Here is a 52,124-nt window from a genome sequence, read left to right as displayed (position 1 = left end):
ACGGAGCAGGCGCTGACCTGGCCGAACACGCCCACCGGCGGTCCGAACATGATCCTGGACGACGGCGGTGACGCCACCATGCTCGTCCACAAGGGTGTCGAGTACGAGAGGGACGGCAAGGTCCCCTCGCTCGACACCGCGGAGTCCGACGAGCACCGCGTCGTGCTCCAGGTCCTGCAGCGCACCATCACGGACGGTTCGCAGAAGTGGACTCAGCTCGCCTCGGAGATCCGCGGGGTGACCGAGGAGACCACGACGGGTGTGCACCGCCTGTACGAGATGCACCGGGACGGCTCGCTGCTGTTCCCGGCGATCAACGTCAACGACGCGGTCACGAAGTCGAAGTTCGACAACAAGTACGGCTGCCGGCACTCCCTGATCGACGGCATCAACCGTGCCACCGATGTCCTGATCGGCGGCAAGACGGCGGTCGTGTTCGGGTACGGCGATGTGGGCAAGGGCTGTGCGGAGTCGCTGCGCGGGCAGGGTGCGCGGGTGATCGTCACGGAGATCGACCCGATCTGCGCGCTGCAGGCGGCGATGGACGGTTTCCAGGTCACGACGCTGGACGAGGTCGTCGACAAGGCGGACATCTTCGTCACCACGACGGGCAACAAGGACATCATCATGGCCGCGGACATGGCCAGGATGAAGCACCAGGCGATCGTGGGGAACATCGGCCACTTCGACAACGAGATCGACATGGCCGGCCTGGCGAAGATCGACGGCATCGTCAAGGACGAGGTCAAGCCGCAGGTCCACACGTGGAAGTTCCCCGACGGCAAGGTCCTCATCGTGCTGTCCGAGGGCCGCCTGCTGAACCTGGGCAACGCCACCGGGCATCCGTCGTTCGTGATGTCCAACTCCTTCGCGGACCAGACGCTGGCCCAGATCGAGCTGTTCACCAAGCCCGAGGAGTACCCGACCGACGTCTATGTGCTGCCCAAGCACCTCGACGAGAAGGTCGCCCGCCTCCACCTCGACGCACTCGGCGTCACCCTCACCCGGCTGCGCCCCGAGCAGGCCGCATACCTCGGTGTCGACGCAGAAGGCCCCTACAAGCCGGACCACTACCGCTACTGAGCACGCAGCTCCGCCCGCACCGTTTCCTGCCGCCGTGCGGCCGCGTCCGGCGGCCGAAGAGAATGAGGTCAGTGACATGACGCCACAAGCCACGCTCGCGCGGTTCCGTGAATACCTGGTGGGACCCTCCCGGTTCATGACCCTGCTGTCCTGCTTCGAGCTGGGCATCATCGACGCGCTCCGCGACCGGCCCGCTCAGACGGCCGCCGAGCTGGGCGAGGTGGCCGGCGCCAAGCCGGACGCCGTGCAGCAGCTGCTGTTCCTGCTGGTCAAGGAGGGCTTCGTCGCCTACGACGAGGCGTCCGGCACCTACGCCCTGGACGCCCTCGAAGGCGTCGGCGACAAGGAGCTCCAGCAGGTCCTCGCCGACCTGGACATGATCAAGGCGGTCACGCTGCGGCAGCTGTTCTACCTCACCGAGAGCGTGCGCACCGGCACGACCGTCGGCCTGAAGGAGCTCTACGGCTTCGAGGGAGACCTCTACGGCGCGCTGGCCGAGCTCCCGGAACTGCGCGAGCCGTGGGCGAAGCTGATGAACACCGTCACCGCCCACGTCGACCCCTGGTTCTTCGACAACGTCGACGTCCCGGCCGGCTCCAGGGTGCTCGACCTCGCCGGGAACACCGGCCTCGGCGCCGTCAACACCCTGCGGCTGAAGAACTCGCCCGGACTCACGGTGACCACCTTCGACCTGCCCGAAAAGGAAAAGGAATGCCTGGAGAACTTCCGGGCGCACGGCGTGGAAGAACACTGCTCATTCATCGGCGGTGACGTATTCGAAGAAGTCCCCAAGGGTTTCGACGTGGTGCTGATCAAGCACTTCCTGCCCATGTTCGACAAGAGCGACGTGTTCCGGATCCTCGAAGGCGTCCACCAGTCACTGGAAGCCGGAGGACAGGTCCACGTCCTGGTCCCGGTGTTCCCCGAGAACATCAAGGACACCGACAACTACACCGTCGACTTCTACCCCAGTTTCTTCATCGGCTGCACCATGGGGCAGGGCGGACCGCAGAAACTGTCGACGTGGCAGAGCTGGCTGGAAGAATGCGGATTCCAGGTCACCAAGGCGATCACCGACGACCCCGCAAATCTCCCGCCGCACGCCCTCACCGTAGAGGCGCTCCTGTCCGCGACGAAGATCGCCTGAAAGTGCGGAACACTTCGAGCCGATGTCGAGCCGATATCGAGCGGATATCGAGCGGTCCGTCTGACGGAAGTCTCGGACGAATGGTACGGTCGCCCGGAATCGGCCCCTTCAAGGTGCGAGCCCTGGTGAAACCCGGCGCATTTAGTCGCTGCACTTCCTGTTCGGAAAAAAACAAGGTTGAACCCTGGAGGAGTAATGTCCGGAGCAACGAAAGCGGAAGCCGTGTATGCGGCCATCGAGGAAGCGGCGGGCCTGCTGGACGTCCCCTACACACGGGACAAGGTTCTGTCGGTCCTGACCGCGTTCGGTGACGACATATCGGACGAGTCTGTGGTCGTGCTCGCCATGGCCGGCGGCGAGAAGTACCGAGGCGAGATCGACTACAACTTCACGGTGCCCACCGAGGTGGGCGACCCGTACAAGATCGCCGTGGCGAACGGCTTCGTCGAGGAGACGGACCATCCGGTCTCCACCCTGGCCTCGGACATCGCCGAGCGGTGCGCGGTCAGCTTCTTCGGTGTCGAGGCCGGAGTCGTCGGCGGCTTCAAGAAGACCTATGTCTTCTTCCCCCTGGACAATCTGGGGAAGCTCTCCACGCTCGCCGAGATCCCGTCCATGCCGCGCAGCGTGGCCGAACACGCCCGCACCTTCGCCTCCATCGGCCTGGACAACCGCATATCGATCATCGGGATCGACTACATCAGCAAAACCATGAACGTGTACTTCATGGCCGCACCCGTCGAGGAGAAGACCGCTCTGTCGCTGCTCAGTGACACCGGACTGCCGGAGCCGAGTGCACCGCTGCTGGAGTTCATCCAGAAGTCGTTCTCGATCTACCCCACCTTCAGCTGGGATTCCCCGGCGATCGAGCGGATCTGCTTCTCCGTGGTGAGCCCGGACCAGGCGGCATATCCCACCACGCTCCACCCGGAGATCGAGCTGTTCGCGAAGAACGCCCCGCACGAGTACGACGGCGAGCGGGTCCTCGTCTACGGCGCCACGCTGTCGCGCACCGAGGAATACCACAAGCTCGGGGTGTATTACCGCAGGCCTCCCGCTTTCTGGGAGAACCTGCCGCTGGCCGACACGTTCGAAAAGCTCGTGGCCGCCCAGCGCGGCGCATGACGGGAATCCGCGCCGGCCGGACCGCCCGACATCGGGCGCCGGCGGCAGCGGGAAATCAGTACCGGCGACATCAGTGACATCAATGACGTCAGTGATATCAGTGATATCTGGAGGAGAAATGTCCGAAGCTCTTGAGGCCGAAGAACGCGCCGCCGCCCTGGACTCGCTGGGCGGCGTCCTGGGGGAGGCCGGCGCGGCGGCGCTCGACGGGCCGCGCGAGCAGCTGGCCGGGAGCCTTCTGCGCGCGGCCTTCGTGCTGTGGGAAGACCCCCAGGTCAGGCCGAAGCTCCTCGGGATCCTGAAGGCCGCGGTCAACGGCAAGGAGGGCGCGGAGCAGATGCGCGGGTTCCTCGCCAGCCAGCTCTTCGCCGAGGCCGGCAAGGCGATCGGCATCGCCGGGATGGACATCTACCAGGCCGCCGAGACGCTCAAGGTACCGGCGATCAACATCAACGCGGCGGCCGGGCAGGTCTGGGGCGTGGTCCTGCTGCGCTACGTCGTGGAGCTGGAGCCGATCGCGTCGGCGTCGAGCGAGGAACTGATCGACCTGCTCACCCCGACCATCCAGCGCTACCTGGGCTGACCCGGCCCCGCCCGTCCCGCACCACCGGCAGCAGCACGGCACGGCACGCGGCAGCACGGCACGGGGCAGTGCGGTGCTACCTGCGGTGCGGTGCTGCCTGCGGTGCGGTGCGGTGAGGCATGCGGCGCGGGCCGCCTCCCGCCCCGTCGTCCTCCCGCCCCGTCGTCCTCCCGCCCCGTCGTCCTCCCGGTTCCCGAGGCCCCGGCCCCGTCCCGGACGGCCTCGCGCACGCGCCGCGGAGCACCCCGGCCAAGAGAACCGGCGCGCTGTGTCACATCCGGGGGAGTCGCTTCGTCGTAGTGCTGAGACGGACACCGTCCCGCGAACGGGCGGGCGGCCGGCTCGCCGGTCCCGATCTGCGGCACGGGGCCGGCCGGCCGGCCGCGCGGACGGATTTCTCCAGCCGCAGATCACTCGGAGGAACTGGTTAGGTATGAGTAGCGCAGACAAGGAAGCACGAGGCGGGACGGGCGTCCTCGTCGATGCCGACCCGCGGCGCTGGACGGCGCTGGCCGTTCTGACAGCGATGCAGTTCATGCTCATGATGGACGTCACCGTCGTGAACATCGCCCTGCCCAATATCGAGGACGACCTGGACTTCACCGTCGGGGGCCTCGCGTGGGTGGTCAACGCCTACGTCCTGACCGCCGGCGGTTTCCTGCTGCTGGGCGGACGGCTGGCCGACATGTACGGCCGCCGGCGGACCTTCATCGCCGGTGTCCTGGTCTTCGGCGTGGCCTCGGCCGTGTGCGGTGCCGCGGCCAACTCCGGGATGCTGGTCGGCGGCCGGTTCGTCCAGGGCCTGGGCGAGGCGCTGGCCGGCCCGGCGGCGCTCGGACTGATCCCCGTCCTGTTCCGTGACGCCAAGGAACGGACCAAGGCGCTCGGCCTGTGGGGCGGCATGGCGGCCCTGGGCAGCGCGATCGGCTCGGTCGTCGGCGGATCGCTGACCGACCTGGTCGACTGGCGGTGGATCTTCTACATCAACATCCCCATCGCGATCTTCGCGCTGATCATGGTCCCGCGCGTCATCCCGGAGAGCCGGATGGCCCGCCGCCCCGACCAGCGCATCGACGTCGTCGGCGCGCTCAGCGCCACCGGCGGCCTCGTCGCGGTCGTGTACGGCCTGCTCCAGGCCGCCGACGACCCGTGGGGCTCCGCGGAGGTACTGGTGCCGCTGCTGGGCGGGCTCGCCCTGCTGGTCTTCATGGCCGTGTGGGAGTCCCGCGTCCCCGACCCGATGATCCCCCTGCGGTTCTTCACCAACCGCACCCGGGTGACGTCCAACGGCGTCAGCGTGCTCTCGCTCGCGGCGTTCTACACCTACGCCTTCCTGCTGACCCTGTACCTCCAGCAGGTCCTCGGCTACTCCCCGCTCAAGACAGGGCTGTCCTACATCCCCTTCACCCTCGCCATCGGCGTCGGCATGGGTGTGTCCACCGCGCTGATGCCCCGCATCGGCGTCAAGGCGACCCTGATCATCTCCTTCCTCGGCAGCGCCGGCGGATTCGCCGTCGCCGCCGCGGGCCTGGCCACCGACGCGTCCTTCGTCGGCGGGATCATGCCGGGACTGCTCCTGTACGGCTTCTTCAACGCCGTCGGCTACCCGGCCCTCACCAACGGAGCGCTGCACGAGGTCACCGGCCAGGACGCGGGCCTGGGCTCCGGCGTGCAGACCGCCATGCAGCAGGTCGGCGCCTCGCTCGGCCTGGCCACCCTGGTCCCGCTCGCCCTGCGCTACGTCAACGACCACGTCGCGGACGGAACCCTCCCGCAGATCGCGCAGACCGACGGATACGCCCTGGCACTGCGCGCCGCCGCCGGCGTACTCGTCGTCGCGGCCGTGCTCGTCCTGCTGCTGATGGACAAGGTGGACTCCAAGCCGCGCGACGCGGTCGCCGAAGCCACCAACGAGGCGGCGGCCGAAGCCACCCCCACCCCCACCCGCGCCACCACCTGAGCAGCACCTGAACCCGGCGCACCCGCACCGCCCCCGGCCGACCCCGGGGGCGGTGCGCGTTGTCCCCGGCAGTGCTCCGCCGTCCCGCCCGCCGCGCGTGAACCGGCTCCGGAGCGGCGCGCACACCCGGCCGTCCTGCCCCCGGCCCCACAGCTGACGCACCCTCACCCGGCTTGCGCACGGCCCCACTCGGGGCAGAGCACGCACCCGACGGCATCGCCGCCCCCGCCGCCGCCCCCGTGGCGCACGACCGCCGAGAAGGTGACCTGCGTCACTTCGAGGGGCTCTTGGCGTGGGGACGCCGCCCGTGTCACTATTCCCGGGCGTCACCCCTGCCCGGAAGTCGCTCCGGGACAGCGGACGATGCCGTATCCGCCGCCTTCCGCCGGCGAGAGCCACTCCACGCCACGCCCGGTACGGCGCAGCTTCCTGTCTTCCCCCCTCGGCCCGTCCGCCCGCAGGGGCCGGCGCCCCGCGGGGGACCAACCGGCCGCGCCGTGGCGTGGCGTGCCGTGCCGTGCGGGCGGGCGGTGCGACGGCCGCCGCACGACGCCCCTCGGGACCGTCCGGCCCGCCGCCCTCCCGGCCCGCCGGACCGCCTCTGCCGCCCCGCCCGCGGCCCGCCGCCGGCGCAGCACCGCCCCCGAGCCCCCGCCTGCTTGCCCGTCCTGGCCCGTCCCGCCGCGCCCCGTCCCACGGGCCGCCGCCCGCGGACGGGCCGAGAGGCGCGGGCCAGGGGGAGGCGCGGGGACCCGCCGGGCCAACAGCGCCCCGGCCACCGGATACCCCGGCCGGCCCGCAGCCCGCAGCCCGCAGCCCGCAGCCCGCAGCCCCGCTCCGCCCCGTCCCGTTCCGACCGAAAGGCAGGCGCGCATGGCAGACCGAACCGCCGCATCGACCCTCAGCGGTCCGCCGCAGCGCCGGCCCCCGCTGCCCTCGCTCACCGGCCTCAGGTTCCTCGCCGCCCTGCTGGTGTTCCTCACCCACAGCCTGATGCTCGGCAACCCCCTGCGGCCGACCGCGCCGCCCAGCCTCTTCGCCGACCTGGACCTCGCGAAGAAGCTGGCCGACTTCTTCCTGCCCGCCGGACCCATCGGGGTGTCCTTCTTCTTCGTCCTCAGCGGCTTCGTCCTGACCTGGTCCACGAACCCCGCGGACCCGGCCACCGCGTTCTGGCGGCGCCGGGCACTGAAGATCTACCCCAACCACATCGTCACCTGGGCCCTGGGAATGTGGCTGTGGGCCTCCGCCACCCCGCTGCACGCCTGGCTGGCGAACCTCTCCCTGGTGCACGCCTTCAGCAACCGGCCCGACACCGTGCAGAGCGTCAACTTCCCCTCCTGGTCCCTGTGTTCAGAGGTCCTCTTCTACGCGCTGTTCCCCCTGTTCATCCTCGGGGTACGGCGGATCGCCGAACACCGGCTGTGGCTGTACGCCGCCGCGGCGGTCGCCGGCGTGGCGGGCGTGGCCCTGGTGACCCGGTTCATCCCCCGCGGCATGGACATCCCCGGATACGACCTGCCGCTGAACCAGCAGTGGTTCAGCTACGCGTTCCCGCCGCCGCGCCTGTTCGAGTTCGTGCTCGGCATGATCCTGGCCCGCATCGTCGCCGCCGGCCGGTGGCCGCGCATCGGCCTGCTGCCCTCGGCCGCCGCCTTCGCCGCCGGCTACTGGGCCGCCCTCGCCGCCCCCGACCCCTACGACTTCAGCCTCACCACGATCGTCCCGATCGGCATGATCATCTGCGCCGCGGCCACCTCGGACCTGCGCGGCGAACGCGGCTGGCTGGCCGGCCGGACCATGGTGTGGCTGGGCAGCGTCTCCTTCGCCTTCTACCTCCTCCAGGCCCTGGTGATCTTCTACGGCCGGCCCGAGGTACTGGGCAGCCGCACCTTCGACACCCTCCCCGCCCTCGGCCTGCTGGCCGTGCTGCTCGCGGTGAACCTGCTGGCCGCCTGGCTGCTGTACACCCTGGTGGAGAACCCGGTGATGAAGCGGTGGAGCCGCAGCAGGAAGCAGCGGCCCCCGCAGGCCGCCCCCACCGGCACACCGCCGGTGCCGGCCGGCGAAGCCGTCTGAACCCGGGTCCCGGCCTCGGACCCGAGCCCGAACGCCGGACCCTCCGCCCGGCCGCGGCAGCAGCCCGCTACCAAGGGGCCGCTGCCCCCTGCGGACCCGCATCCGCCGCACCGCCGCACCGCCACCGCTGCACCGCTGCACTGCCGGCCCTTCAGGGCTGCCCGGATCCTGTCCCGCTCCACTGCCTTCCAGAACTGGACCGTGCGATCTCCATGCAGAACCGACAAGGGGAGCTGAGTGCGTTGACGCTACCGACCTCAGCGGAGGGGGTGTCAGAAAACCACCGGGCGCGCTCGGTCGGGATCGGCCGCGCCCACGCCAAGGCCATTCTGCTGGGAGAACACGCGGTCGTGTACGGGGCGCCGGCGCTCGCGCTGCCGGTTCCGCAGCTCACGGTCACGGCGAGCGCCGGATGGTCCTCCCGTGCCCCCGGCGATCCGGGCGGGGTGTCCTTCACGATGACCGGCTCCCCGTCACGGCCGATGATGACCCAGGCCTCCGACAGCCTGAGCCGGCTGACCGCCGAGTTCGAGACCGTCATGGGCGTGACCGACAGCCCGCGCCTCGACGTGATCATCGACGGCGCGATCCCGCACGGCCGCGGCCTGGGCTCCAGCGCGGCCTGCGCCCGCGCGGTCGTCTTCGCCCTCGCCGACCTCTACGGCCGCGACCTGAGCGAGAGCGCCGCCTTCGACCTGGTGCAGACGGCCGAGAACGTGGCCCACGGCCGCTCCAGCGGCGTCGACGCACGCGCCGTCGGCGCGACCGCCCCGCTGCTGTTCCAGGCCGGCCGGGCGAGCGAGGCGAGCATCGGCTGCGACGGACTGTTCATCATCGCCGACAGCGGCGTCGTGGGCCGCACCAAAGACGCCGTCGAACTGCTGCGTGAGGGATTCCAGCGGCACACCGGGGCACAGGAACGCTTCGTGCGCCGCGCCACCCAGCTGACCGACGAGGCCGGGCGCGCCCTGGCCGGCGGCCGGCCGCAGCAGCTCGGCGCCCGCCTGACGGACTATCACGACCTGCTGCGCGCGGCCGGCCTCAGCACCCACAGGATCGACCGCCTGGTCGAGGCCGCGCTCACGGCGGGCAGCCTCGGAGCCAAGATCACCGGCGGCGGCCTGGGCGGCTGCGTGATCGCCCTGACCCAGCCGGTGCAGGCACGGGAGGTCACCGCCCGCCTCCACGAGGCCGGCGCCGTGCAGACGTGGGCCGTACCGCTGAGGGGACTTGCCGACCATGCGCGCTGAACACCCGGCCCCGCCGGCCGCACCGCAACAGCAGCAACAGGAGCAGCAACAGCAGCGGCGGGAGGGCCGGCAGCACGCCACCGCCGTCGCCCATCCGAACATCGCCCTGATCAAGTACTGGGGCAAGCGCGACGAGCGGCTCGTCCTGCCGCGCGTCGACAGCCTGTCGATGACCCTGGACATCTTCCCCACCACCACCCGCGTCGGCCTGGACCCCGGAGCCGACCACGACACGCTCACGCTGGGCGGCCGGCCCGCCCGGGGCGAGATGCTGCGCCGCGTCACCGCCTTCCTGGACCTGGTGCGGGCACAGGCCGGCCGCTCCGAGCGGGCCGTCGTGGACAGCCACAACACCGTCCCCACCGGGGCCGGCCTGGCGTCCTCCGCGAGCGGTTTCGCCGCCCTCGCCGTCGCCGCCGCGGCCGCCTACGGTCTCCGCCTCGACGCCACCGCCCACTCCCGCCTGGCCCGGCGCGGATCCGGCTCGGCCTCCCGGTCGATCTTCGCCGGCTTCGCCCTGTGGCACGCCGGCCCGCCCACCGCCGCCACCGAGGCCGAGGCCGACCTCGGCTCCTACGCCGAGCCGGTGCCCGCCGCGGGCCTGGACCCCGCACTGGTCATCGCCGTCGTCAACGCCGGCCCCAAGGCCGTCTCCAGCCGCGAGGCCATGCGCCGCACCCTGGACACCTCACCGCTGTACGAGCCGTGGGCCCGCTCCAGCGCGGACGACCTGAGCGAGATGCGCGCCGCGCTGCGCCGGGCCGACCTCGAGGCGGTGGGGGAGATCGCCGAACGCAACGCGCTCGGCATGCACGCCACGATGCTGGCGGCCCGCCCCGCGGTGCGCTACCTGGCGCCGGCCTCGCTCACCGTCCTGGACAGCGTGCTCCAGCTCCGGAAGGACGGCGTCTGCGCCTACGCCACCATGGACGCCGGGCCGAACGTCAAGGTGCTCTGCCCGCGCACGGACGCGGAGAGGGTGGCCCGGGTGCTGCGCGGTACCGTCCCCGACGGTACGGTCCTCATCGCCCGGCCGGGCCCGGGCGCCCGTCTGCTGCCGGGGGAGCGGTGATGACGGGCCGCCCCGCCGTGGTGCGGCGCGCGCCGGGCAAACTGTTCGTCGCGGGCGAGTACGCGGTCGTCGACCCCGGCAACCCGGCGGTCCTGGTCGCCGTCGACCGCTACGTCACCGTCACCGTCTCGCACCGGCCCGGCACCGCGGTGGAGATCACCTCCGACCTCGGCCCGCACGCCCGCCTGCACTGGCACAACGGCCGGCTCACCCCGCCCGACGCCCCCGACGCCCCCGACGCCTCCGGCGACACCGGCCCGCACGGCCCGTCCGGCGACACCGCCCCGTCCGGCGCGCCCGCCGGGCTGGCCCACGTGGTCTCGGCGGTCGAGACCGTGGCCCGGCTGCTGGCCGAACGCGGCCTGCCCGTACCCGGGTTCGGCCTGCGCGTCGAAAGCGGCCTGCACGACAACGGCACCAAGTACGGCCTGGGCTCCAGCGGCGCGGTGACCGTCGCCGCCGTCGCCGCCGTCGCCGCCTTCTGCGGACTGCGGCTCCCGCCCGAGGACCGCTTCCGCCTCGCCGTGCTCGCCACCGCCGAGATCGACCCCCGAGCCTCCTGCGGCGACCTCGCCGCCAGCACCTGGGGCGGCTGGATCGCCTACCGGGCACCCGACCGGACCGCCGTGCGCGACCTGGCCCGCCACCACGGCGTCCGGACAGCCCTGCGCACACCCTGGCCGCAGTTCGCGGTACGCCGGCTGCCGGCGCCCGCGGGCCTGCAACTGGAGGTCGGCTGGAGCGGGACACCCGCCTCCACCGCCGCCCTCGTCTCCGACCTGGACCGGCGGACCTGGCGCGGCAGCGCCTCCCACCGCGCGTTCACCGCCGCCACCACCGACTGCGTGCGCGCCTGCGTCACCGCACTCGACCACAAAGACCCCCGCGGCCTGCTGGAACAGATCCGGCGGGCCCGGCGCGAGCTGGCCCGGCTGGACGACGAGGTCGGACTGGGAATCTTCACGCCCGAACTGACGGCGCTGTGCGACGCCGCCGAAGCCGCCGGCGGCGCGGCCAAACCCTCCGGGGCCGGCGGCGGCGACTGCGGCATCGCGCTGCTGGACGCCGAAGCCACACGGGACATCGAACACGTGCGGGAACGGTGGGCCGCGGCCGGGGTGCTGCCCCTGCCGGTCCGTCCCGCCGCGGAAGGAAACGAACAATGATCGGACAACGCAAGGACGACCACGTCCGGCTCGCCGTCGACCAGCAGCGCGAGCACAGCGGACACAACCAGTTCGACGAGGTGTCGTTCGTCCACCACGCCCTGGCCGGCATCGACCGGCCCGACGTGTCCCTGGCCACGACCTTCGCCGGCATCTCCTGGCCGGTGCCGCTCTACATCAACGCCATGACCGGCGGCAGCGAGAACACCGGCCTCATCAACCGCGACCTGGCCACCGCCGCCCGCGAGACCGGCGTGCCCATCGCGTCGGGATCCATGAGCGCCTACTTCAAGGACTCCTCCTGCGCCGGCACCTTCAGCGTGCTGCGCGAGCACAACCCCGACGGGTTCGTCATCGCGAACATCAACGCCACGGTCTCCGCCGACCACGCACAGCGCGCCGTCGACCTGCTGCGCGCCGACGCCCTCCAGATCCACGTCAACACCGTCCAGGAGACGGTGATGCCGGAAGGGGACCGCTCGTTCTCCGCCTGGCCCGGGCAGATCGAGAAGATCGCGGCGGCCGTCGACGTCCCCGTGATCGTCAAGGAGGTCGGCTTCGGCCTGAGCCGCCAGAGCGTGGCCACCCTGAAGGACCTCGGCGTACGCGTCGCCGACCTCGGCGGCCGCGGCGGCACCGACTTCGCCCGCATCGAGAACGGCCGCCGCCGCCTCGGCGACTACGCCTACCTCGAAGGCTGGGGCCAGTCCACCGCCGCCTGCCTGCTGGACGCCGGCGACGCCGGCCTGCCCGTCCTGGCCTCCGGCGGCGTGCGCAACCCCCTCGACGTCGCCCGCGCCCTGGCCCTCGGCGCCGCCGCCGTCGGCGCGTCCGGCGGATTCCTGCGCACCCTCCTCGACGGCGGCGTCTCCGCGCTCGTCGCACAGATCTCCACCTGGCTGGACCAGCTGGCGGCGCTGCAGACGATGCTCGGCGCACGCACCCCGGCCGACCTGACGCGCTGCGACGTGCTCCTCCACGGCGACCTGCGCGCCTTCTGCGCCGACCGGGGCATCGACACCCGGCCGCTGGCCCGGCGCTCCAGCAGCCCGGACGCCCTCCACGAGATGACGGGAAGCACACGATGACTGAGGCGCACGCGATCGCCGGGGTCCCGATGCGGTGGGTGGGACCCCTGCGCATCTCGGGCAACGTCGCCACCACCGAGACCCACGTCCCGCTGGCCACCTACGAGTCGCCGCTGTGGCCCTCCGTGGGCCGCGGCGCGAAGGTCTCCATGCTGGCCGAGCAGGGCATCGTCGCCACCCTCGTCGACGAGCGGATGACCCGCTCGGTGCTCGTCGAGGCCGCCGACGCACAGGCCGCGCTCACCGCCGCGCGGACCATCGACGCCCGCATCGGCGAACTGCGCGAACTCGTGCGCACCTCCAGCAGGTTCGCCGAACTCATCGGCATCCGCCACGAGATCAACGCCAACCTGCTCTTCGTCCGCTTCGAGTTCTCCACCGGCGACGCCTCCGGCCACAACATGGCCACCCTCGCCTCCGACATCCTGCTCGGACACCTCCTGGAGACGATCCCGGACATCTCCTACGGATCGATCTCCGGGAACTACTGCACGGACAAGAAAGCCACCGCGATCAACGGCATCCTCGGCCGCGGCAAGAACGTCGTCACCGAACTCCTCGTCCCGCGCGCCGTGGTCGAGGACGTCCTGCACACCACGGCCGCGAAGATAGCCCAGCTCAACCTCCGCAAGAACCTCCTGGGCACCCTCCTGGCCGGCGGCATCCGCTCGGCCAACGCCCACTTCGCCAACATGCTCCTGGGGTTCTACCTGGCCACCGGCCAGGACGCCGCCAACATCGTCGAGGGCTCCCAGGGCGTCGTCATGACCGAGGACCGCGACGGCGACCTCTACTTCGCCTGCACCCTGCCCAACCTGATCGTGGGCACCGTCGGCAACGGCAAGGGACTGTCCTTCGTCGACACCAACCTCGCCCGCCTCGGCTGCCGGGCCGACCGCGCCCCCGGGGAGAACGCCCGCCGCCTCGCCGTCATCGCCGCGGCCACCGTGCTGTGCGGCGAACTCTCCCTCCTCGCGGCCCAGACCAACCCGGGCGAACTGATGCGCGCGCACGTCCAGCTGGAACGCGACAACACGACAGCAAAGGTCGGTGTATAGGAAATGGCCAGCGATCTCGCCGTAGGAATCCACGATCTGTCGTTCGCCACCACCGAGTTCGTCCTGCCGCACACGGCACTCGCCGCCCACAACGGCACCGACATCGGCAAATACCATGTGGGCATCGGCCAGCGGTCGATGAGCGTGCCCGCCGCCGACGAGGACATCGTCACCCTGGGCGCGGCGGCCGCCGCACCCATCGTCGCCCGGCACGGCAGCGACGCCATCCGTACCGTCGTCTTCGCGACGGAGTCGTCGATCGACCAGGCCAAAGCGGCCGGCGTGTACGTGCACTCCCTGCTCGGCCTGCCCTCGGCCACCCGCGTCGTCGAACTCAAGCAGGCCTGCTACGGGGCCACGGCCGCCCTCCAGTTCGCCATCGGCCTGGTGCACCGCGACCCCGCACAGCGCGTCCTGGTCATCGCCAGCGACGTCTCCAAGTACGACCTGGACAGCCCCGGCGAGGCCACCCAGGGCGCGGCCGCCGTCGCCCTGCTGGTCGGCGCCGACCCCGCCCTGGTGCGCATCGAGGAGCCGTCGGGCCTGTTCACCGCCGACGTCATGGACTTCTGGCGGCCCAACTACCGCGAGGCCGCCCTCGTCGACGGCCAGGAGTCCATCACCGCCTACCTCCAGGCGGTGGAAGGCACCTGGAAGGACTACGTGGAACAAGGAGGCCGCAAACTCGACGAGTTCGCCGCCTTCTGCTACCACCAGCCGTTCACGAAGATGGCCTACAAGGCCCACCGCCACCTGCTGAACAGCAACGGACACGACACCGACGAGGCCAGGGTCGCCCGCGACCTCGCACTGACCACCGCCTACAACACCGTCGTCGGCAACAGCTACACCGCCTCGGTCTACCTCGGCCTGGCCTCGCTCCTGGACCACGCCGACGACCTCACCGGGCAGGCCGTGGCCTTCCTCAGCTACGGCTCCGGCAGCGTCGCGGAGTTCTTCGCCGGGACCGTCGTCCCCGGCTACCGCGACCACCTGCGCACCCAGGAGCACCGCGACGCGATCGACCGGCGCGAGACCCTCGACTACGCCCGCTACCGCGCCCTGCACCGGCGCTCCTTCCCCACCGACGGCGGCGACCACCCCACCCCCGAGCAGACCACCGGCCGCTACCGGCTGGCCGCCCTGCGCGGCCACAAGCGCATCTACGAAACCCGCTAGCCCCCACCACACCGGCCACCGGTCCCCACACCGGCCACCGGCACCAGTACCAGTACCGCCACACCGGCCACCGGCGCCGGCTCGAGCACGGCCGCCCCGGCACCACACCGGCACCGACACCACACCGGCACCGACACCGGTATCGCCGCCGGCCGCCGGCTCGAGCGCAGCCGCCCTCGCCCCCCGGCCCCGCCCCGCGCCCACCCGTGCGGGCGGGGCCGGGACGCGTCACCGCCCGGCCCGGCCGCCGCGCCCGCCGGACCGGCGCCGGCGCCGGTCCGGGCACCGAACGCACCCGCACACGACGAGCGGCAGCCCCAGCGGGCCGCCCGCCCGGCGGGGGTCAGTCACGGCCGCGCACCCGCCGGCCGGCCGCACAGCCAGCGCACCACCACCACGTGAGGGGAGGGCAGGCGCATGACCGATACAGGGATCCTCGGCACCGGTGCCTTTGTGCCGGACCGGGTTGTCTCCAACGACGAAGTCGGCGCGCCGGCCGCGGTCGACGACGCCTGGGTCATCCGCAAGACCGCGATCCGCGAACGCCGCTGGGCCGCCGACGACCAGGCCACCTCCGACCTGGCCACGGCCGCGGGACGGGCCGCGCTGCAAGCGGCCGGCATCACCGCCGACCAGCTCACCGTGATCGTGGTCGCCACCTCCACCCCGGACCGGCCCCAGCCGCCCACCGCCGCCTACGTCCAGCACCACCTCGGCGCCGCCGACGCGGCCGCCTTCGACATCAACGCCGTCTGCTCCGGCGAGGTGTTCGCGCTCACCGCCGTCGAGGGCATCCTCGCCCGCCGCGGCGGCCACGCCCTCGTCATCGGCGCGGACGTCTACTCCCGCATCCTCGACCCCCACGACCGCAGAACGGTCGTCCTCTTCGGCGACGGCGCCGGCGCGATGGTCCTGGGCCGCACCGGCCACGGCGCACGCATCCGGCACGTCGCCCACCACACCTTCGGCGAACTGGCGCACCTCATCCAGGTGCCCGGCGGCGGCAGCCGGCTGCCCCTGGACCAGCACACCCTCCAGGCCGGCCGGCAGTACTTCACGATGGACGGCCGAGCGGTACGCCGCTTCGTCGAGGACCGCCTGCCCGCGCTGACCAAGCAGTTCCTGCACGAGGCGGGCGTCGCCCCCGACGACATCAGCCACTTCGTCCCGCACCAGGCCAACGGCGTCATGCTCGACACCGTCTTCGCCGAACTGGCCCTGTCCCGCGCCACCATGCACCTGACGCTGACCCGCTACGGCAACACCGGCGCCGCCTCCATCCCGATCACCCTGGACGAGGCCGCCCGTGCGGGCGCCTTCCACCCGGGCGAGCTGATCCTCCTGGCCGGATTCGGCGGAGGCATGGCGGCGGGCTTCGCGCTGCTCGAGTGGTGAAAGGGGCGGGGGCCACAGGCGTCCTCCACACCCCCGCGCCCAGCGGCCCTCGCTCTGTTGCTCGACATCGGCAGAAACAGGAAACATGACAACGAGACATCGCTCCGTGTGCGTGATCGGCGCAGGCCCGCGCGGACTCTCGGTTCTCGAGCGACTGTGCGCCAACTTCCGCTCGCAGCCCGAGGGCAGCACCGTCCGCATCCATGTCGTCGACCCCTACCCGCCCGGCCCCGGCAAGGTGTGGCGCACCGACCAGTCCCGCCACCTCCTCATGAACACCGTGGCCGGACAGATATCGGTGTTCACCGACGCCAGCGTGGACCTGCGCGGCCCCCTGGAGCCCGGACCGAGCCTGCACGAGTGGGCCCTCGCCCTCGGCGCCGGCGAGTTCGGCGACGGCCATCCGGCCGAAGCCCTCGCCGAGGCCCGCCGGCTGGACTCCGACACCTACCCCACCCGCGCGTTCTACGGCCACTACCTGCGCTGGGCCCACCAGCGCGTCATCGACGGCGCCCCCGCCGGACTGACCGTCAGCACCCACCCCCACCTCGCCGTCGCCCTCGACGACGACCCCGGCACCGGCGACACCGCCCTCCAGCGGGTGACGCTCAGCGACGGCAGCGTCCTGCCCGGCCTGGACGCGGTGATCCTGTGCCAGGGACACCTGCCGGTGCGCGCGGACACCGCCGAACGCGACGTCGCCGCCCGGGCCCGGCAGGCCGGACTGCTCCACATCCCGCCGGCCAACCCCGCCGACGTCGACCTCGACGTCCTGCCCCCCGGCACCACGGTGCTGCTGCGCGGCCTCGGCCTGAACTTCTTCGACCACCTCGCCCAGCTCACCGCCGGCCGCGGCGGCACCTTCACCCGCGTCAGCGGCCGCCTCGTCTACCACCCCTGCGGACGCGAACCGCGGATCCACGCCGCCTCCCGGCGCGGCGTGCCCTACCAGGCCCGCGGCGAGAACGAGAAAGGCCCCCACGGCCGTCACGAACCGCTCCTGCTCACCGCCGAGCGCATCGCCCAGCTGCGCCGCACCCACGAGAGCACCGGCCTGGACTTCAAGGACCAGCTGTGGCCGCTGATCTCCCGCGAGGTCGAGGCCGTCTACTACCGCACCCTGCTCACCTCACGCGGATACACCGCCCGGGCCCAGCAGTTCCAGGACGACTACCTCGCCGCCGGACCGCAGTCGCACCACACCGACGCCGTCATCGCCGCCCACGGCATCGGCGAGAAGGACCGCTGGGACTGGGAACTCATCGCCCGCCCCTACCGCGACCGCCAGTTCACCGGCCCCGACGACTTCACCGGCTGGCTCCTGGACCACCTGCGCGAAGACGTCGCCGAAGCCCATTCCGGCAACGTCAGCGGCCCCCTCAAAGCCGCCCTCGACGTCCTGCGCGACCTGCGCAACGAGATCCGTCTCGCCGTCGACCACGGCGGCCTGCACGGCGACTCCTACCGCACCGACCTGGACAACTGGTACACCCCGCTCAACGCCTACCTGTCCATCGGCCCGCCCGCCCGGCGCGTCGAGGAGATGATCGCGCTGATCGAGGCCGGTGTCCTGCACGTCGTCGGGCCGGCCGTACAGGTCGACGCCGGCCGCGGCGGATACACCGTCAGCTCACCCCTCGTACCCGGCTCGGCCGTACGGGTCGACGCCCTCGTCGAGGCACGCCTGCCCGAGATCACCCTCACCCGCACCGCCGACCCCCTCCTGCGCCACCTCCTGGCCACCGGCCAGTGCACCGCCTACCGCATCCGCACCCGCCCCACCGGCAGCCACGAGACCGACGGACTGGCCGTCACCACCCGCCCGTTCCGCCTCATCGACGCGGCCGGCCGGCCGCACCCGCGCCGCTTCGCCTTCGGTGTGCCCACCGAGTCGGTGCACTGGGTGACGGCCGCGGGCATCCGCCCCGGCGTCAACTCCGTCACCCTCACCGACTCCGACGCCATCGCCCGCGCCGCACTCGTCTGCGCCGGCCGCACCCCGCCCGGCGCGGAGGAGAACACCGCCGCCCCCGGCGGCCAGGCCCCCACGCATCCACACCAAGGACTCACGCATGCCCACTGACACCACCCTCACCGCGGACCCGGCCGCGGCGCAGCCGGACCCCGGTCTGCTCGCGCCGGTCTGGGCGGGCACCCCCGCCGCGGCCGCGGTGTCCGACGGCGCGTGGCTGCAGGCCATGCTGGACGCCGAGGCGGCACTGAGCCGGGCGCAGGCCCGCCTCGGCACGGTCCCCGGCACCGCCGCCCGGGTGATCACCGAGTCGGCGCGCGCCGAACGCCTCGACCTCGTCTCCCTGGCCCGCCAGGCCCGCGAGTCCGCCAACCCGGTGGTGGCGCTGGTACGGGAGTTCACCGCGCTGGTCGCGGCAAAGGACCCCGACGCCGCCGCCTACGTGCACCGCGGCTCCACCAGCCAGGACATCCTCGACACGGCGAGCGTCCTGGTGGCCCACCGCACCCTGCGTCTGATCCGCGCCGACCTGGCCCGCGTGGACCAGGCGCTGGCCGCCCTCGCCGCACAGCACCGCGACACCCTCATGGCGGGCCGCACCCTGGCCCTGCACGCCGTCCCGACGACCTTCGGCCTCAAGGCGGCCGGCTGGCGCCACCTCGTCCTGGACGCGGCCCACAAGATCGACGACCTCGACGCCGGGGGACTGCCCGTCCAGCTCGGCGGCGCCGCCGGCACCCTGGCCGGCTACCTCCAGCACGCGCCCGGCGCCGAGCCCGCCGCCTACGTGCGGGAACTGACCGGGGCCTTCGCGGCCGAACTCGGGCTCAGCGCCCCCCTCCTGCCCTGGCACGTGCTGCGCACCCCGGTGGTGGACGTGGCCACCGCCGCCGCGTTCCTGTGCGGAGCCCTCGGCAAGATCGCCGTCGACGTGCTCTGCCTGACCCGCACCGAGACGGCCGAGGTGCACGAGCCGGCGCCCGGCGGCCGCGGCGCGTCCTCGGCGATGCCGCACAAACGCAACCCCGTCCTCGCGACCGCCATCCGCTCCGCCGCCCTGCAGTCACCGCAGCTCGCGGCGACCGTGCTGGCCTGCATGCCGAGCGAGGACGAACGCTCCGCCGGCGCCTGGCACGCCGAGTGGGAACCCCTGCGCGCCCTGCTGCGGCTGGCCGGGGGAGCGGCCCACCAGGCCGTGGAACTGACCTCGCAGCTGTCGGTGGACCCGCGGCGCATGCGCGCCAACACCGCCCTGACCGCAGGGCAGATCGTCTCCGAACGCGTCGCCGCCGTCCTGGCGCCGCTGCTGGGGAAGACCGAGGCACGCCGGCTGCTCAACGAGGCCTCCGCCCGCTCGGCCCGCAGCGGCGAGACCCTCGCCGACCTCCTCGCCCAGGACGGCCGGGCCGCGGCCGCCCTCGGCGCCACCGACCTCACCGACCTGTTCGACCCGCAGGCCTACACCGGAGCCGCCGGCGCCCTCACCGACCGCGCCCTGTCACGCTCCCTGCCACCCGCGAACAGAACCTAGGGCGCAGGCCGGCGGGCAGACGGGACAGGCCGGCGAGCGGGCGGGCAGGCAGACGGGCGGGCGGGGCCGGGTGCCGCCGGTGCGCCGACCGCCGTGGCAGCGCGGCCGCCCGGACCCGCGACGCCGTCCCCGGCCGGGGGTCAGGGCCGGCGCCGCAGCGCGATCTGCGTGAGCTCGTCGATGTCGAACTCCGACCGCCCCGGCGTGCCGTAACGGGTGATCTTCCCGCGGCTCACCCACTTGCGGATGGTCGCCTCGGACACCCCCGCCGCCAGAGCGGCCACATTCGTGGGAACGAGCCGGTGACGCGGCGGCCTGGTCATGCGCTGACCGCCCGCTGCCGCCGCTCCATCAGCGGCCGCAGCGTGATCCACTCATGCATTTCCCAGGTATGCCCCGACGAGCACCCGATGCTGCCCCTTCCCGCGTCCGGGACGTTCTGCGACGAAGTACTGATCGTCCCCGGGCAGTTGTCCACCACACACTCCGTGATGAGCGCGCGGAAATCACCGGGACCCGGATCGACGGTGCACAGCAGTTCGGCCCGCAGACCCTCCATCTCGTCCGCGAAATCGGCGGCCGCCGGCTGGGCCGCAAGCCACTCCAGATTGAGCAGCAGAAACCGCGCCAGCTGGCCGACGCTGCGCTGCGGGGCGGCTTTGCCGAGTTTTTCCGCAACGAATCCCGACCACGACTCGAGAATGGCGATGATGTTGTGCCGGGCATCGAGCGCCGACAGGTTCAGATGATCCCTGCTGCGGCTCCCGGACACCCTCGTCTGGCTCAGCCGCCTGGATATGGGGGCCACGTTGTGCAGACTCTCCTGGTAGAGCCCGGGAAGCGCACGCAGACTGCACTCCACCTGCCTGATACACGGGACACAGAGGACGGACCCGGCGGCCGCGCGGAGTTCCTGGGTGTGGTTTCCGGGGCATGCGTGAAACTCCATGAATCTCCTTCATGAGGTGGCTCGCCCTGCGACCGGCACGGCTCCATCAATTCCCCGTGCTGATCGCTGCATTCGATGTCGGATCGGTGACCCTCAAAAAAAGGGGGGTGCCGCGACCGGATCCCGCGCCGAGAACCACCGAAAGAGAAACCGCAGTGGTGACCGGACGGTCTGCGCCGGTGAATTCCGGCAGAGAGTTCGGATCCGGCCCCGCGAGTACCGGTTCTGATGTGTTCAGCGGACAAAGCACGTCGTGTGCGTTCCGACCCCCCGATGCTGCCCAGACGTAACTATGGGTGCACTGGGGAGACTTCCACGGCGCAATTGAGGGTGTCAACGCGCACCATTCGCAATCGATCGCCCCTAAAGGGGAACTCCAGGCTCGCCCCGACCCCGAGCCCGCACCCGACCCCGCACCGCATCCGAGCCCCGCATCCGAGTCCGTACCCGCGTCCGCCCCTTCCCCCGCCGCCGCCACCCGCGCGGCCGGCCCGGACCCGGGGGCGACGGCCGGCCCGCCATCCCCGGCGCCCCGACACCAGCACCCGTACACCTATGTGAGGAGACACGTGTGACTACGGACCTGACCACCCGGTCCGGCCCCGAGGGGACCGCCGCCCGCCGCACCAGCACCGATCTGCTGCGACGCGTCGAGGACCGGCTGCGCTCCTTCCTCTCGGCCGAACGCCGGGAGTGGGCCGAAGTGAACGAACGGGCGGTCGTCGCCATCGACGCACTGTCGGAACTGACCGCCTCGGGCGGCAAACGCATCCGGCCCGCGTTCTGCATCGCCGGCTACCTCGCCGCCGGCGGCGACCCGGACGACCCCGGGATCGTCGAAGCCGCCGCGGCCCTGGAGATGCTGCACATCTCCGCCCTCATCCACGACGACGTCCTGGACGACTCCGACCAGCGCCGCGGCCTGCCCACCGTCCACGCCAAGCACACCGCACTGCACAGCAGCCGCGGATGGCAGGGGGAGTCACGCCGCTTCGGCGAAGGCGTCGCCCTCCTCGTCGGCGACCTGGCACTGGTCTACTCGGGCGAGCTGATGTCCAAGGCCCCGCAGACGGCCCTCGCCGAGTGGAACAAGCTCCGCTCGGAAGTGATGATCGGCCAGTACATGGACGTCGCCGCGGCCGCCGAGTTCTCCGTCGACCCCGAGCTCTCCCGCTGGATCGCCCTGATCAAATCCGGCCGCTACACCATCCACCGCCCCCTGGTGGTCGGCGCGAGCGCGGCGGGACAGCGCGAACTGGCCGCCGCCTTCACCGAGTACGGCGAGGCGGTGGGCGAGGCCTTCCAGCTGCGCGACGACCTCCTGGACGCCTTCGGCGACTCCGCGGACACCGGCAAGCCGGCCGGCCTGGACTTCACCCAGCACAAGATGACGCTGCTGCTGGGCTGGGCGATGCAGCGCGACGAACACATCCACCGCCTGATCACCGAGCCCGGCCACACCCCCGACGAGGTACGCCGCCGGCTCGTGGACACCGGCGTCCCCGACGACGTCGAACAGCACATCGCCGGCCTCGTCGAACGCGGCTGCAAGGCCATCGCCGACGCCCCCGTCCCCCAGGCGTGGCGCGACGAACTCACCGCGATGGCCCACCGGGTCGCCTACCGCAACGCCTGAGAGACCGTCCCGGCCGGCCTGACCACCAGGCCGGCGGCCGTGCCGGCGGAGCGGCCGGTTCCGGACGGCCCGCGGGAGCTGTCCCCGCGGACGGTCCCGGCCGCTCCGGTACGGCCCCGGGCCGCCGGCCGACGCCGGCACGGGGGACCGGCAGGCGCCGGCCGCCGTCGTGTTCGTGGCCCTGACGGGCTGTCTCCGCGCCCCGTCTCTCGCGGCCCACGGCAGGCGTCGAGGCGGCGGGCTGCCGCTACGGGACGTTCCAGGCGCCGATGAACGGCTGTCCGTCCTCGGTGCCCAGGAAGCCGAGCGTGCCTGGATGCGGATGGCCCAGCAGGCGGCCGGCGGACGCGTCGAGGCCGAGCCAGCGTACGGCGAGCACGCGCGCCAGGTGACCGTGCGCGACGACGGCGACATCGCCGTCGCCCAGCAGCGGCCGGATCCGGTCCAGTACCGCGTCCGTACGCGCGGCCACCTGCTGGATCCGCTCACCGGGACGGCCGGCACCGCCGGGAACGACGCCGTCCCGCCACAGGTCCCAGCCCGGCCGCGTCTGCCGGATCCGCGCTGCGGTCAGGCCCTCGTAGCCGCCGTAGTCCCACTCCATCAGGTCGGGATCGGGCCTGACCCCGGCCAGGCCCGCCAGCTCGGCCGTCCGCACAGCGCGGCTCAGCGGGCTGCTGAACACGGCAACCGGACGGCGTCCGGCCAGCCTCGGAGCGAGTGCCTTCGCCGCCGCCTCACCCGCGTCGGTCAGCGGAACATCGGTACGGCCGGCGTGCCGGCCCGACAGGCTCCATTCGGTCTGACCGTGCCTGATCAATATCAGTTCGCCCATGGCCGCGCACGATAGCTGGCCACGAGGCACGGCCGGCCGCTCCGGGCTCCCGCCCCTCGGCCACCGTGCCCCGGACAGCACGCCGCGGCCCGGCGGCCCCCGGGCCGGCCGTGCTCCGGCACCCTCCGGCCCGCCCCCCCGCGCGCCTCCCGCAGGCGGCCCCCGCACGCCCCTCCCGCAGGCGGCCCGGGTGGGCGTCCCCGCACACCCCCCCCGCACACGGCCCGGCACACCGCGCGCTCGACGTGCGCCGGAGCCCCCCTCGTGAATCCCTCGACACTCGCTTGAACCCGCGCCCGCCGCCCGCCCCCGCCGGCCCGGGCCGTCCGGCGCCGGACGGCGGCCGCGGCGTACGCATCCCACCAGGCACATCGCCCCCGCCGCCCCGGGCGGCGAGCCGCCCCCGCCGTCAACACGGCCGGGCCGCCTCGGCGACGGCGCCCCCGACCGGCCGGAACGCGCCCTGCCCCACTGGCGGCCCGCATCGCATGATGCAACCACAACGCACAGGGAGGGCCGCCGAGTTGAGTCCGCACGCACGCGCAGACGCAGGCGGCCACGGCCACGCCGTGGTGATCGGCTCCAGCCTCGCGGGGCTCACCGCGGCACGGGCCCTGGCCAACTTCATGGACCGGGTCACCGTCATCGAACGCGACTGGCTGCCGCGCGGACCCGGCCGGCGCCGGGGCCTGCCCCAGGCCCGCCACACCCACCCCCTCACCACCGCCGCCCAGCAGGGCCTGGAGCAGCTCTTCCCCGGCATCGGCCAGGACCTCACCCGCGCCGGCGCGGTCCGTGTCCGTATGCCCGAGGACATGCTGCTGCTCGGCCCCGGCGGCTGGCTGCCCCGGTTCGACTCGGGCCTGTCGATGCTCAGCGCCGGCCGCGACCTGACCGACTCGGTGGTACGCGACCGCCTGCGCGCCGACCCCAAGGTGGCCTTCCTGCCGGAACACGAGGTCGTCGCCCTGGAGGAAGGCCCCCACGACACCGTCACCGGAGTATGGGCACGCGGCCGGGACCGGCGGACGCCCGACGGCTGGACACCCCGGCGCCTGATCCCCGCCGAATTCGTGGTGGACGCCTCCGGACGCACCTCACACGCCCCCCGGTGGCTGGCCGAACTCGGCTACACCCCGCCCCCGCAGACCGTCGTCGCCGCCCCCACCACCTACGCCACCGCCGTCTTCACACCCCCCGTCGGCCATGTCGCCGACTGGAAGAGCCTGCTGCTCATGGCCTCGCCCGGCAACCCCCGCCAGGGCATCCTCAGCCCCGTCGAAGGCGGCCGCTGGTCGGTCTCGCTCAGCTGCGCCGACGGCACACCGCCACCCACCGACCACGAGGGCCTGCTGCACGCCGCGGCCGCCCTGCCCCACCCCCTGCTGCACGACCTCCTCGAGGCCGCCACCCCTCTCGGCCCGGTCTACAGCTGCGCCCGCACCGACAACCGCCGCCACCACTACGAGAAACTGCGCCGCTGGCCCGACCAGTTCCTCGTCGTCGGCGACGCCCTCGCCGCCCTCGCCCCCGCCCACGGCCACGGCATGACGCTCGCCGTGCAGCAGGCCCTGGTCCTGGACCACATGCTGGCCGCCCACCAGAGCGCCGTCGGCCTCGGCTACCGGCTGCGCCAGGCCCTCGCCCACCGCATCGCCCCCGCCTGGCGGGCGAGCCTGCGCAGCCTGCACACGGCCCGGGCGGACCACGCCGGGACGGCCGGCCCGCGCACCCGGCTCACCCGCGGCTATGCGGCCCGGATCGCGGCCGCCGCGACCACCGACCCCCATGCGGCGACGCTGCTGCTCCAGCAGCACCAGACGGCCGCCCCGCCCACCGCCGCGCTGCACCCCCGCGTCCTGCACGCCGCCCTGCGCGCGGGGAGCGGCGGCCCGCACCCGGCGCCGCCGCCCAGCCTCACCCACGGCCCGCAGGCACGAAAGCGCCGCCCCGCCGCCCCGGACACCCCCGCCACCGCGGCCCCCGCCGGCTCCGCCCGGCCCCGGCCCGCAGGCCCGCCCGCCCAGCCGCCGGCCCCGGCGCCGGCCGGAGACCCGCGCCGGCCGTGAACACCCGCCGCCGAGCGGCGGGTTCCAGCCGCATGGCCACCTCGCGCCGTCGCGTGCACAAACCGCCCGGTCATACGCTTCGAGCATGAAGAGAGTGGAGCAACAAGCCCCCGTGCAAGCCCACTTGAACACCACACGCCACTCGCACACCTACAACAGGCCAGCAAAAACAGCCCTGTTGCATGCGAGGAGTACCGGTGTGTGCCCGCCCGGCTCCCAACTGGCCCGAGAACCGGCCCAGTACAGACTTGAGTATCGCTTGAGCGCGGTTGTTCGCCCACCTCACGCGTCGATAGCGTTCGATCCGCTCCAGGGCACGGGCCCGCTTGCGCCGCGGCAGGCCGCCCCCACCCCCGACCGCTCACCGGCCGGGCGGGGTGTGCCTGTGACGGCCGAGCGGCGACGGGAGGGCGCGCGGGTATGAGCACGATCGAGGAGGCTCCGCCGAGCGGGCGCGCTGAAGCGCCCAAGGGCGAGCGCATCGCCGACTGGGCCGACGGACGGCTGGGGATCTACAACTTCGGATTCCTGGCCCGCAAGGTCTTCCCCGAACACTGGTCGTTCATGTTCGGCGAGATCGCGCTCTACAGCTTCGTCATCCTCATCCTCACCGGGACCTGGCTCACCCTGTTCTTCGAGCCGAGCATGGCCGAGACCGTCTACCACGGCTCCCACGTCCCGCTCCAGGGACTGCCGATGTCCAGGGCCTACGCCTCCACGATCGACATCAGCTTCGAGATACGCGGCGGCCTGTTCATCCGCCAGCTGCACCACTGGTCGGCCCTGACCATGATCGGCGCACTCTGCCTGCACACCCTGCGCCACTTCCTCACCGGCTCGTTCCGCAAGCCGCGCGAGGTCAACTGGCTGATCGGCTTCGTGATCCTCGTCCTGGTCATCCTGGAAGGCTTCCTCGGGTACTCACTGCCCGACGACCTGCTCTCGGGCACCGGCCTGCGCATCGCCGAAGGCGTCACCCTCGCCATCCCCGTGGTCGGCACCTACGTGACCATGTTCCTCTTCGGCGGCGAATACCCCGGCCAGGACGTCGTCCCGAGGTTCTACAGCCTCCACATCCTGCTGATCCCCGGCATCATGCTGGCCCTGGCCGTCATCCACCTGATCCTGGTCTTCTACCACAAGCACACCCAGTTCCGGGGCCCCGGCCGCACCGAGAACAACGTCGTCGGACAGCCCCTGATGCCGCACTACACGGCCAAGGCCGGCGGCTTCTTCTTCCTGGTCTCCGGCGTCCTCGCCCTGATGGCCGGCATCGCCCAGATCAACCCCATCTGGTCCTTCGGCCCCTACCGCGCCGACCAGATCTCCCAGGGCTCCCAGCCCGACTGGTACATGGGCTTCCTCGAAGGCGCCCTGCGCGCCTTCCCCGCCTGGGAATGGAACACCCCCGGCGGCTACACCATCAACTTCGGCGTGCTGATACCGGCCGTCGTCCTGCCCACCCTGATGATGCTCGTCCTGGCCCTGTGGCCCTTCCTCGAAGCCTGGGTCACCGGCGACAAGGACGAACACCATCTCCTGGACCGGCCCCGCGACCACCCCACCCGCACCGCCTTCGGCTGCGCCTTCGTCGCGCTGTACCTGGTCCTGCTGTTCGGCGGCGCCAACGACGTCCTCGCCGAACGCTTCCAGCTCTCCCTCAACCAGATCACCTACGCGGTACGGATCGGGTTCTTCCTCGTCCCGGCACTGACCTACGTCGTCACCAAACGGATCTGCCTCGGCCTCCAGCTGCGCGACCGCGACAAGCTCCTGCACGGCCGCGAGACCGGAAAGATCAGAAGGCTGCCGCACGGCGAGTTCGTCGAGGTCCACGAACCCCTCGACCGCGGCCAGGAGTACGCCCTGCTGGCCAGGGAGATCCGCGAGACGGCACCCGCGCCCGCGGCCGAACACGACGGAGTGCCCAACCCGCGGGCCCGCAAGGAGATGCTGCGCCACCGCCTCAGCCGCTGGCTGTACGGCGGACAGGTCCCGCACCCGACCCCGCAGGAGATGCGGCAGGCCCGCGCCCACCTCGACCACACCCCGGACGGCCACGCCTCGCCGAACGGACACCTGGACACCGCCCGGCCCAGCGCCCTCCCGCAACGCGAACCGGACCAGGAACTGCACTGACCCGGCGGCGCGGACGGTCAAGGGACAGACCGCCCGCGCCGCCCCCGTACCGCCGCCCCGAAACCGGCGGCACAGGCACACCCCGCACCACACGAGCCCTGCACCGAGCGAGTCCCGCACGCCGCACGCTCCGGCTCCCCCCGGGAGCCAGAACCCCCCTTCCTTTCCGGCCATCCGGCACGAACGCCGGAGCGTCCACGGAGGCCCGATGCGCCGAACACCCTGGCACCGGCACGGCCCCCGCCCCGCGTCCATCACCCAGGCCCGCACCGGCCTGTCCCAGGACCTCCGCGCCCGCCAGCGCCGCTACCTCGCCGCCATGCTCGTACGCAGCGCCTGCGTGGTCGTCATGGCCGCCACCTGGAACCGCTGGCCCGCCCTCGCCCTGTGCGCCCTGGCCGGCGCCTTCCTCATCCCCTACGTCGCCGTGGTGGCCGCCCAGGCGGGCTGGCGCCAGCAACGCGGCGCACGCCCCGCCCTGACCCGGATCCACGAAGAGCCCGCCGCCACCCGCGTCCCCCTCGAACCCACCCTGATCCTCCCGCCGGAACACCACACCGCGGCCTGACCCGGCAGCCCACCGCGCACCACCACCGCCACCCCCGACGGCCCGCACCGGACCGCCCGCCCGCCACCACAGCGCAGCGCAGGGCAGCGCACCGAGCCGGGCGGGTGCGGCACGGCCGGCAGGCAGGCAACGAGCCCCCCGGCCACCCCGCACCCGCCCGTCACGGCACGGCACGGCACGGCGATGGCCCCGACGACCGCCGCCCCCGGCCACGCACCCCGCCCCCGGCCACGCACCCCGCCCGGGCCCCGCCCCGCCCCGTCCCGCGCACACCCAGCGAAGAAGGCCTGCGATGACGAGCGTTTCCGCGCCCCCCGCTGACACCGGCTCGATCCAGCAGACCCGTGCCGGCATGCTCGCCCTCGTCGAACAACGACTGCGCCACCTCCCCGCACCACAGGAAGCCCACCGTGTTGACGCCGCTCCCCGGGCGGCGCAGCCGGCCGAGGACCCCGCCGCACTCGTCGCCGACGGCGGCACACGGCTGCGGCCGCTGTTCTGCGTGAGCGCATTCCTGGCCGCGGGCGGCAACCCCGGCGACCCGGTCGCCGTCGACACCTGCGCCGCCCTCGCACTGCTGCACCCCCGCGCCCGGCTCCACGCCGACAGCACCTCCGCCGCCGAGACCGGCGCGCTCTTCGGCGACCGGGCCCGCGCCCACGCCGACAGGCTGGCCACCCGGCTGCCCGCCGCGGCCCGCACGGTGTGGAACGACCTGCGCGCCGAACCGGCCACCGGCCCGCACCCGGACCACGCGACCACGAACCCGGCCGCCGCCGACAACGCCGCAGGCTCAGCGCTCTCCGCGCTCTCCGCGCTCTCCGGCCACCGGGCCGGGCCCGGGCCCGGCCGCGGCACGCTCCACCGCCCCCTGGTCCTGGGAGCCCTGCTCGCCGGCCGCCCCGAACTGGCCCCCTCCTTCGAGGACTACGGCCTGGCCCTCGACGAGGCGTCCCGGCTCCGCGACGACCTCATCGACGTCTTCGGCCCCGCCCAGGACACGGACCGGCCCACCGGCCCAGGCCCCGCCCGGCACAGGGCGACCCTGCTCCTGGCCGTCGCCGCGGAACGCTCCCCGCACGCCGGCGCCCTCCTGGCCCGCAACGGGCATGCGGACGCCGCACTGCTGCGGCGCCTCCTGGACGAGAGCGGCACGAAAGCCACCGCCGAACGCAGGATCGCCGGCCTGGTCGACAGGGCCTGCGCCGCACTGGCCACCCCGGCCCTCGGCCGGCCCTGGCGCCAGGAGTTCTCCCGCCTCGCCACCCGGCTGGCTTACCGCGGCGACTGACACACCGCGGCGACTGACACCCCGGCCGGCCCCCGGACACGACAAGGCCGATGTTCCGGACACCGCTCAGCGCTGCCCGGAACACCGGCCCTTGTCGTGTACGTCCGTCCGTACGTACGTCTGCCTAGCCGAGCTGACCGGGCTGGTAGTCGCCGCCGGGCTGCCGGTTGATGACGAGAAAACGGTTGGTGGCGTTGATGAGCGCGATGAGCAGCGTCAGCGCGGTCAGCTGCTCCTCGTCGTAGTGCTTGGCGGCGTTCGCCCAGGCCTCGTCGGTGACCCCGCCGGCTCCGTCGGCGATCCGGGTGCCCTGCTCCGTCAGCTCCAGCGCGGCGCGCTCGGCCTCGGTGAAGGCGTTGGTCTCCCGCCAGGCCGCGACCAGGTTGACGCGCAGCGCGCTCTCGCCGTCGTGCGCGAGGTCCTTGCTGTGCACGTCGGTGCAGTAACCACAGCCGTTGATCTGGCTGGCGCGGAGCATCACCAGGTTCTGGGTCGCCTTCGGCAGCGTCGACTCCTTGATGATCACCATGCTCGCCGTGTTGATGTACTTCACGGTCTTGCCTGCGATCTCGCTGCCGAACAGGTTCAAACGGGCTTCCATGACGTGTCCCTCGCGTCGTTGACAGATACACCTCTACGACGGGCCCGCCCCCCGGAATGTGACACCACCGAATGTGACGCACGTCTCCCGTCAGCCGTCCGCCCCATGACACCCCTTCGCCCGACGACTGACGCCACATCAGGCCCGCCTGCCCGGACGTTCCCGGGACGGCGGGCCCTTTTCCGCGTTCCGGCAGCACGGCAACGGACCCCGGCCCGAGCGGCACGGATCCGAGCCCGAGCCCGAGCCGGGGGAGGGGACCGCACCCCGCCCCGCCTCACCCCGCCCCGCTCGCGCGGGGGTGCAGGTGCATCCGGTCCGGCACCCTGCCCGGAATCAGGGGACAAGCGGGCCCCCTGCCTCCTGCCACCCCCCCCGTGCAGCGGGCTCGGGGCCCGCCCCGGGAACGACCGTCCGGCGGGGACAGCCGTCCGGCTGAAGCTCCGCAGCGCCTCTTGCGCCGCGCAGCCGGCCGCCCTTCACGACCACATCCCTCACACCCGCACGCCCACCGGTCGCGGACGAGCGCCGGTACAGCGCCGCTCGAGCAACCCCGCACGCAACACCGCGGATCCGGCCGATCAGGCAGCTCTTTGTGCCATCCGCGACGGAGCGGACCGCGTGGGGCGGCCGTGATGGCTACACCTGGACGCCAAGCACCCGTGCGGGAGGGACTGTTCGTGCTGACGATCAATGTGGCGGTACTGCTGGCGGTCATCATCGTGGTGCGTCTCAGACGCCGTACCGAGGCCCGCAGCCGCAACGACGAGAAGCTGACGGTGCTCATCGTGTTGATGTTCGGGGTGGTGGTGGCCCCGACCGCGTTCGGACAGGGCGTGCTGGACGTGGTGAGCCAACTCGCCGCAGGAGTCGGCGAGACCGGCCCCTGACACACCGGATCCCGGCCCGGCCCCCTCGCCGTCCCCCGCCGGGCCGTCCTTTCAGCGCCGCATCGGGCCCCGGCCGCCGAGCGGTCCGGCACCCGCCCCCGGCCGGACCGGCCCACCCTGCGTGCGTGCGGGCAGGCGGTGTCCGGCGGCGGCGAGGACAGGCCCCGGACACAGCCGGGGCGTGGACCGGGCCCTCGCGCACCGCCGTGCACGAGAGCCCGGGAGCGCACCGCCAGTGCCCGTATCCCTCGTGCAGGCGGGTGCTCACGCGCGGCTCATGACGAACCCGCGCCGTGGGTAATCCGAAGCCGGCGGCCATCCGGATTGCCCGCTCCTTCGGACAGCGCCCCCGACGCCGGCCGAAGCGGCTCCTGCGCGCCCGGCGCCTGCGCGGCAGCCCCAAGGAGCAGAGGGGCCGGCCGGTATCGTGGGGGTACTGCGACGGGACCTGCTGGCAGTGAGGCGACGGCATCGAATGCTGGATGAAGCCGAGGGGGAGGGCGGCCCCGCTGACGAGTTCTCCGGCAGCGTGCACCGCGAGGTGTCCGGCAATACGTTCCACGCCCCCGCGGCGATCCAGCAGGGCGACAGAGGCATTCAGGTCAACGTCTTTCCCGACGCGTCCGAAGACGCCCGCCACCACGACCGCTGGCTCGCCCAGTACCTGGCGGCCGCCGCCGAGACGTCGAAGGAACACCCCTACCCCGCGATGCTGCCCAGCGCCGGGCCGTCCCTGGACGACGTCTACGTCCGCCAGCGGCTGGGCAGCCTGGCGCAGGACGGGCTCCCGTTCGAGGGCGACGCGATCGACCGAATCCTGGGCAGTCACGGGGGAAGAGTGCGAGGTCGACGTTCTCAAGGAGAACTTCTGGCGTCCCGTCGCGCAGAGCCGTTACGGCCCCGTCCTCGGGAGGAGGACGTGATCGGCACCAAGGTCCGTGCGCTCGGCGACCGCGGTGCCCCTCGTGACCTGATCGACGTGTTCGCCGCCTCCCGGCGCTGGAACACCGCCGAGCTCGAGGACTTCGGCCGGCGCCACGCACGGGGGCGCTTCGACCGTGAGGACCTCCGCCGCTGGGCAGTGGCATGGGCCGACGATCTCGCAGCCCGCATCCTCGAGGAAGACGACGACCTGAACCTCGACTGAGACCTCTCCTGCGGGCATACCGCGACAGGACACCGACCGAGTTGGGGCGCATGTATGCGCTGCCGTACAGGCAGCAGGAGGACCTGCGGGGGCGGATCCTCGCCGCATCCGGGGAAGAACGCGAGCCCCTTGTACAGCCGTGACGGGAGAACTGCTCGCTGGAACCGCAGAGAGCGGGGAAGGCCCTGTCAGGGGGCACTGCCGCCGCGGCTGTGGCGGTCCTCGAACGCATGCACCTCGGGCTCGCGCACGGCGGCGTGCGTGCTGGTGTCGGATTCGCAGGAGGCCCCGTCTCTGAGCCTCTGTACGGGCGGGCATGTCGGGCCCAACAGCCCTGCTCCGGGCGGGAGATGGTGGTCGTGCGGCCCCCTCTTGGGGTGTTCAGCACAGGGGGCCGCACGGATTTCCCTTGCGGGAGTGCGGCGTCGAGTGGCGCCTCAGGTTTCCATGATGGGGCATGTGCCGCCGCATGCGCGCAGAAGTGACGTTTCCCCCTCAAAGGGTTGAAGCATTCGTTGCTGCTGTCCCGGGGGCGGGGTGGCGGCAGGTAGCGCACCGTGGCGGTCGATGCCATTGTTCCGTAACTTCATGATCACGTGGCGTGATGGGCGGTGGGGGCGCAATGCTGACGTTCTCCTCCTGGCGGCGCTTCAGCACCGCTGCCAGTGAGGGGAGTTGGCGTCTGAACCGCTCACAGAAAACCGAGTGCGATGTCGAGTAAGAAGGTGGTGACCGTCGCCGTCCTGGTGGCGGTTCTCACGTGGAGCACGGTGATGGCCGTGCTGGGGCAGGCCGCAGCTGTGGCTGCCCTGCTTCCATCCTTGGGCCTGCTCGTCCAGCAGATCGTCCAGGCCCTGACCGACGGCTCTCGTCCGCTCGCCGGCCCCGGCTCCACCGAGGCTGGCACCAAGGAGCCGCCCCGATGATCTGGACCCCCAATGCAGACCAGCCGCCCTCACCGGATACCAGCAGTAAGCGGGGCCGCAAACCCGCTCCGATCTCCCGCACTGCCGGCCCCTCCCACCGGGCCTGGCTCGAACCGGTCCGCAGCTTCGTCTTCTCCAGCGGCTTGACGCTCAGCGACCTCGTCGACCGCTCCGGCTACTCCAAGACCCGCATCAGCGAACTCCTGCGCGGCAACGGCTACTACCCCGCCTGGGAGATCACCTTCAGCGTGATCCGCGCCCTCGGTCTGCCCGTGCCCCCGGTCCGCCGGCTGTGGACTGCCGCAGCCCGTGAAGCCCACAAGCAACCGAGCTGGATCGAACAGTGCATCCAGCAGGTCGCCCTCCAGCCGGAAACCCCGCCCCTGGCACACCGGGCGTTCACCGAAGCCATGCGCACCCCCTACACCGAGTACGCGCGTGCCTTCCTCCTCACCGACCACCGCGCCAACTGGGTCGTGGCCGAAACCTTCGACATCCTCTGGCTGTGCTGGAGCGACGCCGCCACCAGCCCCGACATCCGCCGCTACGCCTGGTGCCTGCTGCGCTCACGCGTCATGGCCCGCGCCAGCCACCGCGACGGCGGCCCCGACCTGCGAGCCGCCATCTTCTCCACCGCAGAAAACCACGATGCCGATCCGGACCAGTTCCTCGTCCGCACCGAGCTCGTCGACCTCTTCGACGCGATCGCCCAACTGCCTTCCGACCAGATGGACGTCGCGGTGCTCCACCACCTGTGCGGAGCGGGCCTCGACAAGATCCCGTACATCATCGGCCTGAGCCCGGCCATCACCCACGCCGTCGACCACCACGCCCGCGCCACACTCGAAGACCTACTCCGCTCGCCAGCCACCGGGAGTGAATCCAAGTCGCCATGACCGCCATCGACGCCCTCCTCGCCCGCGCACGCCTCCACCCCAACCCCGACGTCCCCGGCGACACCGTCCCCTACGAAGACTGCGCCTACCCCGGCCTCGACTACGACACCGCCCTGCCCAGCCCTCACGAACCAGCCGCAGACGACAAAGCAGCCCATCGTCTGCGCACCCTGTGCCAGACAGTCGTCACGGTGCTCTGCCCGGAAGACCTGAAGTTCCTCACCGACCAGCTCCCCGAACCCGAAGGAGCCTGGTTGCTGGGCTGCGCCCTCAACGTTGGCGGTGTTGAGCAAGGCGCCCGCTTCTGGTGGCAGTACGCCGCCGGCGCCGGACACACCACGGCCGCCTACTGCCTGTCCCTGCATCACGACGCCCGCGGTGAAACCCACGCCGCCAGCTTCTGGTACGACCAGACCGGCCTGGACGAATACGACTACGACATCATCCCAGTCGCCGGGCTGCTCCCGCCCTACAACGACTGCCGCTTCGACGCCTCCGTCCCCACCGTCTTGCGCATACTCAGCAGCCTGAACACCCCGGACCGGCAACGTCTGCCCCACCGCGCCGACGCCATCACCAACTACGTCGCCAACGCCGTCACCCGCGGCTACGCCCGCCATCCCGGCGTGGAGATCCCGGTGCCCGGCCCCCGCTTCGCCGACCGTGTCACCTACATCCTCACCACCAACCCGCCCGGGACCCGCCGGCTGCCCAAGGTGCCCGCTCCGACCCTGCCCAGCCGACCCGAGCGGGTACCTGACCGGGGCCGACGAGCAGGACAGTGACCACACTGCCAACTACCGCTCCCGGCCCGCGCAGCTCGACGCCCCATGCCGTCAGCCGCGCCCGCACACGCAGGGCGCCGTCCCCGCTGTCACCCCACCGGCCAGCGGTGGGGGAGCGCCGTTCGCCGCCTGACGTCTGCCTGCACTGTCAGTGGATGGCCGTAGCGTGAAGGCATGGCCGATGCAGGCGAGAACTCCTCCTGCCCGGGCGCGCGTCCGGGGCGGGGCAGCGTGCTGTGGTCGTTCAGGCGGCTACGCGCGCAGCGCCGGGCTTCGCGGGGCGCGACACAGGGAGCGTCTCCTTTGAAGAGATGTATGGGGGAGTGCCCTGCTGCCGTCGCCTCCGGCGAGGGTGTTGGACGTCAGCGCTGGCACCGGATGCGACGCGGCCGCACTCGCACGGCACGGCTATGAGGTGGTGGCGGTCGAGCCTGTGCGTGAGCTAGCAGCCTCGGTCGGAATCTTCAGCGGCGGCCTGCTCGTTCTCGGCGCGGGGGTGTTACTCACTTTCGGGTGACAGCCTCACCGGCCTGGTGCGCGGCAGGGTGAGGCAGGGCGTCCCGGCCAGCGCCCGCAAGGACGCCTGCTCTGACTGGGCGTCAACATCGTGCATGCACGGCATAAATGGGCGATGCATTCAAGAGTCACAGGAATGCGGGCAACAGGTAACACAGTCCATGTTTCCGTGCCAAATCCTGCGTGGGATGGACAGAGTGTGGTTGTGCGGCCGGCGTTCACGAGGGGTTGTACCTGCACCGCCGTTGATCCCGCCATCGGCCCCGAACGGCCCTTTCCCGGGAGGGGAAGGGCCGCGCGGTCCTACGCCCGCAAGGCCGCGAAAAGCAGGTCCCGGGCCTCGGTCCAGCGCTGCACGAGGTCAGCGCGACGGCTGAGTCGCGCGGAGATGTGCTGGGCGCCGAAGAACGTGGAGACCAGCGTGTGGGCCGCCGCGGCGGGCGAGATCCCCTCGCGCAGTTCCCCGGCCTCCGCAGCCTCCACCAGCAGCTCCTCCAGCAGGCTGATCCAGCCGACGTACGGCTGCGGCAACAGGCCCTCCGGCAGTGGCTGCTCCATCTGCAACCGCGCCCCGCCCTGTACGACCACGTCGTTCTGGAAGGCCTCCGCGGTCTGGTCGAGCAGTTCCCTCACGGTGTCCAACGGGCCGAGCCCCTTGGCCTGGACGGCTTCCAGGAGCGCGGGCCAGCGGTTGTAGTGCGCCTCGACGACCGCGACCGTGAGCGCTTCCTTGGAGGGGTAGTGGAAGTAGACCGCGCCCTTGGTCATCCCCACGTGGTCGGCGACGTCCTTGACGGACGTCTTGCCGTACCCGCGCTCGTCGAAGAGCTGTGCGGCCGCGTCCAGGATCTGCATCCGAGTGTGCGCGGCCCGCTCCTGCTGCAACTCCGGGCTGCGGCCGTGAAGGGCGATGCTGCCCGCGGTGCGCTCGGGTACCGGGAAGGTGGCCCGGTTCTTCTTCAGTTCCACGATGTCTCCGCTCACGTTCGGTCCCAGCTACCCCCCATTGCAATATACCTTCCCGGAGGTATATTTTTCACGGAACAGCCGGTGACCAACCACCACGCAAGGTCACTGCTTTTGCGGTATAGCCGCTTCCGGAGGGGGATAATCATGTCTGACACCGACATAGTGCCCGGCGACACGACCGCCAGGCGCTGTGCCGATGCGCATGTTCCGCGTGCTCTGGTACACAAGACCGCGGACCGTGAAGTCCTGTTATCGGCCGCTCGCCCGCTGGGCGAGGATCGCTTCGCCGTCTGGGCGCGCTGGCCGCACGACCATCTCCTGCACCACCGCGCCGCCGACGGGACCCGGGACTCCCTGGTCATCGTCGAGACGATGCGGCAGGCGGGGATCTGCCTCTCGCACCGCTTCCACGGTGTCCCGGCGGACCACGCGTTCGTCCTGCACGGCTTCGACTTCCACCTCGACGCGCCGCTGCGCGACAGCGGCGACGGGGCCGACGTCTTCTTCGACGTCGCCTTGCGCCGCGTGCCCGGCAGCCCGCGCCGCTTCCGTTTGACGTCCGAGGCGGACCTCCTTGTCGACGGCCGCACGGTGGGCCACGCGAGCATGCGCTGGGACGCACTCCCGCCCGCGCAGTACGCCCTCGTGCGCAGCCGCAGCGCCGCCGCGGCGGCCCCCTTCGATGTCACCGACCTCACCGTCGAGGCCCGCGTCCTGTCGCCGGCCGCCGTCGGCCGCGACCGCGGCGACGCCGTGCTGCTCGCGAGCCTGGGTGACGCGTCGGCCGGATGGCAGCTCAGACCCGACACCGGGCACCCCGCCCTCTTCGACCACGGCAGTGACCACGTCCCGGGGATGGTGATCGTCGAGGGGTTCCGGCAGGCCGTCCTCGTCCGCGCCGCCCAGGACGCCCCGGGCGCCTGGGCCATCAACTCCCTGCAGACGTCGTTCCTCTCGTTCGGCGAGCTCGGGCAGCCCGTCACCATCACCGCTGAGCCCGTGGACGCCGGCACCTACCTGCTTGCGGCCCGCCAGGGCACGCGCACCCTGGCCACGGCGCTGGCCGCCGGCGCCGCCTCCCCGCTCGGCAGCCTCCTCGCCGGGTCCGGTGCTGTCGCGTGCTGAGTGACCTGGGCAAGACGCTGGACATCGCCCGTGAGGACCGCATCGCCCTGGACGAGACGTGCCGGCTCACCGACCGGCTGGCCGACTCCCTGGTCGAGAACGGATTCGCCCGGCACTTCGTGCCCGAGCGCTGGAACGGCGGCGCCGGCACCTTCACCGCACTCCTGGACGCAGTCTCCGAACTGGCCGAGACCTGCGCGTCCACCGCCTGGTGCGCCGCGCTGTACGCCGCACACGGCAGACTCGTCGGCTATCTGCCCGAGGCTGGGCAGCGGGAGATCTGGGGCGAGGGTCCCGACGTGCGCGTGGCCGCGTCCGTCGTGCCGCCGCAGGGCAGCGCCGTCCGCGCGGACGGCGGCTGGCGGCTGACCGGTAGGTGGGCCACGGCCAGCGGTGTCGACCAGGCCGAGTGGATCCTGCTCGCCTCCTGGGCGGCGCAAGACGGTGACCCGGCGGGCGAGGCGCGGGAACACCGGATCTTCGCCGTGCGGCGCCAGGCCGTGAAGGTGCTGCACACCTGGCGCCCCGTGGGACTGCGCGGCACCGGCAGTAACACGGTAGAGGGAGACGTCCTGGTCCCCGACCACCTCACTTTCACGCTGCGCGACCTCGGGCGCGTCCAGCCGCACGCCGCCCGCTGCCACACCGTGCCGTTCTCCCTGGTGGCCGCCCTCATCTTCGCGGCGCCGGTGCTCGGATCCGCCGAGGGGGCGCTGCGCACCTGGTGGGAGACGCAGGTCCAGCGCGCGCGCCCCGACGGCGGCACTGCCGTCCAGCCGCTGGTGCTGGCCCGGGCGTCGGCGCACATCCAGGCCGCGCGACTGCTCCTTGAGCGGGTCGCGCAGCGCGCCGACCACGCGCCCGTGACGCCCGTGCTCGTCGCCGAGAACCAGCGTGACGTCGCCGTCGCCGTGGAGCTGTGCGGCACGGCCTCCGACGAGCTCTTCCGTACGGCGGGGCTGCGCGTGCTGGACGAGGGCGACGCACTCCAGCGCCGCTGGCGCGACATCACCGCGGCACGCACCCACGGCACCCTCAACTTCAGCTCGGCGGCGGCGAGTTACGCCGACGCTCTGCTGGCTGCGCGAGCCGTGGAGGAGACCTGATGACCCGGCGCATCGCCTTCTTCGATGTGGACGAGACCCTGCTCGCGGGCAAGAGCATGGTCGGCTTCTGGCACGCGCATGCCGCGCGGCTCGTGGGGGAGGGCCGGGCACTGGGTGTTCTGCGTACCGCCGGAGCCGACCGGGAGACCTTGAACCGCGCCTACTTCGCGCATTTCGCCGGGGTGCGCCGCTCCTCGTTCGACGAGGCGGCCCGCCAGTGGTACGCGCAGTTCAGGAGCGGTCCGCACGCCTATCTGACCGAGACCCTGGAAGCCCTGCGCCGCCACCAGAGCGAGGGTGACGAGGTGGCCCTCGTGACCGGCTCGGGGGTGGCTCTGGTCCGGCCGGTCGCCGAGGACCTCGGCGTGCGCCATGTGCTGGCCACCAAGCAGCTCTCCGACGCTGCCGGGGTGCTGACCGGTGAGGTCCGCCGACCGGTGATCGGGGCGGCCAAGCAGGATGCCGCGGCGGCCTTCATCCGCTGTCTCGGCGTCCGTGCGCGGGACTGCTGGGCCTACGGCGACCACGAGAGCGATCTGCCGATGCTGTCCCTGGTGGGGCATCGCGTGGTGGTCGGCGACGACCCGGTCCTCACTGCCCGGGGAATCGTCCAGGGCTGGCACTTCCTCGGTACCCGAACTGGTCCGCGCTTCGAGCGGAGTGCGCTGCTGCAAGTGAGCTGAATCGTCCCCTCCCCGGTCGGCTGATAGCCGGCCGGGTCGGACACGAAAGAAGAACATACCTTCTGGAGGGTTTTTTGTTGGCGAAGAGTAGAGACGACGACCCGCCATCGGCATCCCCAGCCCCAGTACATCCGTTGTAGGAAGGCAGCAGACGGACATGAGCGCACCGAGCATCGGGCCGCAGGCCCTGAGACTCTTCCAGTACGCCTCGGCCCGCAGCGACTGGACCGTCCGCAGCGCCTGCGAGCAACTGGACACCACCGTCGACGAGATCGAGCACGCCCGCCGGCAACTAATCGGCCTGGGCCTGCTCGTCGAGTCGTCCGACGGCGAACCGACCGCCAAGGCCACTGCCCCCGAGGCCGCGCTGCTGCGGCTGCTCACCGCCGAGGAGGAGGCCACCGCCCGCCTGACCGACCAGATCCGCCGCACCCGCGAGCAGATCCACGCGATGCGTGAGGTGTTCCTGCCGTTGTACACCGCCCGCAGCAGCACGCTCAGCGATGAAGTGATCACCGGCGCCGACCGGATCGCACGAGTGCTCGGCGACACCGCCGACATCGCGACCTCGGAGATCCTCAGCATGCACCCCGGTCCCGTCCGGCCGTCGGAGGTGCTCGCCGAGGGGCTGCGGCGCGACGTGCAGGTCCTGGAGCGCGGTGTGGCCATGCGCAGCATCCACCTGCGGCCGATGACCCGCATCGTCCACTCGATGACCCATCTGCAGGAACTGCGCTCCGCTGGCGCCCAGGTTCGGATCGCCAACATCGTGCCGTTCCGCTTCATCCTGGTCGACCGGGTGCAGGCCCTGGTGCCCGCGCTCCACACCAACGCCAGCAACGCCATGATGGTGCTGCGCGGCGAGGCTGTTACCGCCCTGCTGGTCAAGGTCTTCGAGATGTGCTGGGCCTCCTCGGTGCCCCTGGAGAACACCGGCACCAGCGAGGAACCCGGGCTCACCTCTCAGCAGCTGTGCGTACTGCGGCTGATGTCCACCGGACGTAAGGATGAGTCCATTGCCCGTGAACTCGGCGTCTCCGTAAGGACGTTGCGTCGTGTGATGGCCGACCTGATGGGCCAGCTCGGCGTGGAGAGCCGCTTCCAGGCAGGCGTCACGGCGGCGAGGACGGGACTCCTCGACTAGGCACGCCCACCCCGGCAGGGGCCGACCTCCATTCGCCTGGTGCAGCGCCCCATCCCGCTCGCTCCTGTGCCGACCGCGCCCCGCCGCGCGGCTCTGCCGCCTGCCCAGGCCGCCCTGTCCGCTACCGGCCACGCCGCAGGGTGCCGCGCCTGCGATCTGGCGGCCCACCTCCGCCGCTCGCACGATGGGGTTCCGGATGAACGCCCGCGAGTCAGGAGCCCTCGTGTTCGACCCCGCCCTTCTCCGATCCCTGACGGGCACTCCGATGCAGGTCCGGTGTGCCGTCCTGCCCGCCCGGCTGTCCCCCGCGGGTGCCGTGCCGGGCGCGGGGGGGTGGGCCGTACTGCGGGTGACTGTGCGCAACGCGGGCAGCACCGGACAAGGCGAGGCGGCCCTCCAGCCCTCCCTGGAGGCCCACGGACCGGATGTTCTGCGCGACGAGTTCGCCTCCGCCAGGGACGGCCTGGAGCGGATGATCAGCCCTGTCCAACTGCCCGGGCTGCTGTCGCCGGGCCCCCTGCGCAGTGCTCTCGACTCCGCCCTGTGGGACCTGCTCGCCAAGCGCAGCGGACAGCGCGCGTGGGAGCTGCTGGGCATGCCGCCGCCACGGCCGGTGCCCGCCATCCGCACGGTTTCCCCGGTGGCGGCCGATCTGCTGGAGCAGGAGCTGAAGGATGGTGAGGACTTCGCCTCCCTCAAGCTGAAGCTCGGCGTGGGCGACCTCGCCGACGACCTTGCCCGGCTGACGGCCGTACGCCGGCTGCGGCCCGACGCCTGGCTGATGGTCGACGTCGACGGGGCCTGGGACGCCGACCGGCTCCACGTGATGCTGCCGATCCTTCACGCCCACGGTGTACGGATGCTCGAACAGCCGCTGCCGCAGGCCCAGTCCGCGGTTCTTGCCGCACTGCCCCGCCCCTTCCCGATCATCACGGACCTGACCTATGGGGAAAGCGCCGACCTGGGGCGCCTCGGCGACCGCTACGACGGCATCAACCTCTCACTCGACGCCGTGGGAGGCCTGACGGCGGCCCTGGGCATCATGGAACAGGCCGGTCAGCGGGGTCTTGCGGTGCTGCTCGACTCGCCCCCTGCGACCGCCCTGTCCTGCGCGCCCGCGCTGCACGCCGCGCCGGGCGCCGACCACGTCACCCTGCCGCGGTGGCTGGACGCCTCCGGACCCGGTGCTCCCTCACTGGAAGGGGAGGGCGGGATGCTGGTCCCGCCCTCCCCTTCGCTGTGGGGGTAGGCCCTCTCGGCCCGCTCCTCAACCCCAGATCAGATCGTCATCGTCACTGAGCCAACGGATGACCCCGGCAGTCGGTTCGGTGGAAGTACGCATCAGGGATGACCCTTCATTCGAGAAGTCCGGACGCGCTACAGCGCCTTCGGCAAAACTTTCGCATTCCACCTCCACCCCACGGCAAGCGGTGGAGCTGACCTAGAAGTGACGTGGCCCGAACCGGCCACGGCCACCGTTCCGGTGATTTCTGGGCGGCCTGCGCGACTCATACGGGTCATGGCCCCCAGAGGCCAGCGCAACCGGCCCCCAACAGTATCGACTCCACCTAGCCTCACCGGTGTTGCGCTGCGCGAGCAGCATCGGGCGAGATAGGGGACACGATGTCAGTGAAAAGGGAATCACGCCGGGTGTCTATTTTCGACACCACCCTTCGAGACGGCGAGCAGGCACCCGGAAACGCGATGACCCCGCGCCAGAAACTAGATATCGCGCTGCGCATAGAAGCACTCGGAGTCGATTACATCGAATCCGGGTTCCCGGCCTCTTCGCCCAGTGAGTTCCAGGCCACCCGGCTCATTTCCCGGAACCTGACCTCCGCGCGGTTCACCACGTTCTGCCGGGCCGTACGGTCCGACGTGGACACGGCCGTCGAGGCGGGCGGCACCGAGCGCCACCAGGTGCAGATCATGGCCACTGGCAGCGACCTGCACCTCGCCCACAAACGGGGCATCAGCCGCGACCAGGCCGTCCACGAGGTCGCCGACACCGTCGCCTACGCCTACGCCCTCGGCGTCGAGGAGGTGTCCGTCGGCATCGAGGACGCCAGCCGCGGCGAACGCGACCTGCTGCGCGACATCGCCCTGGGCGCCGTCGAGGCGGGGGCCGTGTGCTTCGCCGTCGCCGACACCTCCGGATGCCACCTCCCCCAGGAGTACGGGGCGCTGATCACCGAGTTCCGCTCCTGGCTCCCCGACGGCGTCCGCGTCGCCACCCACTGCCACGACGACTTCGGGCTCTCCCTCGCCAACGCCGTCGCGGGCCTGGCGGCCGGTGCCGACGAGGTGCAGGTCACGCTCGGCGGCGTCGGTGAACGCGCGGGCAACACCCCGCTCGAGGAAGTGGTCGCGCTGCTGACCTACAAGGGCACCCTGCTCGGCCTGCACACCGACATCGACGTGGCCGGGATGTACCAGGCCTACACCGCGCTGCGCGCGGCGATCGGACTGGAGGAGCCCCGCAACAAGGCGATCTTCGGCACCTACGCCTTCGGTACGGCGGCTGGCATCCACCAGCAGGGCATGCTGCGCAACCCGGCGACGTACGAATACGTCGAGCCCGCCCGCTTCGGCCGTGAGCGCTCCCTGCTGATCGGACGGCACTCGGGCCGGGCCGTGCTGCGGCACATCCTCGACGAGCTGGGGATCGCCGTGAGCGAAGAGGACCTGGCGGGGCTCTACCGGGCGCACATCGCCGAGCGCACCGGTGGCGACTGCGAGGACATCTCCGTCGTCAAGGCCCGCCTGGCCCGCGAACTGACGGCACGCCAGCCCGCCGCCGCCTGAGCAACGCCCGGACCGGGGCCGGTCGAACGCCGGCCCCGGTCCGCCCGTCTGCGGTGCACGCTGCCGAGGGAGATAAGGAGACAGCACGTGGAGATGACCGTACGCAGCACCGAGAACGGCCGCGTCCTGCTGTACGAGCCGGAGGCCTCCGACGTCAGTGTCCTGCTCGCCGACGCCGACCCGGTGTCCCGGCACGTCCTGGCGGGGGCACTGGACGGAGCCGACCGGATCAGGGTGCTGGGCACCATCGACAGCGGCCGGCCGCTGCACCGCTGGCCCCTGGACGGCGTCGACGTCGTCGTGCTCGCCGACGCCTTCCGGCCCCGGCCGGCCTCCCTCGTACCCGACCTGGTGCACAAGGGGGTGCGCGTCCTGCTCCTCGACACGCGGTGGACGGCGCGGAGCGTCGGGGACGCGCTGGCCGCGGGCTCCGCGGGAGTACTGGTCAAGGACCCCGCAATCGGCCGGCTCGCGGCCGCCGTACGGGCGGCGGCCGCCGGATACGTCGTGGTGTCGCCGGAGCTGATGGGCCTGTGCCCGCCACCGGGCCGCGCGGCCACGACCGCTCCCGCGCCCCCGCGCGGCGACCGCTCGGTCGGCCTGCGTCTGCGCTCTCTGACCGAACGCGAGCGCGAGGTGCTCACCGTACTCGCGGAGGGCCTGTCCACACGCGAGGCGGCCCGGCACCTGAAGGTCACCCCGGCGACCGTGAAGAGCCATGTGTCGCACGCGCTGGCCAAACTGTCCGTCCGCAACCGCCTGGAGGCGGTCCTGCTGATGCGCCAAGCGCTCGACGAGGACCGCCCACCCTGGTCGTGACCGCGCCACGCGGACCAAAGCGCCCGGGACGTCAGTCGCCCACGCGTCCGCGCACCCCGTCCAGCCAGCGGTCCGCGTGCCGCTCGGCGGCCTCCTCGTCGCGGAAGGCATACGTCTTCAACAGCCAGCGCTGCCGCGCCCGCGCCGCATCATTGATCTCCATCTTGTCGCGGCTGTGCAGACCGTCCTGGTTGGCGAAGACGAACAGGTCACCGGTTCGGATGCGGTGACGGGTCTTGTCGGCCCGCACCAGCGCGTCCTTCAGCGCCAGCAGCGCATCCTTCGCGGACTCGGGAGCGCCCGGGGCGGCCGTCGTGCACGTGTCCAGGTAGCGGAAGCTGTGGTGGTTCTCCAGGATCGGATGGACTTCGGAGACGGACAGCTCCTTGTTGTTGTCCCGCGAGAACACGTCGAACGGCGTGACGAACTGGGCCGTCCTGAGCTGTCGCTGTTCCTCGTCCGTCAGATGCGCGAGCAGGTCACGCCCGTCGACGAAGCCCGTGTAAATGAACTCCCCCTCGGGGCAGTGCATGCCGAGCAGCGAGATGAAGTCCGCCCGCACGGGATGGGCCGTGCGGTCGTTGTGGTAGACCAGCTCGCTGTCGCTGAACCCCGTCTGCATCCCGCTGTAGCGGTTGATGGCGACGACGTCCGTGAAGAAGTCCCCGTTGAAACGGGTTGCGTAGGACAGCAGCGGAGTCCTCACCAGCTGGGCGAAGAGCTCCAGGAACGCCTCGCCGATGAACGTCTTCTTCCGCGCGTGCTTGTCCGCGACCGGGTCGTCCAGGTCCAGCAGCGGGATGTCCTCGTCCAGCGGGCAGTTGCGCAGCACGTGCGCGTCGGAGACGCCCGTCGCCCGGTCGTTGCGGACGCGCGCACAGACACCGGCGAAGAAGGCGGGCACCTCGCCCCGCGCGATCACGTCGCCGACGGCACGCGAGAAGCCCTCGTAGCCCTCGTACGGGCTCTTGGCCACGGAGCGCAGCACCGCGGTCAGCTGCTCGCGTTCCGGCCCGGACAGTACGTAGATGGGTTCCATACCCCGAGCCTCGCCGCCGTCCAGCCGCCGCACATCGGCCGTCGGAGGAGGCCCCGTCCACCGCGTCCGCCGATGTCGTACCGCGCCTCCACCGAAGTGGAAGCCGGCCCGGTCATGAGATCACGAGCCCCAGAGTCCGCTCCAGGCCGGCGGCGCCCTCGTCCGTCAGGTGCACCACGCGCGGAGCGGCACCCCACCGCACCCAGCCGAGGTCGAACAGACGCGCCTTGAGCGTTGCGCCGAGCCCGCCCGCGAGGTGGTGCTGGTGCTCGCTCCAGTCGACGCAGTAGCGGATCGCAGGGCGACGCGGCGGCAACCGGCCCGTGTCGACGCCCAGTTCGGCGAGGATCGACGGGCCCTCACCGCAGAGTTCGTAGACGATGTCGCGGCCGTAGGACGACGGCCGGTCCCATACCGCCTCGGCGGGCCGGTGGATGCCGTCGTGGCCGGTGAGTACCCCGTGGTCGAGCAGCGACTTCATCAGGGCGACGCCGAGCCGCCCGGCCAGATGGTCGTAGCAGGTTCGGGAGCGGTGCAGGGCGTTGGTGCGGCTGCTCTGCTTCAGGGACGTGATGGCCAGCGGCGGGGCGATCAGCGCGAGCGCCTCCAGCGCGGCGCTCACGTCCGGCCCGAACAGCCGGAAGTAGCGGTGCCGGCCCCGCGCCTCGACGGTGACGAACCTGCCCTCGACGAGCTTGGCGAGGTGCGCGCTGGCCGTGGCGGCCCCGATCCCCGCCTCACCGGCCAGCGCGCTCGCCGGCAGGGCGCGCCCGTCAGCCAGGCACTTCAGGATGCGGGCGCGCGACGGATCGGCGATGAGGGCCGCGGCGCGGGCGATGTCGGTCTGGTGCTTGAGCGGCTCACCGGGGCGTTCACCGGATGCCGGGCCCGGGCGCCGCGACGCGCCCGCGCCGCGGGCGGATGTCCCTGTGGTGCGGCTGGTGTTCGGCATGACACCACCGTACGACAACGACACTTCGCCTCGTGACGAAGTATCCGGCGTCGATGCTCGTGCCATGACCACCACCGACCTCATCCCCCAAGACGGGCGGACCGTCCCACAGCCCGGGGCCGCCGCTCCCTCGCCCGCTCCGGCCGGCCGGCCCGCCCTGCCCCCGCTGATCGCCCTCAGCCTCGGCTACTTCCTGGTGATGCTGGATGTCACCGTCGTCAACGTCGCCGTCCCCGAGATCCGCTCCGGCCTCGGCACCGGGGCCTCCGCCCTTCAGTGGATCGTCGACGGCTACAGCACCGTCTTCGCCGGACTGCTGCTGCTGGGCGGCGGCCTCGCCGACCGGCTCGGCCACCGCCGCATGTTCCTCACCGGGCTCGGCGTCTTCACCGCGGCCTCCCTGGTCTGCGGCCTCGCCGGCACCTCCGGCACCCTGATCGCCGGACGCCTCGCCCAGGGCGCCGGCGCCGCCCTGCTCGTGCCCGCCTCGCTTGCGCTGCTCCAGGCCACCTACCCCGACCGCGCGGTGCGGGCCCGGGCCATCGCCGTATGGGGCGCCGTCGCCTCCATCGCCTTCGGCGCCGGGCCCGCGGTGGGCGGCCTCCTCGTCTCCGGGCTCGACTGGCGCTCCGTGTTCTGGCTGAACCTGCCGGTCGCCGCGCTCGCCGTCGTCCTGACCCTCCGCCACATCCAAGACACCCCTCGCAAGACGCCCGCCCGCCGCATGGACCCGGCCGGCCAGATTCTCGGCATCGTCGGCCTCGTCGCCCTGGCCGGCGGCCTCAACGAGGCCGGCTCACACGGCTGGACCTCCCCGCTGGTCGTGGCTGCGTTCGGCACGGGCACGGCCTGCCTGACCGCCTTCGCAGTCGTCGAACGCACCCTGGAAGCACGCGAACGGGCCGGACGCGGCCGGCGTGCGCCACTGCTGCCGCCGTCCCTGTTCCGCTCGGGCGCCTTCACCGCGACCGCCACGATCGGCCTGCTGATCAGCCTCGGCTACTACGGCATGCTCTTCCTGACCACCCTCTACTTCCAGCAGGAGCGCGGCTTCACCGTCCTGGCCACCGGCCTCGCCCTGCTGCCGTCGGTGTGCATGGGACTCATCGCGGCCCCGCTCTTCAGCCGCCTGGCCGCCCGCACCGGCCCCTATGTTCCGATGGCCGGCGGGCTCGCCCTGGGCACCGTGGGTTTCCTCGGCTGGCTGACCGCCCGGCCCGACACCCCCTACCCCGTCCTGCTGTTCGCCCTGATCGCCACCGGGCTGGGCCAGACCATGACCGCCCTCGCCGCCACCGCCGCCATCATCGAGACCGCCCCCGTCTCCGGCGCGGGCATCGCCTCCGCAGTCTTCAACGTCGCCCGGCAGGTCGGCAGCGCCGTCGGCGTGGCCCTGTTCGGCACCCTCGCCGCCGCCGCGGACGACTTCACCTCGGGGCTGCGCCTGTCGGCAGGCATCGCGGCGGCGGCCTTCGCCGCCGGCACCCTGCTGGCCCTGGCCGTCCGGCGTCGCGCCCCCGGACGGCCCACGTGACCCGCAGCCTGCGCGCAGGCCGTCAGCCCCGGCCAGCCAGCGCCCGCGCCATTCGGTCCAGCGCCGTCCGCAGCACCTTTGGCGACGTCGCGAACGACAGCCGGACGAAGCCCTCACCGCCCGCCCCGAACGCCGAACCCGGCATCACCGCCACCCCCGCCTCCCGCAGCAGCCACCGCGCGAACGACGCCGAGTCCGCGAACCCCGTACCGCGTATGTCGGCGAAGGCGTAGAACGCCCCGTCGGGCAGCGAACAGGACACCCCCGGCAGCGAGTTCAGCCCGGCCACGACGAGATCCCGGCGGGCCGCGTACTGTGCGGTCATCCACTCGACCGGCTCCTGCGGGCCGGTGAGCGCCGCGATCCCGCCCTGCTGGACGAACGACGCCGTGCAGCCCACCGTGTGCTGCTGCACCTTCAGAAGCTGCGCCATCAGATCGGTGGGCCCGGCCGCGTATCCCAGGCGCCAGCCGGTCATCGCGTGGCCCTTGGAGAAGCCGTTCACCGTGATCGTGCGTTCGGCGCAGCCCGGCTGCGCCGCCAGGCTGAGGTGGCGGCGGCCGTCGTAGAGGATCTTCTCGTAGATCTCGTCCGAGATCAGCAGGACGTCGTGCTCCTGTGCGAACTGGGCGATCACAGCCGCCTCCTCGGCGCTCAGCGACCGGCCCGTGGGATTGTTCGGCGAGTTGACCAGCAGCGCCTTCGTCCGCAGGGAGACATGCCGCTCCAGCAGCTCCGCCGTGATCCGGAAGCCGTCCGCGCCGTCGAGAGGGACCTGCACGGGCCGCGCGCCGATCAGCCGCGCCATCTGCGTGTAGCTGACCCAGCTCGGCGTCGGCACGAGCAGCTCGTCACCGGGATCGAGCACGGTCACCAGCGCGGCGAACAGGGCGTGCTTCGCCGACGGGGTGACGACGATGTCGGTGGCCGCGTCCGCCACGACCCCGTTGTCCTTGGCGAGCTTCGCGGAGACCGCTCGCAGCAGCGCGGGCAGCCCGCGGCTCGGCGTGTAGTGCGTGAAACCGTCGCGCAGCGCGCCCACCGCCTCGTCCACGACATGGCTTGCGGTGTCGAAGTCCGGTTCACCGCCGCCCAGATCCACCACCTCCAGCCCCTGCGCGCGCATCCGCGCCACCATGTCGAAGACCGCGTACGTCGCCGACTCCTCGACGGCGTGGAAACGGGCCGCGGCTCGCGCCCTCATCACCCGCGAGCTCATGACTGAGGGCCCTGCCGCTCGGCGGCGGAGACCGGCCGGGCGGCAGGCAGCGCCTCGGCGACCGTGGTGAGCGTCGAGATCCGGGACAAGATCTTCAGCGCGGCTTCGTGGATCTCGGCGTCGCCCGCCAGCGTCGCGTCCTGGAGAACCCGCACGCCGTAGTCCCGGTCATGGGCGGCCTGCGCGGTGGCGAGTACCACCAGCTCCGTGGAGACGCCGGTGAGCAGTAGCGTGTCGATGCCCGCCGTACGCAACACGACCTCCAGGTTCGTGCCATGGAACGGGCTGATGCGGTGCTTGACGACCACCGGTTCCCCGGGCCGCGGCGCAAGTGCGTCGTGCACCTGCGTCGCCCACGACCCCAGGATCAGACGGCCGTCGTCCTTCGCCTTCTCGAAGATCGGGGACCCGGCCGGCCACTCCGGATAACCCGGGGAGAAGCCGACGACGACATAGATCACCGGTATGTCCGCGGCGCGAGCCCGCCGAACCGCGTCGGCGGCCCGGACCAGGACACCCCGCTCACGCGCCTGCGCGCCGTAACCCTCGGCCGCGTACTTGCCGTTCGGATGGACGATCTCGTTGATGAGGTCCAGTACGAGCAGCGCGGGGCGCTCGCCCGGGCCCTGCTCCGGTGTCCCAGCCCAGTTCATTTCCTTCTCTTTCCTTCCGCTCGTAAATTGCATGAGAAACACTCATGCAATGAATCAATGAATCCGTGTTGAACCCGGATGTCGAAACTCCTACCTTCGGAATGCGAGAGGACGGAAATCCGATTCCCGGAAGGGGTACAAATGAAGGTGGCAATCGTCGGCAGTGGTCCGCGTGGAGTCTCCGTCCTCGAACGCATGGCGGTGCGCCTCGCCGAAGGCCCGGTCCACGAGGCCACGGACATCTACCTCATCGACTCCCACCGGGTCGGCACCGGCCGCATCTGGCGCACCGACCAGCCACGGTGGTTCCTGATGAACACGGTCGCCGACGAGGTCTCCGCGTTCTCCGGTCAACCCGACGGCGGCCCCGCCAGACCCGGCGCCGGCCCTTCGCTCGCCCAGTGGTGGAGTTCCGTCGACCCGGAATACCCGGGACCCAACAGTTACGCACCGCGCGCCCTCCACGGACGCTATATGCGGTTTCTTCTCGACACGATCGAAAAGAATCTTCCCGAAAGAGTCCGGCTGATCCCCGTCCACGGATCCGTGGACGCGCTCCAGCGCACCGGCGACGGATACCGGCTCACGCTCCGGGGCGGCTCCCACCTCACCGCCCACCGCGTTGTGCTGACCACCGGACACACCACTCCTGAACTCACCGGCAACCAGCGCCGCCTCGCTGCCCACGCCGCCCGCCACCCCGGCCTGCGCCACATCGCGGGCGACAGCGCCGCCGACATGCCCCTGGACGAGATACCCGCCGGGTCGGCGGTCGGCGTCCTCGGACTCGGCCTGTCCTTCTACGACGTGATGGCCGCGCTTACCGAGGGCCGCGGCGGACACTACGACGAGGACGGGGACCGGCTCGTCTACCGGCCCAGCGGCACCGAACCCGTCCTTGTGGCCGGCTCCCGCAGCGGGATGCCGCTGCCCGCCCGCGGACACAACCAGAAACACCACGACCACCGCCACCGCCACGTGCTGTTCACCACCGAACGGGTCCTGGCCCGCGGCCGCCACGGCACGCTCTCCTTCGCCGACGACGCCCTGCCATGGCTGCACGCCGAGGTCGAACTCGTCTACTACGCCACGGCACTGACCGCCCGCGGAGAACCAGGGAAGGCCGCCGCGTTCGAGGCGGAGGTCGTCGCCGCCGCGGAGAGCGGCGTACCCGACGTCCCAGCCGTCGCCGCCGGATACGGCCTCGGCGACGAGCCCCGCATCGACCTGGACGCTCAGGCCCGCCCCTTCGCCGGCCGGCACTTCACCGGCCCCGAGGAGTTCACCCGGGCCCTGACCGACGCACTCGCCGAGGACCTGGCGCACGCTGACGCCGGCAACGTCGACGATCCGCTCAAGGCCGCCCTCGACGTCATCCGCGACTCCCGCGCCGTGATCCGCTCCCTCGTCGACTTCGCCGGCCTGACCCCCCTCTCGCACCGCGAGGAGTTCCTCGGCTGGTACGTCCCCCGCAGCTCCTTCCTCGCCGCCGGGCCCCCACGGAGGCGACTGCGGCAGGTCGACGCCCTGCTGCGCTGCGGCGTCCTGCGCGTCGCCGGCCCCGACACCCGCTTGCGCCCGCACCCCTCGGGACGCTTCAGCGTCCACTCGCCCTACGTGAGCGGCTCCGAGATCCTCGTGGACACCGTCATCGACGCCCGCGTCCCCACCCCCGACATACGTCTGGACCCCCACCCCCTTACCCGCAGCCTGCGCGAAGAGGGCATCTGGACGTCGTACGTCAACCACGGCACGCACGGAGACCGCTTCGACACCGGCGGCGTCGCCGTGACCGGCGCCCCCTTCCATCCCGTGGACCACACCGGCCGCCCCGACCGCGGCCTGTACGTCCTCGGCATCCCCACCGAGCACACCCGCTGGTTCATGCAGGGCGGCAGCAGCAGACCCGGCTTCTGGACGGACTTCGTCCAGAACGCGGACGCCATCGCCGCGGACATCACCGCACTCGCCCTGACTCCCACGCCCCCACTGCCGGCCCGAACCGGCTGACGCGCACGACGAACCCGCACCCGCTCCACGTCCCGCCCCCGCCTCCGGAAAGCGAGCACCCCGATGTCCGTCATCACCCGTCCCGCCGCCGCCACCGCCTCGCCTCAGAAGCGCCAAGTGACCGTCCTGCGCGACATTTTCGACCCCGTCGGCCTGGACACCCTGCCCTGGGAGCGCTGGGAGGAACCCGGTCGCGCCGGCGTCGACCTGCACCGCCTCTACCTGACCGACGGCGCCGACCCGGGCGCCGCGATGATCACCCGCATGGCCCCCGGCGCCCACGGCGACCTGCACGAACACCTCGGCTACGAGCTGATCCTCGTCCTGGAGGGGGAGCTCCTCAACGACAACGGCGACCGGTACCGCCCCGGCGACCTCGTCATCGAGCAGCCCGGCAGCGTCCACCAGGTCCGCACCGAGACCGGCTGCAGCGTGCTCGGCGTCCGGCACGCGCCGACCCGCCTCGTGACCTGACCCCCCGCCCGCAGGCCGCCGCCTACGCGAACCCCGGCTACACAGCAACGGGAAGCCTCCTCCAGTCGCTGCGCAGCGCCAGCGACCGCGCCGCGTGCACGAAGGCCCCCACCACCGGGGACTCCTGAGCACCCGGACGCATACCGATGCCCAGATGCCGCACAACCGCCGGAGACAGCGGCACCAGCCGCACCTCCGGCAGCGCCGGCGGCAGGGCCAGCCAGGGAATGACCGTCGTACCGAGCCCGGCGGCGACCATCGCGAGCAGCGCGTTGATGTCTCGCACCTGATGGCTGACCTCGGGCTCGAGGCCGGCCGTACGGAACGCGGCACGCACCATCGCCTCCACCCCGCCGACCGGCATCAAAAACGGCTCCCCGGCCAGCTCGCTGATGCGCAACTCCGGCTGAGGGGACAGCGGATGGTGCACCGGCAGCACCGCGAACATCTCGTCCTGCAACAGAGGCGCCGTGACCAGACCCCGTTTCGGCAGCGACACGATGCCCAGATCGATACCGCGTCCGCGCAGCCACTGGGCGATCTGCGCGTCGCCGCCCTCCCGCAACTCGATCCGCAGCCGCGGATAGCGCACATGCAGCTCCGACATCAACGCCGGAAGCAGCCGTGCCGCGAAGCTCTGACTGGTCCCGATCCGC

The 52,124-nt window shown here is 72.0% G+C and carries 44 protein-coding genes and 1 pseudogene (1 of these 45 only partly in view); 35 read left to right on the top strand and 10 right to left on the bottom strand.

What is annotated here, in order from left to right; genetic code table 11:
• From ABT070_RS37355 to ABT070_RS37285, 15 genes are all read left to right on the top strand, one after another.
• The coding region (locus ABT070_RS37355) for an adenosylhomocysteinase (RefSeq protein WP_351767354.1) at window positions 1-1,083 on the top strand (1,083 nt) is incomplete at its 5' end.
• Window positions 1,084-1,159: 76 nt separating this feature from the next.
• Window positions 1,160-2,230 (top strand): methyltransferase, encoded by a 1,071-nt coding sequence (locus ABT070_RS37350; protein WP_351767353.1) that lies wholly within the window; start codon window positions 1,160-1,162, stop codon window positions 2,228-2,230.
• 195 nt (window positions 2,231-2,425) lie between these two features.
• Window positions 2,426-3,355: an aromatic prenyltransferase gene (locus ABT070_RS37345; RefSeq protein ID WP_351767352.1), complete on the top strand. Its 930-nt coding sequence runs from the start codon at window positions 2,426-2,428 to the stop codon at window positions 3,353-3,355.
• A 118-nt stretch (window positions 3,356-3,473) separates the two neighbouring features.
• The gene (locus ABT070_RS37340; RefSeq protein WP_351767351.1) at window positions 3,474-3,938 is read left to right on the top strand and encodes a TetR/AcrR family transcriptional regulator; all 465 of its coding nucleotides are present in this window, start codon (window positions 3,474-3,476) and stop codon (window positions 3,936-3,938) included.
• Window positions 3,939-4,371: 433 nt separating this feature from the next.
• A complete protein-coding gene (locus ABT070_RS37335) occupies window positions 4,372-5,898 on the top strand; it encodes an MFS transporter (protein WP_351767350.1) in 1,527 nt (508 codons plus the stop codon).
• An 873-nt stretch (window positions 5,899-6,771) separates the two neighbouring features.
• Window positions 6,772-7,977, top strand: coding sequence for an acyltransferase family protein (locus tag ABT070_RS37330; RefSeq protein WP_351767349.1), 1,206 nt, complete (start codon window positions 6,772-6,774; stop codon window positions 7,975-7,977).
• A 269-nt stretch (window positions 7,978-8,246) separates the two neighbouring features.
• Entirely contained in the window at window positions 8,247-9,227 is a 981-nt protein-coding gene (mvk, locus tag ABT070_RS37325; protein WP_351767348.1) for a mevalonate kinase, read from the top strand.
• Window positions 9,217-10,299, top strand: a complete 1,083-nt coding sequence (gene mvaD, locus ABT070_RS37320; RefSeq protein WP_351767347.1) for a diphosphomevalonate decarboxylase — start codon at window positions 9,217-9,219, stop codon at window positions 10,297-10,299. Before mvk ends, mvaD begins: the two co-directional genes overlap by 11 nt.
• The gene (locus tag ABT070_RS37315; protein ID WP_351767346.1) at window positions 10,299-11,465 is read left to right on the top strand and encodes a phosphomevalonate kinase; all 1,167 of its coding nucleotides are present in this window, start codon (window positions 10,299-10,301) and stop codon (window positions 11,463-11,465) included. The genes mvaD and ABT070_RS37315 overlap by 1 nt, the downstream gene beginning before the upstream one ends.
• Window positions 11,462-12,553 (top strand): type 2 isopentenyl-diphosphate Delta-isomerase, encoded by a 1,092-nt coding sequence (gene fni, locus ABT070_RS37310; RefSeq protein ID WP_351767345.1) that lies wholly within the window; start codon window positions 11,462-11,464, stop codon window positions 12,551-12,553. Before ABT070_RS37315 ends, fni begins: the two co-directional genes overlap by 4 nt.
• Window positions 12,550-13,611: a hydroxymethylglutaryl-coenzyme A reductase family protein gene (locus ABT070_RS37305; RefSeq protein WP_351767344.1), complete on the top strand. Its 1,062-nt coding sequence runs from the start codon at window positions 12,550-12,552 to the stop codon at window positions 13,609-13,611. The genes fni and ABT070_RS37305 overlap by 4 nt, the downstream gene beginning before the upstream one ends.
• Window positions 13,612-13,614: 3 nt before the next feature.
• The gene (locus ABT070_RS37300; RefSeq protein WP_351767343.1) at window positions 13,615-14,790 is read left to right on the top strand and encodes a hydroxymethylglutaryl-CoA synthase; all 1,176 of its coding nucleotides are present in this window, start codon (window positions 13,615-13,617) and stop codon (window positions 14,788-14,790) included.
• A 417-nt stretch (window positions 14,791-15,207) separates the two neighbouring features.
• Window positions 15,208-16,185, top strand: coding sequence for a 3-oxoacyl-ACP synthase III family protein (locus ABT070_RS37295; RefSeq protein ID WP_351767341.1), 978 nt, complete (start codon window positions 15,208-15,210; stop codon window positions 16,183-16,185).
• A gap of 85 nt (window positions 16,186-16,270) precedes the next feature.
• Entirely contained in the window at window positions 16,271-18,268 is a 1,998-nt protein-coding gene (locus ABT070_RS37290; protein WP_351767340.1) for an FAD/NAD(P)-binding protein, read from the top strand.
• On the top strand, window positions 18,258-19,688 hold the full coding sequence (locus ABT070_RS37285; protein ID WP_351767339.1) for a nitrosuccinate lyase: 1,431 nt from the start codon (window positions 18,258-18,260) through the stop codon (window positions 19,686-19,688). The genes ABT070_RS37290 and ABT070_RS37285 overlap by 11 nt, the downstream gene beginning before the upstream one ends.
• Before the next feature lie 140 nt (window positions 19,689-19,828).
• Here the strand turns inward: ABT070_RS37285 and ABT070_RS37280 are convergent, their stop codons facing one another.
• On the bottom strand, window positions 19,829-20,011 hold the full coding sequence (locus ABT070_RS37280; protein WP_028807395.1) for a hypothetical protein: 183 nt from the start codon (window positions 20,009-20,011) through the stop codon (window positions 19,829-19,831).
• Window positions 20,008-20,496 carry a hypothetical protein gene (locus tag ABT070_RS37275; protein ID WP_351767338.1) on the bottom strand — a complete coding sequence of 163 codons (489 nt, stop codon included), beginning with the start codon at window positions 20,494-20,496 and terminating at the stop codon, window positions 20,008-20,010. The genes ABT070_RS37280 and ABT070_RS37275 overlap by 4 nt, the downstream gene beginning before the upstream one ends.
• Before the next feature lie 712 nt (window positions 20,497-21,208).
• On the opposite strand from ABT070_RS37275, the gene ABT070_RS37270 reads away from it, so the two are divergent.
• Window positions 21,209-22,273 carry a polyprenyl synthetase family protein gene (locus tag ABT070_RS37270; protein WP_351767337.1) on the top strand — a complete coding sequence of 355 codons (1,065 nt, stop codon included), beginning with the start codon at window positions 21,209-21,211 and terminating at the stop codon, window positions 22,271-22,273.
• A gap of 247 nt (window positions 22,274-22,520) precedes the next feature.
• Here ABT070_RS37270 and ABT070_RS37265 read toward each other — a convergent pair whose 3' ends face one another.
• On the bottom strand, window positions 22,521-23,108 hold the full coding sequence (locus tag ABT070_RS37265; protein WP_351767336.1) for a histidine phosphatase family protein: 588 nt from the start codon (window positions 23,106-23,108) through the stop codon (window positions 22,521-22,523).
• Between the two features lie 524 nt (window positions 23,109-23,632).
• On the opposite strand from ABT070_RS37265, the gene ABT070_RS37260 reads away from it, so the two are divergent.
• The 4 genes from ABT070_RS37260 (at window position 23,633) to ABT070_RS37245 (ending at window position 29,175) form a co-directional block, all read left to right on the top strand.
• Complete coding sequence (locus ABT070_RS37260) at window positions 23,633-25,177, top strand: FAD-dependent oxidoreductase (protein WP_351767335.1); 1,545 nt, start codon at window positions 23,633-23,635, stop codon at window positions 25,175-25,177.
• A gap of 420 nt (window positions 25,178-25,597) precedes the next feature.
• Window positions 25,598-27,316, top strand: coding sequence for a cytochrome bc1 complex cytochrome b subunit (gene qcrB / locus ABT070_RS37255; protein ID WP_351767334.1), 1,719 nt, complete (start codon window positions 25,598-25,600; stop codon window positions 27,314-27,316).
• 208 nt (window positions 27,317-27,524) lie between these two features.
• Complete coding sequence (locus tag ABT070_RS37250; RefSeq protein WP_351767333.1) at window positions 27,525-27,884, top strand: DUF3099 domain-containing protein; 360 nt, start codon at window positions 27,525-27,527, stop codon at window positions 27,882-27,884.
• Between the two features lie 292 nt (window positions 27,885-28,176).
• Window positions 28,177-29,175, top strand: a complete 999-nt coding sequence (locus tag ABT070_RS37245) for a polyprenyl synthetase family protein (RefSeq protein WP_351767332.1) — start codon at window positions 28,177-28,179, stop codon at window positions 29,173-29,175.
• 124 nt (window positions 29,176-29,299) lie between these two features.
• On the opposite strand, the gene ABT070_RS37240 is transcribed toward ABT070_RS37245, so the two are convergent.
• The gene (locus ABT070_RS37240) at window positions 29,300-29,776 is read right to left on the bottom strand and encodes a carboxymuconolactone decarboxylase family protein (RefSeq protein WP_351767331.1); all 477 of its coding nucleotides are present in this window, start codon (window positions 29,774-29,776) and stop codon (window positions 29,300-29,302) included.
• A gap of 680 nt (window positions 29,777-30,456) precedes the next feature.
• Between ABT070_RS37240 and ABT070_RS37235 the strand changes: the two genes are divergently transcribed.
• The 5 genes and pseudogenes from ABT070_RS37235 to ABT070_RS37215 all read left to right on the top strand — a co-directional run bounded on the left by ABT070_RS37235 (window position 30,457) and on the right by ABT070_RS37215 (window position 34,420).
• Complete coding sequence (locus ABT070_RS37235) at window positions 30,457-30,666, top strand: hypothetical protein (RefSeq protein WP_351767330.1); 210 nt, start codon at window positions 30,457-30,459, stop codon at window positions 30,664-30,666.
• Window positions 30,667-31,490: 824 nt separating this feature from the next.
• Window positions 31,491-31,813 (top strand): annotated as a pseudogene (locus tag ABT070_RS37230) (hypothetical protein); the annotation flags it as partial.
• Between the two features lie 710 nt (window positions 31,814-32,523).
• A complete protein-coding gene (locus tag ABT070_RS37225; RefSeq protein WP_351767329.1) occupies window positions 32,524-32,739 on the top strand; it encodes a hypothetical protein in 216 nt (71 codons plus the stop codon).
• On the top strand, window positions 32,736-33,635 hold the full coding sequence (locus ABT070_RS37220; protein WP_351767328.1) for an XRE family transcriptional regulator: 900 nt from the start codon (window positions 32,736-32,738) through the stop codon (window positions 33,633-33,635). Before ABT070_RS37225 ends, ABT070_RS37220 begins: the two co-directional genes overlap by 4 nt.
• Window positions 33,632-34,420, top strand: a complete 789-nt coding sequence (locus ABT070_RS37215) for a hypothetical protein (RefSeq protein WP_351767327.1) — start codon at window positions 33,632-33,634, stop codon at window positions 34,418-34,420. Before ABT070_RS37220 ends, ABT070_RS37215 begins: the two co-directional genes overlap by 4 nt.
• Window positions 34,421-35,239: 819 nt before the next feature.
• Here the strand turns inward: ABT070_RS37215 and ABT070_RS37205 are convergent.
• Complete coding sequence (locus tag ABT070_RS37205; RefSeq protein WP_351767326.1) at window positions 35,240-35,920, bottom strand: ScbR family autoregulator-binding transcription factor; 681 nt, start codon at window positions 35,918-35,920, stop codon at window positions 35,240-35,242.
• Between the two features lie 129 nt (window positions 35,921-36,049).
• Here ABT070_RS37205 and ABT070_RS37200 point away from each other — a divergent pair, with 129 nt between their 5' ends.
• From ABT070_RS37200 to ABT070_RS37170, 7 genes are all read left to right on the top strand, one after another.
• A complete protein-coding gene (locus ABT070_RS37200) occupies window positions 36,050-37,030 on the top strand; it encodes a ScbA/BarX family gamma-butyrolactone biosynthesis protein (protein ID WP_351767325.1) in 981 nt (326 codons plus the stop codon).
• Window positions 37,024-38,136: an acyl-CoA dehydrogenase family protein gene (locus ABT070_RS37195; RefSeq protein ID WP_351767324.1), complete on the top strand. Its 1,113-nt coding sequence runs from the start codon at window positions 37,024-37,026 to the stop codon at window positions 38,134-38,136. The genes ABT070_RS37200 and ABT070_RS37195 overlap by 7 nt, the downstream gene beginning before the upstream one ends.
• Window positions 38,136-38,819, top strand: coding sequence for an HAD family hydrolase (locus ABT070_RS37190; protein ID WP_351767323.1), 684 nt, complete (start codon window positions 38,136-38,138; stop codon window positions 38,817-38,819). The genes ABT070_RS37195 and ABT070_RS37190 overlap by 1 nt, the downstream gene beginning before the upstream one ends.
• Before the next feature lie 157 nt (window positions 38,820-38,976).
• Entirely contained in the window at window positions 38,977-39,963 is a 987-nt protein-coding gene (locus ABT070_RS37185; RefSeq protein WP_351767322.1) for a helix-turn-helix transcriptional regulator, read from the top strand.
• Window positions 39,964-40,186: 223 nt separating this feature from the next.
• The gene (locus ABT070_RS37180; RefSeq protein WP_351767321.1) at window positions 40,187-41,212 is read left to right on the top strand and encodes an enolase C-terminal domain-like protein; all 1,026 of its coding nucleotides are present in this window, start codon (window positions 40,187-40,189) and stop codon (window positions 41,210-41,212) included.
• Window positions 41,213-41,613: 401 nt separating this feature from the next.
• The gene (locus tag ABT070_RS37175) at window positions 41,614-42,768 is read left to right on the top strand and encodes a LeuA family protein (RefSeq protein WP_351767320.1); all 1,155 of its coding nucleotides are present in this window, start codon (window positions 41,614-41,616) and stop codon (window positions 42,766-42,768) included.
• Between the two features lie 93 nt (window positions 42,769-42,861).
• A complete protein-coding gene (locus ABT070_RS37170) occupies window positions 42,862-43,587 on the top strand; it encodes a LuxR C-terminal-related transcriptional regulator (protein ID WP_351767358.1) in 726 nt (241 codons plus the stop codon).
• Between the two features lie 31 nt (window positions 43,588-43,618).
• On the opposite strand, the gene ABT070_RS37165 is transcribed toward ABT070_RS37170, so the two are convergent.
• Both ABT070_RS37165 and ABT070_RS37160 read right to left on the bottom strand, forming a co-directional pair.
• Window positions 43,619-44,626 carry a TauD/TfdA family dioxygenase gene (locus tag ABT070_RS37165; protein WP_351767319.1) on the bottom strand — a complete coding sequence of 336 codons (1,008 nt, stop codon included), beginning with the start codon at window positions 44,624-44,626 and terminating at the stop codon, window positions 43,619-43,621.
• Between the two features lie 112 nt (window positions 44,627-44,738).
• Window positions 44,739-45,578, bottom strand: coding sequence for an ArsR/SmtB family transcription factor (locus ABT070_RS37160; RefSeq protein WP_351767318.1), 840 nt, complete (start codon window positions 45,576-45,578; stop codon window positions 44,739-44,741).
• Between the two features lie 64 nt (window positions 45,579-45,642).
• Between ABT070_RS37160 and ABT070_RS37155 the strand changes: the two genes are divergently transcribed.
• Window positions 45,643-47,112, top strand: a complete 1,470-nt coding sequence (locus ABT070_RS37155) for an MFS transporter (RefSeq protein WP_351767317.1) — start codon at window positions 45,643-45,645, stop codon at window positions 47,110-47,112.
• A 22-nt stretch (window positions 47,113-47,134) separates the two neighbouring features.
• Here ABT070_RS37155 and ABT070_RS37150 read toward each other — a convergent pair whose 3' ends face one another.
• Both ABT070_RS37150 and ABT070_RS37145 read right to left on the bottom strand, forming a co-directional pair.
• A complete protein-coding gene (locus ABT070_RS37150; protein WP_351767316.1) occupies window positions 47,135-48,316 on the bottom strand; it encodes a pyridoxal phosphate-dependent aminotransferase in 1,182 nt (393 codons plus the stop codon).
• An 11-nt stretch (window positions 48,317-48,327) separates the two neighbouring features.
• Entirely contained in the window at window positions 48,328-48,984 is a 657-nt protein-coding gene (locus ABT070_RS37145) for a cysteine hydrolase family protein (protein WP_351767315.1), read from the bottom strand.
• A 141-nt stretch (window positions 48,985-49,125) separates the two neighbouring features.
• Between ABT070_RS37145 and ABT070_RS37140 the strand changes: the two genes are divergently transcribed.
• Both ABT070_RS37140 and ABT070_RS37135 read left to right on the top strand, forming a co-directional pair.
• Complete coding sequence (locus ABT070_RS37140; protein WP_351767314.1) at window positions 49,126-50,994, top strand: FAD/NAD(P)-binding protein; 1,869 nt, start codon at window positions 49,126-49,128, stop codon at window positions 50,992-50,994.
• 63 nt (window positions 50,995-51,057) lie between these two features.
• Window positions 51,058-51,468 (top strand): cupin domain-containing protein, encoded by a 411-nt coding sequence (locus ABT070_RS37135; protein WP_351767313.1) that lies wholly within the window; start codon window positions 51,058-51,060, stop codon window positions 51,466-51,468.
• A gap of 37 nt (window positions 51,469-51,505) precedes the next feature.
• Here the strand turns inward: ABT070_RS37135 and ABT070_RS37130 are convergent, their stop codons facing one another.
• Window positions 51,506-52,124 carry the 3' portion of a LysR family transcriptional regulator gene (locus ABT070_RS37130; RefSeq protein WP_351767312.1) on the bottom strand. 278 nt of this gene lie beyond the right edge of the window, so 619 of the gene's 897 nt are visible here — the last part of the coding sequence; the start codon falls outside the window, past its right edge — the gene reads right to left on this strand; it ends in the stop codon at window positions 51,506-51,508.

This window comes from Streptomyces sp. NPDC002884, assembly GCF_040295245.1.
GTDB lineage: Bacteria > Actinomycetota > Actinomycetes > Streptomycetales > Streptomycetaceae > Streptomyces.
Note: the sequence above shows the minus strand (reverse complement) of the source record. Positions and strands in the feature narration are given on the sequence as shown.

What these genes read in the sequence shown, in the direction of transcription:
- ABT070_RS37350 (WP_351767353.1), top strand. Translation starts at nt 1,160, where the DNA reads ATGACGCCACAAGCCACGCTCGCGCGGTTCCGTGAATACCTGGTGGGA.
- ABT070_RS37345 (WP_351767352.1), top strand. Translation starts at nt 2,426, where the DNA reads ATGTCCGGAGCAACGAAAGCGGAAGCCGTGTATGCGGCCATCGAGGAA.
- ABT070_RS37340 (WP_351767351.1), top strand. Translation starts at nt 3,474, where the DNA reads ATGTCCGAAGCTCTTGAGGCCGAAGAACGCGCCGCCGCCCTGGACTCG.
- ABT070_RS37335 (WP_351767350.1), top strand. Translation starts at nt 4,372, where the DNA reads ATGAGTAGCGCAGACAAGGAAGCACGAGGCGGGACGGGCGTCCTCGTC.
- ABT070_RS37330 (WP_351767349.1), top strand. Translation starts at nt 6,772, where the DNA reads ATGGCAGACCGAACCGCCGCATCGACCCTCAGCGGTCCGCCGCAGCGC.
- mvaD (WP_351767347.1), top strand. Translation starts at nt 9,217, where the DNA reads ATGCGCGCTGAACACCCGGCCCCGCCGGCCGCACCGCAACAGCAGCAA.
- ABT070_RS37315 (WP_351767346.1), top strand. Translation starts at nt 10,299, where the DNA reads ATGACGGGCCGCCCCGCCGTGGTGCGGCGCGCGCCGGGCAAACTGTTC.
- fni (WP_351767345.1), top strand. Translation starts at nt 11,462, where the DNA reads ATGATCGGACAACGCAAGGACGACCACGTCCGGCTCGCCGTCGACCAG.
- ABT070_RS37305 (WP_351767344.1), top strand. Translation starts at nt 12,550, where the DNA reads ATGACTGAGGCGCACGCGATCGCCGGGGTCCCGATGCGGTGGGTGGGA.
- ABT070_RS37300 (WP_351767343.1), top strand. Translation starts at nt 13,615, where the DNA reads ATGGCCAGCGATCTCGCCGTAGGAATCCACGATCTGTCGTTCGCCACC.
- ABT070_RS37295 (WP_351767341.1), top strand. Translation starts at nt 15,208, where the DNA reads ATGACCGATACAGGGATCCTCGGCACCGGTGCCTTTGTGCCGGACCGG.
- ABT070_RS37290 (WP_351767340.1), top strand. Translation starts at nt 16,271, where the DNA reads ATGACAACGAGACATCGCTCCGTGTGCGTGATCGGCGCAGGCCCGCGC.
- ABT070_RS37285 (WP_351767339.1), top strand. Translation starts at nt 18,258, where the DNA reads ATGCCCACTGACACCACCCTCACCGCGGACCCGGCCGCGGCGCAGCCG.
- ABT070_RS37280 (WP_028807395.1), bottom strand. Translation starts at nt 20,011, where the DNA reads ATGACCAGGCCGCCGCGTCACCGGCTCGTTCCCACGAATGTGGCCGCT.
- ABT070_RS37265 (WP_351767336.1), bottom strand. Translation starts at nt 23,108, where the DNA reads ATGGGCGAACTGATATTGATCAGGCACGGTCAGACCGAATGGAGCCTG.
- qcrB (WP_351767334.1), top strand. Translation starts at nt 25,598, where the DNA reads ATGAGCACGATCGAGGAGGCTCCGCCGAGCGGGCGCGCTGAAGCGCCC.
- ABT070_RS37250 (WP_351767333.1), top strand. Translation starts at nt 27,525, where the DNA reads ATGCGCCGAACACCCTGGCACCGGCACGGCCCCCGCCCCGCGTCCATC.
- ABT070_RS37245 (WP_351767332.1), top strand. Translation starts at nt 28,177, where the DNA reads ATGACGAGCGTTTCCGCGCCCCCCGCTGACACCGGCTCGATCCAGCAG.
- ABT070_RS37240 (WP_351767331.1), bottom strand. Translation starts at nt 29,776, where the DNA reads ATGGAAGCCCGTTTGAACCTGTTCGGCAGCGAGATCGCAGGCAAGACC.
- ABT070_RS37225 (WP_351767329.1), top strand. Translation starts at nt 32,524, where the DNA reads ATGTCGAGTAAGAAGGTGGTGACCGTCGCCGTCCTGGTGGCGGTTCTC.
- ABT070_RS37220 (WP_351767328.1), top strand. Translation starts at nt 32,736, where the DNA reads ATGATCTGGACCCCCAATGCAGACCAGCCGCCCTCACCGGATACCAGC.
- ABT070_RS37215 (WP_351767327.1), top strand. Translation starts at nt 33,632, where the DNA reads ATGACCGCCATCGACGCCCTCCTCGCCCGCGCACGCCTCCACCCCAAC.
- ABT070_RS37200 (WP_351767325.1), top strand. Translation starts at nt 36,050, where the DNA reads ATGTCTGACACCGACATAGTGCCCGGCGACACGACCGCCAGGCGCTGT.
- ABT070_RS37190 (WP_351767323.1), top strand. Translation starts at nt 38,136, where the DNA reads ATGACCCGGCGCATCGCCTTCTTCGATGTGGACGAGACCCTGCTCGCG.
- ABT070_RS37185 (WP_351767322.1), top strand. Translation starts at nt 38,977, where the DNA reads ATGAGCGCACCGAGCATCGGGCCGCAGGCCCTGAGACTCTTCCAGTAC.
- ABT070_RS37170 (WP_351767358.1), top strand. Translation starts at nt 42,862, where the DNA reads ATGACCGTACGCAGCACCGAGAACGGCCGCGTCCTGCTGTACGAGCCG.
- ABT070_RS37165 (WP_351767319.1), bottom strand. Translation starts at nt 44,626, where the DNA reads ATGGAACCCATCTACGTACTGTCCGGGCCGGAACGCGAGCAGCTGACC.
- ABT070_RS37160 (WP_351767318.1), bottom strand. Translation starts at nt 45,578, where the DNA reads ATGCCGAACACCAGCCGCACCACAGGGACATCCGCCCGCGGCGCGGGC.
- ABT070_RS37155 (WP_351767317.1), top strand. Translation starts at nt 45,643, where the DNA reads ATGACCACCACCGACCTCATCCCCCAAGACGGGCGGACCGTCCCACAG.
- ABT070_RS37150 (WP_351767316.1), bottom strand. Translation starts at nt 48,316, where the DNA reads ATGAGGGCGCGAGCCGCGGCCCGTTTCCACGCCGTCGAGGAGTCGGCG.
- ABT070_RS37145 (WP_351767315.1), bottom strand. Translation starts at nt 48,984, where the DNA reads ATGAACTGGGCTGGGACACCGGAGCAGGGCCCGGGCGAGCGCCCCGCG.
- ABT070_RS37140 (WP_351767314.1), top strand. Translation starts at nt 49,126, where the DNA reads ATGAAGGTGGCAATCGTCGGCAGTGGTCCGCGTGGAGTCTCCGTCCTC.
- ABT070_RS37135 (WP_351767313.1), top strand. Translation starts at nt 51,058, where the DNA reads ATGTCCGTCATCACCCGTCCCGCCGCCGCCACCGCCTCGCCTCAGAAG.